Source organism: Halomonas sp. WWR20, from assembly GCF_054602495.1.
Genome location: NZ_JBTRHR010000006.1, coordinates 288,358 through 329,499, shown reverse-complemented (window position 1 = coordinate 329,499; position 41,142 = coordinate 288,358). Strand labels below are relative to the sequence as shown.

Below are 41,142 nucleotides of genomic sequence, written 5' to 3'. Positions count from 1 at the left end.
CGTAGCGATAAGCTGCCACCGTGGACCTTCGGTATCCGTGCCCTTTACGCGCACTTGGCACGCCGGGTCCCGACCTGATCGGCAAATCCACCCAGGCCAGGAAGGAACACAGCAATGACCTTGGCAGGCAAGCTACTCATTGGCCAGCAGGCCATCACCGGCACTGGCGTCGCCATTCACGCCGTCAATCCGGCCACCGGCGAACCGCTCGAGCCGGCCTACGCCGGGGGCAGCGCCGCCGAGGCGCTCAGGGAGGGCAACCCGTTGGGCCGCAAGCGCGAGGGCTGAGCCGGACAAGGACCACAAGGACTGCGACAACGGGCCCATGGAGCGGCTCCTTGTGGCCCACACAAAGGTAGCGATCAGAGATAGAATTCTCTTCCTTTCTATGTTGAACATATCGTCCGTGTGTTTAACATATGCGGGTCGGTGAATGGGCTAATCTGCTACAAAGATGATTTCTTGACCTTGGTTAATTCACCCATGAGGGACTACGGGCTTTCTGCATGGCCCCGCCTTGGTTTATGTCGTATCGAGATCGCTGGAAGTCTCGCAGTGCTTCCTTCTAGGCCTTGTCTGATAAGCCGGCAAGCGTAGCTCTTGTCAGACAGACCGTAACTTTTCCTTCAGGTAAAGGCGTCAGACCTATGAGCAACCGTAAGATCACCCCCGATCAGCTCCGCTCACGCTGGTGGTTCGACAACCCCGATCATCCCGGGACCACGGCGATCTGCATCGAACGCTACATGAATTACGGCATCACCCTCGAGGAGTTGCGCGGTAACAAGCCCATCATCGGCATCGCCCAGTCGGGGTCGGACCTCACACCCTGCAATCGTCATCACGTCGAGCTGGTCAAGCGGGTCAAGGACGGCATCCGCGCCGCGGGTGGTGTACCGTTCGAGTTTCCCATGCATCCCATTCACGAGAACGTGCGCCGGCCCACCGCGGCACTGGATCGCAACCTGGCCTACCTGGGGTTGGTCGAGGTATTGCACGGCTACCCGCTGGATGGTGTGGTGCTGACCACCGGCTGCGATAAGACCACTCCGGCGTGTCTGATGGCTGCAGCCACGGTCAACATTCCGGCGATCGTGCTTTCCGGCGGGCCGATGCTCAACGGTTGGCGGGGCAGTAATGAGCGGGTCGGCTCGGGCACCATTATCTGGGAGCTGCGCAAGCGTCTGGCGGCGGGCGATATCGATTATGCGGAGTTCCTCTCGCGAGCCACCGACTCGGCGCCGTCCATCGGCCACTGCAACACCATGGGCACCGCTTCCACGATGAACTCCATGGCTGAATGCCTGGGCATGAGCCTGCCGGGCTCGGCGATCATTCCGGCGCCCTACAAGGAGCGCTCAGCGGTGGCGTATACCACTGGCGAGCGGATCGTCGACATGGTCTGGGAGGATGTGCGGCCACTGGATATCCTCACGCGTGAGGCCTTCGAGAATGCCATCGTCGCCTGCTCGGGATTGGGCGGCTCGTCCAACGCACCGATCCATATCATTGCCATTGCCCGCCATGCGGGTATCGAGCTCACCAATGACGATTGGCAGCGTCTCGGTCACAAGATTCCGCTGCTCTCCAACGTCATGCCGGCGGGCGCCTACCTGTGCGAGGAGTTCTACCGCGCCGGTGGTGTTCCGGCGGTGCTCAACGAACTATTGAAAGCCGGTAAGCTGCATGGCGAGGCACTGACGGTCAATGGCCGTACGCTGGCGGAGAACGTCGAAGGTCGCGAGACGCTCGACGAAGACGTCATCCGCCGCTACGACAATCCCATGCTCGAAGAAGCCGGTTTCATCAATCTCAAGGGCAACCTGTTCGATTCGGCACTGATGAAGACCAGCGTCATCTCCGCGAAATTCCGTGAACGCTACCTGAGCAACCCCGACGACCCGGACGCCTTCGAAGGGCGCGTGGCGGTATTCGACGGTTCCGAGGACTACCATGCGCGCATCGACGATCCCGCGCTGGAAATCGACGAGAATACCGTCCTGGTGATGCGCGGCGCCGGTCCCATCGGTCATCCGGGGGGCGCCGAGGTGGTCAACATGCAGCCGCCCGAGGCGCTGATCAAGCGCGGCATCGAGGACTTGCCCTGTCTGGGCGACGGGCGCCAGTCGGGCACATCGGGCTCGCCATCGATTCTCAACGCCTCACCCGAAGCGGCAGTCAACGGTGGCCTGGCGCTGCTGGAGACAGGGGATCGTATCCGCATCGATCTGCGCAAGGGCGAGGCCAATCTGCTGGTGTCCGAAGAGGAGATCAGACAGCGGCGCGAGCGTCTGGCATCGCAGGGCGGCTATATCTATCCCGACCATCAGACGCCGTGGCAGGAAATCCAGCGTGGCATGGTCGAGCAGCATGACCGCGGCATGACGCTGGAGCCGGCAACCAAATACCGCGACGTGGCGCGTCGTACGCCACCGCGCGACAACCACTGAACCGGGAGAGGCGCAGGGCGGCGCAGCGTGGCTCAGCCGAGTTCCACGCTGCGACCTAAAGACGTCTCGGGGCCCTCCAGGCCCAGTGCCTTGGCGGTTCCGGCGAGAACCGCCTGGGCGGCGCGAAAGGCGTCGCGCGGCTGGCGGGCACGGATACTCTCCATCAATCGACGGTGGCGTTCCAGGCTCTCGGCGGGGTCGTCGGTTCCGCTGACGTTGGACATCGATACCAGCAGGTAAATGGAGGGGCGCAGGATATGCGAGAGCTGTGCCCAGACGATGTTATGCGTCGCTTTGAAGATCGCTTCGTGGAAAGCCACGTCGTAGTCGCTATGCAGCCTGTGCACCTCGCTGCTGTCGGCGTGCAGGTTCTGGCCCATCCCCTCGAAGGCTTCCTCGATTGCGACCAGGTCGTGTGCGGTGGCGCGCTTGGCGGCAGTCATGGCGACATACGGTTCGACGTCCAGGCGAAAGGTCAGAATTTCCCGCTGAACGTTAGGGTTGGGCGCTGCGTAGCGGGTCATCCATGCGGTGACCTGCGGATCGAGGATGTTCCACTCTGAATATTCGCGCACCTTGGAGCCATGGCCCGAGATTCGCTCGATGATGCCGGTGTCGACCAACTGGCGCAGATCGCTGCGCACGGCGGAGCGGTTAATGGCGAACTGTTCGCAGAGATCGATCTCCTTGGGTACGAAGTCGCCGGGTTGGTAATGCCCGGAAAAGATGGTTTCGGCCAGCGCTTCGGCAACACTGGGCCGTCGGGAAGTCTTGCGTCGAGTGTCCTTCACAAATGCAACATCCGTTTAAGTTTGTTTCAAGCTGCCATAGGTTGAACATTTGAGCAACGCGGACGCCGGCCCAGACTGCATCGATGCGTCCCATACCCGACCAGGATTGCCGCGGCACAAGGCGCTTTGACACTCCTTGTCGGCTGCACCATCTTTGTTAGCACATTCGCGGTATGGCACATTTTCAAGGAGCCACCCATGAGCAAGGTGCTGGTCGTTTATTATTCCAGTTACGGACATATCGAAACTCTGGCCCAGGCCATTGCCGAAGGCGCGCGTGAAGGCGGCGGAACGCAGGTCGATATCCGTCAGGTCGCCGAACTGGTGCCGGACGAGCTGGCGCAGAAGTCCGGCTACAAGCTCGACCAGCAGGCGCCGGTACTCGACGATCCCAATGCGTTGAAGGAGTACGACGCGATCATCGTGGGCTCGCCGACGCGCTTCGGCAACATGGCCTCGCAGATGCGCAACTTCTGGGACAAGACCGGCGGACTGTGGGCCAACGGTGAGCTGATCGGCAAGGTCGGCAGCGCCTTCACTTCCACCGCCAGTCAGCACGGTGGCCAGGAAACCACGCTGACCTCGATCCACACCACGCTGTTGCATCACGGCATGGTCATTGTCGGGGTGCCATACTCCTGCCCGGCGCTGACCAATCTGGAAGAAGTTTCCGGCGGCACGCCTTATGGGGCCACTACCATTGCCGGGGGCGACGGGAGTCGTCAGCCCAGCGAAAACGAGCTGACCATTGCGCGTTTTCAAGGCAAGCATGTGGCGGAGCTGGCGGCCAAGCTGGCGCGTTAAGCATTCCCGAACGGCTGCTCGGTCTCGCCTGCAAGCCGCTACGGCTCAATGAGCGTCGAGCCGGATCCGGCTGGCGCCATTGCCGGCCGGTTCCACGCAGATGCGCACCGGGATGCGTTCGTGCATCTCCTGGACATGCGAGATCACTCCGACCTTGCGTCCCTGGGCTTGCAGACCATCCAGCGCATCCATGGCCAGCGCCAGCGATTGCGGATCGAGGCTGCCGAACCCCTCGTCGATGAATAGCGATTCGATCCTGAGCTTGCCTGACGCCATCGAGGCCAGCCCCAGTGCCAGCGCCAGCGAGACCAGAAAGGTTTCACCGCCGGAAAGCGAATGTACCGAGCGCTGTTCATCACCCATCTGCGTATCGATGACCAGTAGCCCCAGCGGACTGCCGCCGCGTACCAGGCGGTAACGTCGCGACAGGCCGGCAAGGTGGGTATTGGCGTGCTCCAGTAGCAGTTCGAGGTTGTACGCCTGAGCGATGCGTCGAAATGCCTTGCCATCGGCCGAGCCGATCAGCGAGGAGAGACGACCCCAGCGGCGGTGCTCGACCTGGGCCGCGTCGAGTTCCGTCTGCAGGGCTCGCATGGCTTGGCGACGGCGGTCATCGTCTCGCAGCACATGCAGGGCGTCGTCGCGCTGTTGCTGTGCCTGCCGCTGACGTGGAGCCAGTTCTCTCTCTTCGCGGGCCAGGGTGGTCGCCAGTTCACGCACTTGGGCCTCGCATGCTTCGGGTGTCTCGAGCATCGACACGTCCCGCAAGCTCCGGTGATGCTCGCTCAGCGTCGCCAAGCGCTCCTGCTCCAACAGACGGCTGTCGCGTAACGCCTGGTCGGCCTGGTCCAGCTGTTCGCGCAGTGCGGCTTGCGCGTCATCGTCCATGGCCAGCAGGCGTTCCAGCATATCGTCGTCGATGTCCGCATGCGCCTCGCGCCACGCCTGCAGGGTGGCGTCGAGCGATTCCCGCTCATGCCGGGTCGCAGCCTCATGGGCATGCATGTTTTCGAGTTGCAGGGTCAGGCGTTGGCACTGCTGGCGCGCATTGTCCAAGGAGTCCCGCGCTTGGTTCAGTTGCTGCTCGGCCTGTCTGACGTCATGCTCCAGGGCGGCACGCCACTGGGCAACATTGGCATGCGCACCGAGTCGCTGGGCCAAGATGTCGCGCAGGGTCCGTTGCTCGTCGCTCTTGGGGGGCAGGGCGGCGTCGAGCTGCGCGAGACGCTGGCGGTCGTGATCAGCTTGGCCTTCGAGTTTACCGATCTCCACATCGAGCGCTGCCAAGGCGTCACGCAGCGGCGCTTGGCGCTGCTGGTCGCGATCGAACTGCTCCAGTGCCTGTTGCTGGGCGTCGCGCTGTTGACAAGCGCAGGCGATCTGCTCGTCCAGCCAGGCCTGGCGTTGCCTGTCCTCCTGAAGCAGCAGTTCGCAACCGGCGGATAGCGACTCGAGCGCCTGCCGGGCACCGTCAGCGGCTTGCATGGCCTCTGTCAGCTGCGTCTCGCGCTGGGTCAACTGAGCGCTGAGCGCCTTGTAGCGAGCGGTGAGCTCCTGATGGGCTTCGCGAGCCGCTTGGAGCTGGCGGGCGATCTCTTCGAGCTGGCGATCTTCCTCGCGTTCGGTCTGCTCGAGTAGTTCCACCGCGGGCGAGGGAGGCGGCTGGTGGCGATAGGGATGCTCGAGGCTGCCGCATACCGGGCAGGGTGCGGCGTCTTCCAATTGGGCGCGTAGCTTCTCGACACTGGCGCTGCGCACGGCGCGCAGGCGCTCGAGGCTTTGGCGTAGCTGATGGTCATGGTGCTCTGCCTGCCTCAGCCGCTGCTTGGCGTGGCGGCCCTCTTCGACAACCTTCTGTCGGGCCTCGTTATCGTGTCGCTGTTGGGTGTTCAGCTCGGCCTGCTGTCGTTGTAGACGCTGCCAGTGCTGCCAGGCCTGGCGGGCGTCCTCCAACGCCATGAGCCGCTCCCGGGCACGATCCTGGGACTGTTGCAGTGCTTGCCGGTAATGTTCCGGCGAGGCGTGCTCACCTAGCCGGCGTTCCAGGCCTTCGAGTTCGATCCGCTGCCGGTCACGTTCGTCACGCCTGGCGGCAAGGCTCTGCCGGGTGTGTTGCGCGCTACGCGCCAGCTCATGGCGTTCTCCGCTCAGCGCGGTGATTTCCTCGGCCAGATAGTCGAGGCGTTGGGCTTGCTGGCTGGCGTCGTCGAGCTGCGGTTGCGCCTGTTGATGGGTCTGTCGGGCCTGGACAGTTCGGCGTTGGGTGCTGTCGAAAGCCGCCTGGGATTCGCGTTGCTGCTGTTCGGCGGTGTCGAGTGCACGACGTGTTGCGTCTCGCTGGGCGAGCGTATCGGAGAGCAGACGCTGCAGCTCGCGCTGGCGTACAAAACGCTGATGTTGCGGAGCTAGCGCCTCGAGCTGGCCACGTCGCTGGCGCTGATCGGCGAGGGCCGCATGCGCGGTTTCGGCTTGCTGTCGGTTGGCAACCGCGCTTTGCCAGCTGTGGCGAAGCTGGTGTTCCCGTTCGAGCCAGGCGCGACGGATTCCGAGATTGTCGGCCTGGATCTGGACGGCCTGCCAGGCGTGTTCAGCCTGCTCGACTGCCGCTTCCATGGCGGTACGCTGCTCGACGGTGGCGGGCAGTTCGCCTTCCAGGCGTGACTCGAGGCGCTTGATCACGTCGCTGGCATGCTTGGTGCGCTGATAGGCCTCGATGGAGATGCGCGAGTAGATGCCGGTATCGGTCAGCTTTTCGAGCAGATCGCTGCGGGCGTTGTCGTCGGCTTTGAGGAAGGCGCTGAATTCACTCTGGGCGAGCAGCACGGCTCGCGTGAACTGATCGAAGCTGAGCCCCAGTTTTTCGGGCAACAAGCGGTCGAATTCACGCTTCTGGCTGGTCAGTACCCGCGCTTCGGGCAGTGCAATCAACGCCTGCTCGGCGGCCTGCATGCGGCCTTCCGCCTTGCCGCGTGCGCGACGTACCGACCAGCGCGCCCGATAGGCGACGTCGTCGCGGCCCACGAAATCCACCTCGGCGTATCCCGATACGGTGCCCCGGCGCAGTAGGGTGCGAGGGTCGGCGGTGACCAGGCTCTCGGCGCCGACATCGGGGGACTGCGAGTCCCGCGTGGGGGCGTCGCGCAGGCGTGGGGTATTGCCGAACAACGCCAGGCACAGTGCGTCAAGCAAGGTGCTCTTGCCGGCGCCGGTGGGGCCGGTAATGGCGAACAGCCCGCTCTCCTGTAGCGGACCGCTGGCAAAATCCAGTTCATGTTCCCCGGCCAGCGAGGCAAGGTTCTTCAGGCGAATGGCGAGAATCTTCATCGGCCCGGGCCCTCTGCTTCACCATCCGCCGCATCGCTGTCGATGACCGTCTGCATCAGGTGGGCGAAATCCCGGCGGGTCGCTTCATCGGGCAGGCTGCCGTAGCTGTCCTGCCAGGCGCGTTCAAACAATGTCTGCGGCCCCAGGCTTTCCAGGCGCTGATGCGCGGGGGAAATGTCACCCTCGACGTGGGTATACTGCGACTGGATACGGATCAGGCGCACGGCCTGGCCGTCCAGGGCGCGCTCGATGCCGGCGCGCAGATCGACCCGCGGTGCGTCGAGCTGAACGCGCACTTCCAGCCATGGCCAGCGCTCGCGGGGCAGGGTCGTGTCGCTATCGAGCCCCTCGAGTTCGGCGAGTATCGTCTCGAGCGGGGCAGGGCCTACGCGCAGCATCTCGACGGCACGTGGGGTATGCAACACCTCGCAGTGGCTGAGGGCAGCGCCATCCAGCGTCACTTCGACGACCTGATGGGCATAGCCCGCTTCGGAGAAGTCCATGGGCAGTGGAGAGCCGCTGTAGCGAATGCGTGCCTCGCCAACCTGCTGGGGCTTGTGCAGATGCCCCAGCGCGACATAGGCGATGGCATCGGGAAACAGGCTGGCCGACAGTGATTCTTCACCGCCTATCACGATGGGACGCTCGCTGTCCTCGGAGACGGCGGCGCCGCGCAGGTGAGCATGACTCATGGCGACCAGCGCCTGATTTTCGCCGCGCCGCGCCTCGGCCGCCGCGATCAGTTGCTGATGAACCCGGGTGATGCCGGTCACGTAGTCGTCGCCGACCTCGCCACCGGTGACTTCCGCCGGGCGCAGAAAAGGCAGGGCGAGACACCAGGCGCGTACTTCGCCGCTGGCATCTTCCAACGGTACCAGCAGCCGCTCGGCGTCCAGCCGCCCGTCGTCGAGCCACACCACACGCCCCAGGGCGTGGGCCCGCAGGCGCCGGAGCAAAGGCCCCGGCAGTTCGATACGTGCGCCGCTGTCGTGATTGCCGGCAATCATCACCAACGTCAGGCGTGGCAGCCTTTCGTGGGCGGCGACGATGAAGTCGTAGAGCTGCTCCTGGGCCTTCAGCGAGGGATTGACCACGTCAAAGATATCCCCCGCCACCAACAGTGTGTCGGGCTGGCGCGACTCGAGCGTGTCCAGCAGCCAGTCGAGAAAGCGCTGATGTTCGTAGTGGCGGTCCTGGCCATGAAAGGTCTGTCCCAGATGCCAGTCTGCGGTATGGATTAGCTTCACGTTGGGCTCCCTGTCGAGCGTCTATTGTAACGGCTTGGGAAATAGGCGACATGCCCCACTTGAAGTGCATGGCATTCATGACTTGAATGAGAGGGACCAGGTAACGGCGCAAAGGGAGACGCATGACCGTACCACTACATGACTGGGCATTGGCGCCGCAGGAGGCGGTGGCCATGCAGAAGAAGCTCGCCCCACGTATCGAGCGCAGCGATCGTCTGGGCGAGGTGCGCCACATTGCCGGGGTGGATATCGGTTTCGAGGACGACGGTACCACGACCCGTGCGGTGATCGTGGTGATGACCTACCCCGAACTCGACATCGTCGACCGAGTGTTGCATCGCGAGCCCACTCGCATGCCCTACATTCCCGGTCTGCTGTCGTTTCGCGAGCTGCCGGCGGCGCTAGAAGCCTTCAAGCGCTTGAGTGTCATGCCGGATCTGATCATGGTCGACGGCATGGGCATCGCCCATCCGCGTCGGCTGGGTATTGCCGCCCATCTCGGACTATGGCTCGATCGGCCCACCATCGGTGTGGGCAAGAGCCGCTTGTGCGGCTGGCACGACGATGCGCCGCCGGCCAAGGGCGCCTGGACGCCGTTGCACGACCGGGTCCGCGCGGAGGATCCGGTCGGCTCCAGGGAGGCAAAGGAGATCACCATCGGTGCGGTGCTGCGCACCCGCGAGAAGATCAAACCTTTGTATATCTCCACGGGACACCGCGTGGGGCTCGACACGGCAGTGGACTGGGTGATGCGCTGCGTGACCCGTTACAAGTTGCCTGAACCGACTCGCCAGGCTGACCGCCTCGCTTCGCGACGCGGCGAGCACCGTGCGACCTGAAACGCTGGGGTGGGGTGTGTCCTGGATCGCAGCCGGAGGAATGCGTGGCCATTGCCTATGCAAGCCTGAATGACGAAGTACGGACCTGCATGCAGCAAGAGCTGCAGCGGGATATCGATGCGCAACGGCTCACGCTCAGTCCGCGGCTCAACCGCAAGGGTGTCGAACGCTGGCGGGAATTGTTGCGCGAGGCGGTGGATCATCACGACGATGCCTGGCTGGCCGCCGAAATCAGGGCACAGGGATTGCTCAAGCGTACCGAACCGCGCCGGAACCCCTCGGGAAACTACACGAATGCCCGTATTCCCAATACGGCTGCGGACACGCTGGCCGAGGGGGACTTCAACCGTTACTACGTGCGCGGGTTATGTCGCAAGGTGCTGGCCGAGGGGGGCCGGGATGTGGAAGTCTATCGCGGCAAGACGGTGGCAGCGCCTCGGCCCGAATCGCTGTTGATGCTGGGCAAGCGGCTCTCGGCCGAACAGCTGCTGAGCGCGCTGCGACACTCCTCCAGCGATGAACCGGTGCTCGGCGTATTGCTGGGTCCCAATTCGGGGTTGAGCGTCCGGCGCTTCTGAGCGTTTTCCAGACAGGGCCCTAGACGATATCCAGCCCCTGCTTGCGCGTCGGCGGAGGGAACGCTTCATCGAGGCGGCGCAGCTCGTCGTCGCTCAGGCGCAACTCGAGCGCGGCGGCGTTCTGCTCGAGGTGGGCGGGCTGCACCGCCTTGGGAATGGCGATCACGTCATGCTGGCCTTCGACCGGACGAATCACCCAGGCCAGCAGTACCTGTGCGGGTGTCACGCCGTGTTCAGCGGCGATGGCGCGAACGCTGGCGTCGTCCATCAGGCGCTGGCTCTCGCGGCCGCCCTGGGCGAGCGGACAGTAGGCCATGGTCGGCAGATGATGGCGGCGCTGCCAGGGCAGCAGCGCGTATTCGATGCCGCGCGAGCCGAGATGGTAGAGCACCTGGTCGGTGGCGCAGTGCTCACCGCCGGGCAGGGAATGCAGTGCCTGCATCTCGTCGCTGTCGAAATTGGACACGCCGAAGCGGTGGATCTTGCCCTGTTCCCGCAGACGCTCGAAGACCTCCAGCGTCTCTTCCAGCGGGATGCTGCCCGGCCAGTGCAACAGGTAGAGATCGATATGGTCGGTTCGCAGGCGCTTGAGACTGCGCTCGCAGGCGCTAATCGCGCTGTCGCGTCCGGCGTTCCAGGGGTAGACCTTGGAGACCACGAACGCCTGCTCGCGCCGCCCGGCCAAAGCCTCGCCGACCACTTCCTCGGCGCCGCCCTCGGCATACATCTCGGCGGTATCGATCAATCGCAGTCCCCGCTCCAGCCCTTGCTGCAGGGCACGAACCTCGTCGCGACGCGGGGCGTTGCCCTCGGCCATGTGCCAGGTGCCCTGGCCGATGGCGGGCACGCTGGCCGGTTCCGTACTCTCGGAGTCCGCCAGCGTTACGTGGGGGACCGTGTTTTTCTCCGGTGTCGCCATGCTGCACTCCCTGCAGAAGGTGAAGTCCCTTTCATGTTGGCCCGGCATGAGGATGCATTCAAGCCGCCGCGGGGCAGGCGTATACTCGTGCTTCTCGCTCTTTTCTCTTACCCTCGGCGCCGGAACCCGCTTCATGCCCGATTCTTCCTATCTTCAGGCCACCCGCGACTGGGTGCGCTCCTTCGTCGTGGCGCACAACGTCTGTCCCTTCGCGGGTCGCGAGGTGACGCGCGACAGCATCCGTTACGTCGCGGTATCGGCAGACCAGCCCGAAACGGTGCTGCTGGCGCTGATCGAGGAGTGTCGTCTGCTCGACGAGGACCCGCAGGTCGAAACCACACTGCTGATCCTGCAGGACGGCGTGGAGGAATTCGACGCTTATCTGGACCTGCTGGGCATGGCCGAGGCGCTACTCGCGGATCAAGGGTATGAAGGTGTCTATCAGCTGGCGAGCTTTCATCCCGACTATTGTTTTGCCGATGCCGAGGAGGACGATCCCGCCAACTATACCAACCGCTCTCCCTATCCGGTCCTGCACCTGCTGCGCGAGGCCAGCATCGAGCAGGCGCTGGCGCACTTTTCCCACCCCGAGCGCATTCCCGAAACCAATCATGTCCATATGCATCGGCTGGGCCGGGCCTTCCTGATGGCGCAGTTAAATGCCTGCCGGCGTTAGATGTCGGCTGCAGGGTGGCAAATATTGTCTACGCTGAGCAGTGAACGATGGTGAGTGCAACCAGCGATGCCCGTTACTACGGGATTCAATCTCACAAGGAGACGTCATGAGTATCCAAAAGCAAGGTTCCGCCGAATGGCAGGGCAGCCTCAAGCAGGGCAAGGGTACGGTATCCACCGAGAGCGGAGTGCTCCAGCAGAGTCCGTATGGCTTCAATACGCGTTTCGAAGGGCAGGCGGGTACCAATCCCGAAGAGTTGATCGGCGCGGCGCACGCCAGCTGCTTTTCGATGGCGTTGTCGATGATTCTGGGCCAGGCCGAGCTTGAGCCGGAAAGCATCAAGACTCAGGCCACGGTTTCGCTGGATCAGGACGACAGCGGCTTCACCATCTCCAAGATCCATCTCAAGACCACCGCCAGGGTGCCGGGTGCCGATCAGGCCACCTTCGATGAGTGCGCCCAGAAGGCCAAGGAGGGCTGCCCGGTCTCCAAGCTGTTCAAGGCCGAGATCACCTTGGATGCCACGCTGGAATCCTGAGCTTTTCCTGTCCTCTCTGCACATCATGCGAGCGCCTATATAAGGCGCTCGTAACGGTTCATGCTGTGCGAGGGTCGCCATTCGGTGCGTCATTCGAACGCAGTGAGGTGAAAACTCTCTCGCGACAGTCGTGCATCCTGCCAGGCGCCGAGCGCCGGGAAGCGTGTCTTCCAGTCGAGCTCCCCCAAGCGGAAACTCACGTAATCGAGCGCCACGCTGAGAATGATGTCGTCCATGGTCAAGTGGGCGTCGTCGGCATAGCGATGGCGAGGTGCCAACTCCTGCTCCAGAACGATCAGCAGCCGTTCGATCGCCGCCAGGCGTCGCCGGCCGAGGACACTGTCGTCTGCGGCCTTACTCTCATACTTGCGGGCGATCACCGTCTGAAACGCTGCGTCGAGCAGGCCCTGCCCCAGCCCTGCCAGCCTTAGCACCTGCGGCAGCTCGGTTTCGGGAAATAGCGCGGGGCCCGGGCCGAAGGCGTCCAGCATGCGCGTGATCAGCAGCGTCTCGGTGATTGCCGTGCCATCCTTGAGCACCAGTACCGGTACCTTGGCGACCGGTGAGACGGCGAGCAAGGCGGGATCGTTCTGCCACGGATCGACCCAGTGCAGCGTTAGACGCTCGCCGAGTTTCTTTTCCAGGGCTGCGATGCGGGCCACGCGGGCATAGGGGGAGGTTCGGTTGAGGAATAGAGTCAGGCTCATGATCAGGCTCCGTGGTGGTCGGTGACGGTATTACGGGAGGGTGGCGATGCGTGCGGTGCGCCGGCCCGACGGCCGAGCCAGAGCAGTATGGCACCCCATAGCAGCGAGCCGGCGGCCATGGGGAAGATCCATGCCGGCGTTGTCAGATGGGCATAGAGTGCGGCGAACAGATAAGCGCCAAGCGCCTGGGCCAGGGCGAACGATGCCGTGGCACGCCCCCACAAGGCAGGATGGCGCGTTGCACCGCCGAGTTCGTTCAAGCGGCCCGACGTCAGTGCCACGATGCCTGGGATCAGCGCGCCGACCCAGAACGAGGACAGCGATACGCTCCACAGGGCGGGCGTGAGTACCGGCAGCAGCACAGCGGTGCCCTTGGTGACGAAGGCCGCCATCAGGCTGCGATGCCAGCCTAGACGCGATGCCAGGGCGCCGGCGATGAATGGCCCGCATAAGGCGCCCAGCCCGAAGATACCCCACTGTAGCGCGCCGATACCGGCGGCATGCCCGAACTGATGCTCGATGGCATCGACCCAGAACAGGGTATGCGGGACGAAGCCGATGGCATCGAGGCCGTAGGCGACCAGCACCGCCACGACCGGCCAGCGCAGATGCCTGTCCAACGGCTCTGTCCGGCGTGGCCCGCGCGTCATCTTCGGCCGTTCGGCGACCGGCCATGGGCGCAGCGCCAACCACAAGGGCAGCAGGCTGGCCACGGCCAGTCCCAGCCAGACGCTGCTCAGGCCGAACGGCATCAATGTCGGCACCAAGGTGGCCGAGAGTACGATTCCCAGCCCGATCCCCAGAAACAGGCAGGGGCCGCCGCGCTTGCGTTCGGACTCGTGCATGGCGCCGAGCATGCTCGATGTGCCGACCACCATCAGCACGGCGCCGGCGATGCCGGCAATCAGGCGCCAGAAGGCGAACCATGCGAAAGGTGCCGGCCAAGCGCTGGCAACGAAGCTCAAGGCGATCAATGCCATGGTCACGCGAACGATGGTGCGGCTGGAGAAGCGCGCCATCAAGGAGGCGCTGCTTAAAGCGCCGAGCAGATAACCGAGCAGGTTGGCAGCACCGATGTAGCCCCCTTCGGCGGCATCGAACCAGCCCGCCTCGAGCATTTCGGGAAGCAGTGTGGCGTAGGCGAAACGCCCCAGTCCCAGGCCGGCGAAGGTCGACGCGGCACCGATGACAATCAGCCGCAGCGGGCCGGAGGAGTGAGAAGGGGAGTGCATAATGGTTCCTTGTGACGAAGGGCGCCTTGAGCATCGTTGCGGCTCGCCGGTGGCGCCACGCGGGCATGGCGGGCGCCAACGGACAACGATTCCCCTAACGTTTTAACGTCTCGTGCCGGCCGGGGGCAGACCACCTTGGTCTCACCCACGCTCTCCTACCCGCATTTTCGCGAGGTCACTCGCGCTCCAGGTAGTGCACGCTGAACAGCCCCTCGTCGTCGGCCCATTCGGCACATGAACGGAAGCCGGCGCGTCCGGCCAGGGCCTGAAAGCCCTCGATGCTGTACTTGTAGGAATTCTCGGTGTGAATGCTCTCGCCGGTTGCGAAGCGGAAACGCTCGCCGGCAACCGTGATCACCTGCGCCATCGTGCTGACCAGATGCATCTCGATGCGCGAGACGTCCCGGTTGAAGAAGGCGCGATGCTCAAAATGCGTCGGGTCGAGCTCGGCGTCGAGCTCACTGCGCAGCCGCTCCAGCAGGTTGAGATTGAATGCGGCCGTGACGCCTGCGGCATCGTTGTAGGCGGCTTCGAGAATCGCCGTGTCCTTGACCAGATCGACGCCGATGAGCAGACCACCGCCCACCGGTAGCAGCGGATGCAGCCGGCGCAGGAAGGCCTCCGCGGCCTGCGGGTCGAAGTTGCCGATGCTCGAGCCGGGAAAGAATGCCACCGGACGCTCACAGGCCATGTCATCGGGCCAGGCCAGGCGCTGCGAGAAGTCGGCACAGGCGGCATGCACCTCGAGCCAGGGGTAGTCGGCGGCCAGGCGGCGAGTACTGTCGAGCAGGAAGTCCCGCGAGATATCGATGCCCAGATAACTCGACGGGCGCATGGCCTCGAGCAGCAGACGTACCTTGCGACTGGCGCCGCTGCCCAGTTCGACCAGCGTCGCTTCCCGCCCCGCCAGTGCGGCGATGTCATCGGCCGCCTGGCCGAGGATGGCCTCTTCGGTGCGCGTCGGGTAGTACTCGGGCTGGATGCAGATCGCGTCGAACAGCTCGGAGCCGCGCTGGTCGTAGAAGAACTTGGGCGAGGCGTGCTTGGGCGTGGCCCGCAGCCCGGCGAGAATCTCGTCGCGCATCGAGTTGGCGGCCGGCGTCGAGTGCAGGTCGTGGAAGTGCACGGCAAGCGTCATGTTCAGCTCTCCTTGGCCAGGCGGAAGCCGGAAAAGGCCCAGCGCGCGTGCGGCGGGAAGAAGTTGCGATAGGTGGCGCGGATATGATCCTCGGGCGTGGCGCAACAGCCGCCGCGCAGCACCATCTGTCCGGACATGAACTTGCCGTTGTATTCGCCGAGGCTGCCGGGCAGCGGCTTGAAGCCCGGATAGGGACGATAGGCGCTGCCGGTCCACTCCCAGACATCGCCGAACATCTGCTGCGGATGCCCCAGCGCTGCGCTGGCGGCGACCGGTTGCAGGTGGTCGCGTTCGACAAAGTTGCCCTCCACGGGGACGTCCTGAGCCGCGACCTCCCACTCCGCCTCGCTGGGCAGGCGTGCACCGGCCCAGTGCGCGTAGGCATCGGCCTCATAGAAACTGACGTGGCACACCGGCGCATGCGGATCGACTGGCGTGAGGCCGCCCAGCGTCATGTGGTGCCAGATACCGTCACGCTTTTCCCAGTAGAGTGGCGCGGTCCAGCCCAACTGATGGATCAGGCTCCAGCCGTCCGACAGCCACAGATCGGTGCGTGAGTAGCCGCCGTCCTCCATGAAGGCGATGTACTCGCCATTGGTCACCGGACGGCTGGCGAGCTGGAACTCCTCGACATACTCGCGATGACGCGGTGTCTCGCAGTCGAAGGCGAAACCGGCGCGTGCCGTCTCGGCAATATCGAAGCCGACGTGACGCACGCCACCGGGGTAGGCGTGCCAGGCAAGGGGCTCGGCGGCATGCTCGGGCGGTGGGGTCAGGTCGCGACGATAGACGGGATGCAGCGGGTTCTGGGCGAGGATGTGCTTGATATCCATCGCCAGCAGTTCCTGGTGCTGCTGTTCGTGGTTCAGGCCGAGGATGACGCGGTGAACGATCTCGTCGATATGTTCGGCCGGCGGCCGCTCGAGCAGTTCCGCCATCGCCGCATCGATGTGCGCACGATAGCGGTAGACGTCGTCCACCGTGGGCCTTGAAATCAGCCCGCGATTGGCGCGCGGAAAGGGCTTGCCGTGAGTTTCGTAATAGGAGTTGAAGAGGAAGTCGTAGGCGGGGTCGAGCGTCTTGTAGTGCTTGAGAAACGGGGTGAGCAAAAAGGCTTCGAAGAACCAGCTGACGTGAGCCAGATGCCACTTGGGCGGGCTGACGTCGGGCATGCTCTGCACCATGTAATCTTCCTTCTCCAGCGGGGCACAGAGTCTTTCCGAGGCGGCGCGGACGCGCTGGTAGGGGCGCAGCCACTCCTTGGTGTGATGGCTGTCGAGGGTTTCGGTTTGCAGTTCCTGTGCGAAGTGGGACATGTTCGGGCTCCTGTCTCGATGGCGAAACACAATGGCGAAGCTGCAGGGGAGATCACTCAAGCGTAGCAGCCCGCTCCAGAGCGCAAGTGTCGTCCGGCCCATTTTGGGTAAAGCTTTGTTATCCGTCGCTGACGATGAAGGTGTCGTCGCCGGAGGGATCGCGGCCGTAGCGAGGCGCTGGGGCGAGGATTACGGCTACGGCGAAAGGCGACTTGACTTCGGTGCGCTGACGCGGTGCGGCAAATCTGTTAGCCTGCGAGCCGCGCTACGCGATGTCCGACATACCTTCCCCTAGGGCGAACATGTGCGGCGCTGGACACTTCATAATACGACTCCACGATAAAGAACGTTCATTATGTCAAAACCTCACGATCCCGACGCGGCGCCGTCTCGCCCGCTGTCCCGGGGCGACGTCAAGGTGCTGTCGCTGTCGGCCCTGGGCGGCGCGCTGGAATTCTACGATTTCATCATCTTCGTCTTCTTCGCCACCGTCATCGGCCAGCTGTTCTTCCCGCCGGAGATGCCGGAGTGGCTGCGCCAGATCCAGACCTTCGGCATCTTCGCCGCCGGTTATCTGGCGCGCCCGCTGGGAGGCATCATCATGGCCCATTTTGGCGATCTGCTGGGGCGCAAGAAGATGTTCACGCTGTCGATTTTCCTGATGTCGATTCCCACCCTGATCATGGGCATGTTGCCTACGTACGAGACGATAGGCTATCTGGCGCCGCTGGCGCTGGTGGCACTGCGCATCCTGCAGGGTGCGGCGGTGGGTGGCGAGGTACCGGGTGCCTGGGTGTTCGTCACCGAGCATGTCGATCGGCGTCATGTCGGGTTTGCCTGCGGCTCGCTGTCGGCCGGCCTGGTGGCGGGCATCCTGCTCGGTTCACTGATGGCCACCGCCGTCAATGCCGCCTTCACGCCGCAAGAGTTGGCCGGTTACGCCTGGCGCATTCCGTTTCTGGTCGGCGGCGTATTCGGCCTGCTGGCGGTCTATCTGCGTCGCTGGTTGCACGAGACACCGGTATTCGCCGAGATGCAGGCCCGCAAGGCCCTGGCCGAGGAACTGCCGCTGAAGACTATCCTGCGTGAGCATCGCGGCGCCATCGTACTGTCGATGGCAGTGACCTGGATACTCACCGCGGCGGTGGTGGTGGTACTGCTGATGACGCCGGCACTGCTGCAGAAGGCCTATGGCCTCGATGCGGTCAGCACCATGCTCGCCAACAGCGTGGCCATCGTCTGCGTGATCATCGGCTGCCTGGTCTCGGGCAAGCTTGCCGACATCATCGGCGGGGGGGCGACCATCGCATTGTGGAGCGTGCTGCTGGGGGCCACCTACTGGATCTTGCTGAGCACGGTGGATCAGCAGCCGGATCTGCTGATGCCGCTGTACGCCCTGGCCGGTTTCGGGGTGGGCATCGTCGGTGTGGTGCCGGGGATTGCCGTCAAGTCATTTCCAGCCGCGGTGCGTTTCACCGGACTGTCGTTTTCCTACAACGTGGCTTATGCCATCTTTGGCGGTTTCACGCCGATCGTTGTATCGCTGCTGATGAGCCTGCATCCGTTGACACCGTCGCTGTATGTCGGTGCGCTGAGCGTGATGGGGGTTGGCATCGGACTGTTTCTGATGCGCTCGATCCGGGGCCAGCGGCTCGCCGAGATGCCCGGCTAAGCGAGCAACTTTTACGCCATGCGCTTGTCTGAGTCGAAGGCAACCGAGACCGAGGAGGGCGCATGAAAACGCGTAATTTCGTGCACAAGCATGCCATGCATTATCAGCGTAGCAAGACCTTCGCCGACAGGAAGAAGCTGGCCAGGAACGGCTACCGTAAACACAAGGGGGGAGCTGAAAAGCTCCCCCCTTCGCATTGCGGGCCTGCGCTAATGGTCGCGCCTCGCTAACCGGTGGCATCCCTGTCGGCCCCCAGACCTTGGCGCACGTGTTCGGCCAGGCCCAGGCCGGCTTCGTGCATCGTCAGGTAGGTCTGGTTGGCACCGGCCTCGCGGATCGCCTGCGCTTCATCATCATAAAGGCTGTGCGCGACGATGGTGCCGGTGAACCCATGGCTACGCAGTTGTCGGGCGGCGAAGATCTTCGACTCGGCATCGGGCAACGACAATACCACGGCTCGGATCCGTCGCATGTCGATGGAGTTCCAGAAACTGATGTCCTCGCCGTCGGCATACACCACCTGACGGTCGTGGGCTTTATGCCATTCGACTCGGCTGGGATCGGCATCGATACCCAAGGCCGGCGTGGCATCCTCGCGGAGACGGTCATAGGTGGCCGTGCCGGTGCGCCCCATGCCGATGACCAAGACCTGGGCATTACCCAGCGAGGCGGGCTGCTCGTCGGGATGCCAGGTGTGCGCCTCGAAGCGTACCAAGTGGGGTTCGAAGCGCGCGAACAGCTGATGGGCATGGCGTTGCAGGGGAGAGGCCACCAGAAACGACAGCGCCACAGCGAGCGCCAGACCCACCAGCGCATCGGGGACCAGCGCCGCCGCCACGATCAGCCCGAACTCGCTGTAGCTGGTGAGGTTGAGGGCGGCCTGGAAGGCGTTGCGTGCGCGCAGTCGAAACAGGATCAGCAGCAGGAAGAACAGCATACCCTTCAGCGGCAGCAGGGCGACGAACGCCACCGCGAAACCCAGCGATTGCCAGTCGGGTAGCCCCGACATACCGATCTTGAGAAAGAAGCCGACCAGAAACAGCTCCTTGAGCGCCCACAGCGATTTGCCGATCTCCTGGGCGCGGGGGTGCTGGGCAACCAGCGCGCCGAGCAGCAGTGCGCCGACTTCACCGGAGAGCCCGAGTGCCCCGAACCCGGCGCCACCGATCACCACCGCCAACACCAGCCCCAGCAACAGCAGCAGCTCGTCGTGGCCGCTGGCATCGATCAGACGATGCATCACCGGGCGCAACAGCGGCAGTCCCAGCAGGCACAAGGCCCAGGGCGAGGGGATCTGGCCGACGGAGAACGCCAGCACGAACAGGGCGATCAGGTCCTGAATGATCAGGATACCGATCGTCACCCGGCCGTGAAAAGCGCGCAGTTCGCGCCGCGCCTCCAGGTTCTTGGCCGACAGCACGGTACTCGAGAAAGCCAGAGCGATGGCCAGCACGATGGCATTGGTCCAGTCAACGTCCCCCAGCCAGTGCAGCCCCGGCGCGAATACGCCGACGGTGACGACGAAATGGAGCAGCCCGCCGCCGATGACCTCGGGCTGCACCAGGCTCTTGAGCTTGAGTTTGAGCCCCACGCTGAACAGCAGCAGCAGTACGCCTAGATGAGCGACATGATCGAGGATCTCCGGCGTCGAAGGCGGCAGGGCCAGCATGGCGCCGAGCGGGTTGATCAGAAAGCCCGCCGCCAGGAAGCCGATCAACGCGGGCAGACCGAAGGCGCGCGCGATCAGGCCGAGAACGAAGGCGAACGACAGGCAGATGACTTCCAGCATGGGCGCGCTCCAGGATTCGCACGATGAATGGGGCTCGGTACGAGGCAAGACCAAGCCAGCGCGTGCGGTTTTACCCTATTACGGCACGCGGGGCCAGACTGTGCGGCCGGGGCTCGGCCGCTCCCGAAGGGAGGCCGGCGGTCAATCCCCCGAGCCGCTTGCCTCGGAGGCGGCCTCGGCCATCCGGGGTGGCGCGCAATACTCACGGGAAGCCTGTACCAGCGCGCGGATCAGGCGTTGCTGGGGGCGGTTGAAAATCAAGAACTCGGGATGCCATTGCACGCCGATAAGAAAGGGATGCTGGCGGCTTTCGATACCCTGAACCAGCCCTTCACGATCGCGGGCGACCACCGTAATACCCTCACCGGGGCGGGCCACCGCCTGGTGGTGCAAGCTGTTCACCCGGCACCAACTGACGCCGAGAATCTCGTACAGACGGCTATGACGGGCGATATCGACGGTCTTGCGCGGCAGTACCGTGCGCCGTTTCTTGACGTGCTGGTAAGTGGTGTAGATATCGCTGACCAACGAGCCGCCCAGGTAAACGTTGATGATCTGCGAGCCGCGACAGATCCCCAGCACCGGGCAGCCGCCGGGCACGAAGCGGTCGAGCAGCTCGAATTCCAGCGCGTCGCGTTCCGGGTCGACGCGCACGTCGAGCTCCACCTCGCCCCCATAGAGCTGGGCGCCGATGTCATCGCCGCCGCCGACCACCAGCCCACTGAGGCCTTCGGGCACGGGGCGTGACGGCGACAGGCGCACCGGCTGTCCGCCGGCCCGGCGCACGGCCAGCCAGTCGCACCACCAGGCAATCCGGCTCTTGCGATCCGAGGTTGTGATACCGATCAAGGGACGCTGACTCATTCGTTCATCCATCTCCGCAGCTTGTCCAGCCAGTGCGTCATTGACGACTGAGTGTGATGCACAATGTACGCTCTCGATTGGTCCGCGAGGCGTGACGGGTCGGCGGCAAGACGCTCCACCTCGACCCAGCGATTCCACTCGTTTACCGCACCCCAGCCGGGTTCCGAGAGCTGGGCATTGGGCAGGCGATAGTGGAAGGTCGGCCGCGGCTTGACCAACTCCTCATGCAGCAGAGGGTTGGACGAATCGGGAACGAGATGCGCGAACAAGGGAAACATGTCCAGTTCGCGGTTGCGGGTCGGGTTGTATTCCAGATAGTCGGCGATCAGTGTGTCGAGATCCGGCGTATAGGCCGCTGCCAGTACCTTGAGCGCATAGGGCTTGGGAAATGGGTTGGCATGCGGCAGCACCTCGCGGGTGATATCGATATGAATCTCATCGCGCAGCCAGGCGGCCAGAATCAAATAGGCACGCAGGTGCGCGAGGATACTGGCCGGCTCTTCGCTGGGCACCTGTGGATTGAGATGCAGCCCGAACCCGTAGAACACGCTGGCATCGGTGCCCTTGGCGTTATGCTTGCGCAACGCCTCGAACAGGCAGTCCAGTTCGCCCAGTTCGTTCCAGGGCACCGGTGGTGTGACGACTTCCGTCGGCACCAGGCCGGCCACCATGTCGCCGATCCACTCGCGGGTCTTGGTATGCAGTTCGACGCGCATCTGGTTGGCGGAGGCGGAGACCGAGCCGGGAACCGCCTCGGCCTGGCGGATGACCGCCTCGTCGGGGTGCACGTATTTGCTGTCGAGCTCGATGGTGAACTTGCCCCAGCGCGTGCCTTCCACCAGCATGCGGTGCGGACTGACAGGCACTACCTTACCGCCGAACAGATCGACGACAAGGCTCGCCGCCAACACTGGCGACAGGCCGGCAAATTCGATTTCCACCCCGACCCGTCGCAGGTCACCTTCAGGCGTGTAAGGTTGTGGAGGCGCCAAGGGTACCAAGAGTAACCTCCTGAAAACATAGTGCTTAAAAGTGTAACGCTGTAGAAGCGGTACGCAGCGTGAAGTACGTGTCCAACAGTGACAACATGGTTTTGAGCCTAACATATTCTGGCGATCACGGCGGGACGAAGGGGCGCTAGAAGCAGATGCCGTTCGGCGTCGAGGCAGGTAGGATAGCGGGCATCGATCGACCGGAGCGTCCATGTTTACCGTCCTGCATGCCAACCATCTCGAAGACCTGCGCGACCTGGCCCTGGCGCTGATTGGGCGTCAGCCATTGCCGCCGCTGGTGGACGAGACCTTTCTGGTGCAGTCCAACGGCATGGCGCAATGGCTGCGCATTGCCCTGGCCGAGAAGGATGGCATTGCCGCGGCGGTGGACTTTCCGCTGCCGTCGAGCTTCGTGTGGCGCGCCTACCGCGCCGTGCTCGGCGACCAGATTCCGCTGCAGTCGCCTTTCGACAAGGGGCCGATGACCTGGCGTCTGATGCGTCTGCTGCCGGGGTTGCTCACGCATGAGGATTTCGCCCCCCTGGCGCACTATCTGCACGACGATCGCGATGGCGCCGGCGAGGGGCGCAAGACCTGGCAGCTGGCCGCCAAGCTGGCGGACCTGTTCGACCAGTATCTGGTGTATCGCCCCGACTGGATCGCCGCCTGGGAAGCGGAGGAGCCGGCACCGGCCGATCTGCCCGACGATCAGCGTTGGCAGCCGATCCTGTGGCGGGCGCTGCTCGACGATGCGCCGCAGGACGAGCGGCAGTGTCACCGCGCCGCCCTGCATCGGCAATTTCTGGACCGGGCACGCAGCCTGGACACGTCCCCCGCCGGCCTGCCGCCGCGGCTGTTCGTGTTCGGCATATCGGCGCTGCCGGCCCAGACGCTCGAAGCCCTGCATGCGCTGTCCGGGGTCATGGATGTGGTGCTGATGATCACCAATCCATGTCGTTACTACTGGGGCGATGTCGTCGCCGACCGTGACGCCATCAAGCGTCTGGGGCGACTCTCCGCCGAGCGCACCGTGCGCCACCCCGAGGCGCCGCGCCTGGAAGGCGTCGACGGCGAGGGACTGCATCTGCGCGCCAATCCGCTGCTGGCGGGGTGGGGCACCCAGGGGCGCGACTTTATCGTCGGACTCTACGAATTCGAAAGCGCGCATCCCTTCGATCTGGAAACCGATGCCTTCCGCGACGTGGTCGCCAGCGATGCCGGGAGTCCCGAAACACCGCTGCTGTCGCAGCTGCAGCAGGAAATCCTCGATCTCGTGCATCCCGGTGAGCGTGCCGAGGAGGAGGGAGGACCGCGCGAGATCGCTGCCGACGATCGCTCGCTGTCACTGGTCAGCGCTCACTCACCGCTGCGTGAAGTGGAGATACTCCACGACCGATTGCTGGAGGCCTTCGAGCGCGACCCGAGCCTCAAGCCGCGCGATGTCATCGTGATGGTGCCGGACATTGACCGCTATGCGCCGTTCATCGATGCGGTGTTCGGCCAGGTGCCGGCGAGCGATCCCCGTTATATTCCCTTCACCATTGCCGACCGGCTCGCGTCGCAGGCCGACCCGCTGATGGCCTGTGTGCTGCATTTGCTGGAACTGCCCCAGCGACGCCTTGGCGTTTCCGAAATTCTCGATGCCCTGGATGTGCCGGCCTTTCGCCGTCGCTTCGACATCGAGGCGCATGAACTCGATCGGCTGCGTCAATGGCTGGCCGGTAGCGGAGTGCGCTGGGGTCTCGACAGCGACCATCGCGGGGCACTGGGCTTGCCGGATCTGCACGGCAATACCTGGGCCTTCGGGCTGGAACGCATGCTGCTGGGCTACGCGGTAGGTCAGCCGTCCGCCGAGGCGTACGACTTCGATGGCATCGCCCCGTATGATGAGGTCGGCGGCCTCGAAGCCGACCTGGCCGGGCGCCTGGCGAGCCTGATCCAGACTCTGGAGCGGCAGTGCCGTCTCCTGCGCAGCGAGGCCACGCCGCAACAGTGGGTGGTACGCCTGCGCGAACTGGTCGAGGCCTGTATTCAGCCTCAGGACGCCGTGGAACATGACATTCTCGGACGTGTCGACCAGGCGATCGAGAACTGGTTCGAGGCCTGCGAATGCGCGGCTTTCGAGGCCCCGCTGTCGCTGGTCGTGGTGCGCGAGGCACTGACCGGGGAGCTCGACGAGAGTGGTCTGGCTCAGCGTTTCCTGGCCGGCAAGGTCAACTTCGCCACGCTGATGCCGATGCGAGCGATCCCCTTTCGCGAGGTGCACCTGCTGGGCATGAACGATGGTGACTACCCGCGCTCGCGCCTGCCCCAGGATTTCGACCTGATGGCCGGGCGGGGGCGCGCGGGCGACCGCTCGCGTCGCGACGACGATCGCTACCTGATGCTCGAGGCGATGCTCTCCGCGCGCGACCGGCTGAGCCTGTCGTGGGTGGGGCGCGACCAGCGCGATAATGTCGCGCGGCCGCCCTCGGTGCTGGTCAACGAACTGTTGGATTGCGTGGCACTGGGTTGGCGGCCTTCAGCGCCAGCAGGCGATTACCTGGGGGCCACATCCAGCCCTCAGGTCCGCGACGAGCGGGCACTGTGGCAGCGTCTGGTCGAGGAGCATCCGCTGCAGCCTTTCTCGGCGCGCTATTTCCGCAAGGACTCGCCCTTCGCCACTTACGAGCGCAGTTGGGAAGCGCTGCATCTGAAAGGTCACGATCACGCTGCTCCTGCGGCGCCGGGCGTGACGCTGGGTCCCGACGTGGCCCCCGAGGCGGCGCTGGGGCTGGGCTCTCTCGCGTCATTGCTGCGTCTGCCGCCGCGCATATGCATCGGCGAGCGGCTGGGAGTGACGTTTCGCGAGGTGCGGGTGCCCGACGAGGATGCCGAGCCCTTCTATCCGAGTGGCCTGGAAATCCATATGCTCAAGCGCGAGCTGCTCGACGCCGGGCGCGACGGCCTGGAAAGGCAGGCCGGGCTGGGCTTCGACAATGCCGTGTCACGACTGATGCGCGACGGGCGCCTGCCGGCGCTAGGCTTCGGCGAGGCGTTGCTACAACGTCTGTCCGGCCCGCTCACTGCGCAGTTGGCACGCTGGCAGACGCTGACCGCCGAGCTGGAGGCGATCGCACCGGTGCGGGTCGTGAGCCATGGCGCTATTTCCGACGCTCATGCGCCTGCCACTGGAAGCGTCGAGATCAACTTCGAAGAGCGTCTCGACGGTCTGACGCGCGACGCCGCCGGACGGCTGTGGCGCTGGCAACTGGAGCCGGGGCATTTCGGTCACTTCAAACTCGACCGGGAGGGACGTCTGGCCCAGTGGGGTAAGCCGCGTCGGTTATTCGCTGCCTGGCTGGCCCAGCAGGCGCTGGCGGCCAACGGAAGGGCGGTACATGTCGGCGCCCTGTTCGAAGATCGCGAATTGATCCTGCCCCCTCCCGAGGCCGGTGTCGCGAGCCAGCGCCTGCAGGGCCTGCTCAAGCTGTGGTGGCAGGCGCGTCAGGTGCCGATGGCTTGCGCGCCCGAGCTGGCCTTTGCCTGGCTGGCGGCGCAGCCATTGCAGAGCGATGAGCCCGCAGCAAGCGAAGCCACGAAGATTGACGCTGGCGAGATGCTGGCGCAGGCTCGCGAGTCCGCGCGGACCCGCTACGAGGAGGGCAGCTTCGCCGGCGTCGCGGCGCTGCGCGACAGCGAGCCCATGCTCGGCGAGCTGTGGCCCGACTTCGAGGCCCTCATGGCCGCCAGCTTCGAGCCGTGTGCCCGGGCGTTGTATGCGCCGCTGTGGGGGGATCTGATCCGTATGCTGCAAGAGAGCGGGAGCCACGCCGATGACTGATGCGCCAATGCTTGAGGCCCCGGGCCAGGAAGCCTCCGCGCGGCTGGATATCCCCACGCTGCCGCTGATCGGGCGACGCTTGATCGAGGCCAGTGCGGGAACCGGCAAGACCTTTACCCTGGCAGCGCTGTATCTGCGTCTGGTCATGGGGCCATGTCTTAGGCGTGCCGAAGACGCCACCGGAAACGCGTACGATTATCCCCGCCCGCTGATGCCGCCGGAGATTCTGGTGGTGACCTTTACCGAGGCCGCCACCGAGGAGCTGCGGGCGCGTATCGGCGCGCGGCTCAAGGAAGCCCGCGACGCATTGCTGGGGCGCAGCGAACCCGATGGGGTGCTGCGTTCGCTGCTCGACGCCGTGGCGCCCGGCGAGCATCTGGCCTGCGCCCAGCGTCTCGACGGTGCGGCACGGCTGATGGACGAGGCGGCGATCTATACCATTCACGGTTTCTGCCAACGCATGCTCAAGCGTCATGCCTTCGATTCGGGCAGCTTGTTCGCCGCCGAACTGGTCGCCGATGCCCGGCGGCTGTTCGATGCGGTGGTCGAGGATTACTGGCGGCAGACCTTCTATCCGTTGTCAGCCAGCCTGCAGGCGGCGATCAGCGAGGCCTGGAAAACGCCGGCCGAGTTGGGGGAGGCGGTACGCGTGCTCCTGCATGGCGGGAGGCCCCAGCCGTTGCTGTGGGCCGATGAGCACGTCGAGGCGCCTGCGGATCTGGCCCAGGCGCTGGGAGCGCTGGAGACGTCGCGTCAGGCCCTCGAAGCCGCCGCCGAGCAGGCCCGCCACCACTGGCGGGACGCCCGCGACGCGATCGAGGCGTTGCTGCGCGACGCCATCGCCGCCAAGACTCTCAACGCCAACCAGTTCAAGGCCGCTGATCTGGAGGGCAAGCTCGAGGCGCTGGCGCAGTGGGCTGCCGGCAGTGAGCCGGGACTGCCCGCGGCGCTGCTCGACAGCAAGGGGCAAGCCTGGTGTGGCCAGACCCGTCTGGACGGGGCGGCAAAGAAGGGGGCCAGTGCCCCGCGTCACGCCTTGTTCGCCGCGCTGGACGCCCTGATCGAACGCCAAGCGGCACAGCCCGACTGGCGGCCTTGGGTGCTGGCGCATGCCCGCGACCGCCTGACGCAGGCGCTGGCCGACGAGAAGCGTCGGCGCGGGCAGTGGGATTTCGACGATCTGTTGAACGGACTCGACGATGCCCTGCGCGGGCCTGCCGGGCCGCGCCTCGCCGCACGCATTCGCCACGAGTTGCCGGTGGCGATGATCGATGAGTTCCAGGATACCGACCCGGTACAGTACCGGATCTTTTCGAGTGTCTATTCCCCGCCGCAGCGTGACCAAGGCGACCCGGAAAGCGATGCCGCGGCCCCCTGCACGCTGCTGATGATCGGCGATCCCAAACAGGCCATCTACGCGTTTCGCGGCGCCGATATTCATACCTATCTCGCGGCGCGGCGCGCCACGCCGTCGCGCTACACGCTGGATCGCAACTTCCGCTCCACCCAGGCCATGGTGACGGCGGTCAACCGGCTGTTCCAGTGTGCCAGGATACCGTTTCGCAGCGCGGAGATTCCCTTTGTCGAGGTGCGCGCCAACGACCGCGACGAACATCTGCTGGATCACGGCATCACGGTGCCGGCGTTGACGCTGTGGCTGCCCAGAGAGACGTCATCAATGGCGGTAGGCGACTACCGCACGCGCATGGCCGAGGCCACCCGCGCCGACATTCAGCATCTGCTCGAAGGCGGCGACGGCGGCACGATCGGGTTCGCCTCGAGCCCCGAGGATGCAAGCGGCCTGCGCGGCGTCAAGCCGGCGGATATTGCGATTCTGGTGCGCACCGGGCGCGAAGCCGACCTGATCCGCGAGGCGCTGGATGCCGGTGGCATCAAGAGCGTCTATCTGAGTCAAAAGACCTCGGTATTCGCCTCGCGCGAGGCTTTCTGGCTGCTGCAGCTGTTCGAAGCAGTCGCGCACCCGCGCGACGATCGCCGTCTGCGCGCGGCACTGGCCACTCGGCTGCTCTCCGACTCGCTGGTCGAGGTGGCGCATATCGGCAACGACGAAGCCGCCTGGGAAACCATGGTCGAACGCTTCACCGATTATCACCAGCTATGGTGGCGACGGGGCGTGCTGCCCATGTTGCGTGCGGTGATGCGCGATTTTTGTATCGGCGAGCGTCTGTTGTCGCGCAGCGACGGCGAGCGGCGCCTGACCGACCTGCTGCATCTGGGCGAGCTGGCGCAGGCCGCCAGCCAGAAACTCGACGGCGAGCAGGCGCTGTTGCGCTGGTGGCATCGGGCGCTGGACGGGCGCTTCGAGGAGGGGCTCGACCCGGAAGGGCTGGTCCAGCGCCTGGAGAGCGACGAGACGCTGGTGCGCGTGGTGACCATTCACAAGTCCAAGGGGCTGCAGTATCCCATCGTCTATCTGCCGTTCATCTGTGACTACCGCGAGGTGGATAGCAAGGCCCAGTATTGCCACGTGCCGCTAGCGGCGCAGGGCGCGGCCTCGTCGCAGCCAGAGCGGGGCGTGGCACTCAAGCCCTCCGCGAGCCAGCGTCGAATCGCCGACGAGGAGCGTCTGTCCGAGGACTTGCGCCTGCTGTATGTGGCGCTGACCCGTGCTGAATTCGCCTGTCGGCTGGGGCTGGCGCCGCTCTACAAGGGTCGCGTGCGCAAGGGCGAGGCCGAGGATGCCACCACGCTGATACGGTCGGCCATCGGGGCGTTGCTTGCCGAGGGGGAGACGAGCCTGGGCGGCAATAGGCTGCGCGAGTGCCTCGCGGCGCTGGTCGATGATCGCTGTGTGGCGCTGTGTCCGCCGCCCACCGCCGAGCCCCGTCGTGTTCGGCTACGCGAGCCGGTCGCGGCGCTGCATCCGGCACGACGCTTTGCCGGGCGTATCGATCGGGACTGGTGGATCGCGTCCTACTCGGCGCTGCTTGAGGGCGCGCGACGCCCCGACGAGGCCGAGGATGGCGGAACAGAGCCGGTGCCCGACAGTCCCGAGACCGGCAGCGGATTGGATGTCGAGGTCATCGAAGAGCGCACCCCCGTTCCGCAACCACCGGTGCGCACCCTGCGCGATTTTCCGCGCGGGCCGCGGGCGGGCACCTTTCTGCACGGATTGCTCGAAGCGCTGGACTTCGATTGTCTGGGCCGGCCCGAGTATGACGCTGGGCTGGTGCGCCTGATTCGCTCCCGACTGGTGCTCAACGGCTACGATGTGCAGTGGGAAGGCGTGCTGCACGACTGGTTGACGCGGGTTCTGCCCGCAGCGCTGGGCCCGGAATTTCACCTGGGAGAACTGGGCGCCTGGAAGGCGGAGGTGGAGTTCTGGCTGCCGGCCTCGCAGGCCTGGAGCCAACAGCTCGATCGACTGGTACAACAACACGAGCCGCTGCCGGGCGTGCGTCCGCGGCTGGCGCCGCGCTGCCTGGAAGGCATGCTCAAAGGCTATATCGATCTGGTGTTCGAGGTCGGCGGGCGCTGGTACGTCCTCGACTGGAAATCCAACCACCTGGGCGACACCCCCGAGGATTATAACGAGGCGGCGATGGTGACGGCGATGGTCGACCATCGCTACGATCTGCAGTACGTGATCTACCTGCTGGCCCTGCATCGCCTGCTCAAGAGCCGCTTGGCCGATTACGATTACGATACCCATGTGGGTGGCGTGTTCTACGCCTTTCTGCGTGGCATGCAGGAGGGGGGCGGCAGCGGCGTGTGGCATCGGCGCCCGGAACGCGAGCTGATCGAGGCACTGGATGCTTGGCTCGAGTCCAAGTCTTCCCGCATGGCGGTAGAGGAGCAGGCCTATGGCTGACAGCGGTGATTCCATGCCGGTACAGGGCGTGCTGTTCGATGATATCGAGGATAGCGACGATCCCGTCGCGACAGCGTTTGCGGACGCCGCCGAGGTCCCTCCGGCGACACTGCCGCGCCTGGCGGAAGTGCTCGAGACATGGGTGCAACTGGGCTGGCTGCGTGCTCTGGATGTCCACTTCGTGCGCTTTCTCGAGGCGCACGAGGCTCAGGCCGAAGAGTGTGTGCTGTTGGCCGCGGCGCTGGCCAGCCATCAACTCGGGCGCGGACATGTATGCCTGGACCTGGCCCAAGCCCTGCGCGATCCCGGAGCGGTACTTTCGCTGCCGCCCCAGGATGGACGCCATGATCCGAACGACCCGCAGGCGGCGGTCGTCTCTCCCGAGCGGCTCCTGGCGAGTCTCGACCTGAATACCTGGATCGACTGTCTGGGCGCCTCGCGTCTGGTCAGCGCGCCCGCCGGCGAGTCTGCCACTCACGAGCAGACGTTGACGCCGTTGGTGCTGCATGGGACGCGCTTGTACCTGCGGCGCTACTGGCAGTGCGAGCGCGCCGTGGCGGAGCGCCTCGCCACGCGGATGGGGGCGCCGCTCGAGGTGTCCGCAATGCTGCGCCAACGCCTGGACGCTCTGTTTGCCGATAACCATGCCGGCGCCGGCGAGCACGACTGGCAGAAGGCCGCGGTGGCTCTGGCGCTGCGCAACCGGCTGACAGTGATTTCCGGCGGGCCCGGCACCGGCAAGACCACCACCGTGACGCGGCTGCTGGCGCTGCTGCAGGAGGCGGCACTGTACGACAGCGGCCGCGCGCTGAATATTCGTCTGGTGGCGCCCACCGGCAAGGCCGCCGCGCGCCTGACCGAATCGATCGGCGGCGCGCTGGCACGGCTCGATGTCGATGAAGCCGTGAGGGCCAGTCTGCCGCGCGAGGCGACTACCCTGCACCGCCTGCTCGGGGCGCGTCCCGATACCCGGCATTTCCGTCATGACGCCCGTTCTCCGCTGGCGCTGGATCTGCTGGTGGTGGACGAGGCCTCGATGGTCGATCTTGAGCTGATGGCGGCGCTGCTCGAGGCGCTGCCCGACGAGGCGCGGCTGATCCTGCTGGGTGACAAGGATCAGTTGGCCTCGGTGGAGGCTGGCTCGGTGCTCGGCGACTTGTGTCAGGAGGCCGATAACATGGCCTATTCACCCGACACCGTGGCTTATCTCGGCGCCATGACCGGCGAGGACTTCAGCGACTCGTTGCGTCGCGATATCCGCGAGTCGCAAGGTGGCGTCCGCCTGGCGGATCATGTCGTGGTGCTGCGCAAGAGTTACCGCTTCGGCTCGGCCAGCGGCATCGGCGCCCTGGCTCGAGCGGCTAACGCCGGCGATGGTCTGGCGCTGGGGAGTGTCTGGCGCAGCGATTTTGCGGATATCGCCTGGCGCAACCTCGACGATGAGCAGGATCGCCTGCTCGAGCGCACGGCGCTGCAGGGGTATCGCCCGTATCTGCGCCTGTTGCGTGATGGCGCGCCGGCGGATGCCATTCTCGCGGCTTTCGCCCACTTCCAAGTGCTATGCGCGCTGCGCCGTGGCCCCTGGGGAGTGGAAGGGCTGAATCAACGTATCGGCGAGGCGCTGTATCGCGACGGCTTGATCACCGCCACGCGCGGCTGGTATGCCGGCCGGCCAGTCATGGTCACCCGCAACGATCCCGGACTGGGGCTGTATAACGGCGATGTAGGAATCACCCTGGCCGACCCGACGATGGCCGGACGCCTGCGGGTGTTCTTCGCGCAAGGTGAGCGGGTTCGCGCCGTGTTGCCCGGGCGGCTGACCGATGTCGAGACGGTGTTCGCCATGACGGTACATAAATCCCAGGGCTCGGAATTCGAACATGTACTGTTCGTGTTGCCCGACCGCCCCAACCCGATCCTGACCAAGGAGCTGGCCTATACCGGCGTGACCCGGGCCAAGTCACGCGTCACGCTGATGAGCTCCTATCCGCGGGCCCTGGAGAGTGCCATCGCCAAGCGGGTGATTCGTGCCAGTGGCTTGCGGTTCTAAGTGTTCAGACGGGGCGCAGTGACCGGCTGACCCGCACCAGTTCCGCAGCAAGAGTATCCAGCGTATGCGCTTGCTGCGGGTCGGTCAGTTCGTCCGTCTCGCTGAAGGCACTGCCAGCATGGCTGACCGCCAACTGCTGAGGCAGTACATGCACCCCGATGTTGCCCAACATCATGCGCAGCGGCACCAGCCCGCGCAGACCGCCGAAACCGCCCGGCGATGCCGCGCACAGCGCCGCCACCTTGCCGCGAAACGCCACCAGCGCCGGCTCATCGCTGCGCTCCTTGCGCGAAATCCAGTCTAGCGTGTTCTTCAATAGCGGTGCCAAGCTGCTGTTGTATTCCGGCGCGGCGATCAAGAAACCATCGCACTCGCGAAACAGCGCCTTCAAGCGCTGGGCCGACTCGGGGAGGCCATCGCTCTCTTCCAGATCGCCATCATATAGCGGCATCGGGTAATCGGCGAGATCGATCAGCGTCACCTCCGCCCCATGCCGTTCCAGCAACGGCGCCGCACAACGCGCCAGGTGCTTGTTGAAGGACGCTTGACGTGCGCTGCCGGCGAAGCAGAGCAGGTGGGGTCGAATGCTCATGGATGTTTCTCCATTCAAGAAAAGGACTTCCAGCGTAGCCGACATGCCTGGCGAGAGAGCTCACGATCTATTGCTCATCACGCTCGCTGACCTGCCAGCCATAGTACCTTGTCGGCAGCCTGAAAACCCTCGGCGCCTCTTGAGGCGCCGAGGGAAGGTGACAGCAATGACAGGAAAGGATCAGGCGCTGGCGTCGACCGCGACCGGCTCTTCGCCGCGTTTGATCATCGCATAGCTCAGCCCGGTGATCAGCGCGCCGACGACGATGGCCAGCAGATAAAGCAGGGCCGGGGTGATGGCGTTGGGGATCAGCAGTACGAAAATACCGCCATGGGGTGCCATCAGCTTGGCGCCGAACAGCATCGACAGCGCCCCGGTGACCGCGCCGCCGGCGATGCACGTCGGGATGACCCGCAGCGGATCCTTGGCGGCGAAGGGAATCGCGCCTTCGCTGATAAAGCACAGCCCCAGCACGAACGATGCCTTGCCGGCTTCGCGCTCGGCGGTAGCGAACTTGCGCCGCGCGATGAAGCTGGCGATGCCCATGCCCAGCGGTGGCACCATGCCGGCGGCCATGATCGCCGCCATCGGGGCATAGGTCTCCGAGGCCAACAGCCCGACGCCGAAGGTATAGGCCGCCTTGTTGACCGGCCCGCCAAGGTCGAAGCACATCATCGCACCCAGCAGGATGCCCAGCAGTACGGCATTGGTCGACCCCATGTTCTCGAGGAAAGCGGTCAGTGCCGAAAGCAGGGCAGCCACCGGCTCGCCGACGATGTAGATCATCACCAAGCCGGTCACCAGGCTTGCGAGCAGGGGAATGATCAGGATCGGCTTGAGCGACTCGACACTCGCCGGCAGCTTGAAATACTTGATCACCGCCTTGGCCACGTAGCCGGCAAGGAAGCCGGCGAGTATCCCACCGATGAAGCCCGAACCAATATCGGCGGCCAGCCAGCCACCGATCATGCCTGGCGCGATGCCGGGCCGGTCGGCGATGGAATAGGCGATATAGCCGGCCAGCACCGGAATCATCAGCTTGAAGGCACTGCCGCCGCCGATTTGCATCAGCGCTGCGGCCAGCGAGCCTTCCTCCTCGTAGGCATTGATGCCAAACACGAATGACAGGGCGATCAACAGGCCCCCGGCGACCACCATGGGCAGCATGAAGGATACCCCGGTGAGCAGGTGCTTATAGATGCCCTTCTCCTTGACGCTCTTCTTGCCCGCGCCATCGTCTGACGTGCCCGCCTGGCTTTCCACCTCGGCCTTGGCCAGCGCCGTCTCGATGGTCGGCTTGGGCTTCTTCAGCGCATTGCCGGTGGAGGTGCGCCAGATGCGCTTGCCGGCGAAACGCGTGGGGTCGACCTCGATGTCGCAGGCGAGGATCACCACGTCGGCATCGCGGATTTCCTCGCCGGTCAGCTCATCCTGCGCGCCCACCGAGCCCTGAGTCTCGACACGGATTTGATGACCCAGCGAGCGTCCCGCTTCGGAGAGTGCCTCGGCGGCCATGAAAGTGTGCGCGACCCCAGTGGGGCACGCCGTTACCGCAACGATCTTCTGGGCTTGAGAAGCCTCGGATGGCGGAGCTGACGCACCCGCTGCCGGGGCGCTTGCCGACGCACGGTCGGGCATCCCGGGGTGGAGCGCAGCTTCGGGCGCTTTAAAAAGTGCCGCTTCGCGGTGGGCGCGCTCAAGAAAACCCGCCGGGTCTGGCAGTGCCTGGCCGATCGGCGCCTGGAACAGGCGTTTGCCGGCGAAGCGTCGCGGCTCGGGCACATAAGCGGCGGCGACGACAATCAGCTCGGCTGCGGCGATATCCTCGGCGCTGGCCGGCTTGGCCGGCTCGAGGTTGCCATGCATCTCCACCGTGGGCTGCCAGCCGCGGCGCTCGGCAGCCTGCTCGAGGCGGCGAGCGGCGAGGAAGGTCGTTGCCATGCCGCTGGGGCAGGCGGTGATTACTATGACATTCATGGCTGCTCCCTTGCGGTGTCGCCGAGCCGGCACACACGCGTCTGTTGTTGGAGGTCGTCGAAGTCGGCGGCTAGCGGGTCGCCCACGCCGACATGGCGTACGGACTCGGCGGACAGGGCCGTCGCCAGACGCAGCGCCTGTTCGGCAGGCAGATCGGCAAGCACGCCATGCAGCATGCCGGCGAGTAGCGTATCGCCGGCACCCACGGTGCTTGCCACGCGTACAGCGGGGGGAGTGGCCTGCCAGGCGCCACGGCGGCTGATCCACAGCACGCCCGCCTCACCGGCGGAGATCAGGGCCTCGTCGATGCCGGAAGCGTACAATTGCCGCGCCGCGCGCAGGCGAGCCGCGTCGCCGTTCAGTGCTTCGCCCGCCCATTCAGCGAGTTCATGCTCGTTGGGTTTGACTGCCGAGGGGCCCGCGGCGATCGCCGTCGTCAGTGCCGGGCCGCTGGTGTCGACCCATACCGCTAGCTCGCGTTCGCGCAGGCGACCGATCAGTCTCGTGAAATCGTCAAGGGCGATGCCTGGGGGCAGACTGCCGGCAATGACCACGGCCGCGGGGCGGCTTGCCGGGTCCTCGATCAAGGCCTCGAGCCGTTCGAGCAACTGTTCGAAGGCGCCGCGCTCGATGTCGACTCCAGGGCCGTTGATATCGGTGACGCGCCCGTCGTGTTCGGAGAGCTTGGCATTGATGCGCGTCTCGCCGGGCACACGCAGGCAGGCGTCGGTCACGCCGAGCTCAGCGAAGGCGCGTACGAAGGGGGCATCGTTGTCGCTACCGAGAAAGCCCGATACCATCACCTCATGGCCCAGCGCCACCAGCACACGCGCCACGTTGACGCCCTTGCCAGCGGCATCGAGACAGGTCGAATCGGTACGGTTGACGGCGCCTGGAACCAGTCGCGGCAGGCGAATCGACAGATCCAGCGCCGGGTTGAGGCTGAGTGTCAGTATCCTGGCCATTACAGTGCCTCCAGGGCTTCGCGTACCGCCTCGCCGGTGGCCTGCGCCAAGGCGACCTTGGCGTGGCGTTGAGCTTCGAGGAACGTGATCTCGCGCAGCCGCGCTTTGACCATCGGCACCTGACGGATGGAGACGGAGAGTTCGTCGACACCCAGTCCTACCAGCACCGGTACCGCTTGGGCATCGCTGGCCAGTTCGCCACAGACCCCGACCCACTTGCCCTTGGCATGGGCGGCGGTGACGGTCATCTCGATCAGGCGCAGCACCGCCGGGTGCAAGCCGTCGGCCTGGGCGGAGAGTTCGGGGTGGCCGCGGTCGATGGCCAGCGTGTACTGAGTGAGGTCGTTGGTGCCGACGGAGAAGAAGTCGACTTCCTCGGCCAGGCTGGGCGCGAGTAACGCGCTGGAAGGAATCTCGACCATTACGCCGAGCTGCACGTCGGGGGCCTGAATCTCCTGCTGTAGGCGGTCGACGATAGCCTTGGCGGCGCGGAACTCGGCGATATCCTTGACCATGGGCAGCATGATGCGCAGCGGCCTGTCCCCGGCGGCGGTGAGCAGCGCTCGCAGCTGTGTTTCGAGAATCTCCGGGCGGGTCAGCGCCAGACGTATACCGCGCAGGCCCAGAAAGGGATTGTCCTCCTGAGACAGCGGCCAGTAGGGCAGGGGCTTGTCGCCGCCGACATCCAGCGTGCGCGCCACCAGCGGTCGGCCTGAAAGGGCGTCGAGGGCCTGACGGTATTCGCCGATCTGCGTTTTTAGATCGGGCGCCTCGGCATGGGCCATGAACACGAACTCGGTGCGCAACAGGCCGACACCCTCCGCACCATGCTCTACCGCGTCCTCGGCATGAGCGGTGTTGCCCAGGTTGGCGGCCACCTCGATACGGTGGCCATCGCGGGTCTGTCCCGGCTCGAAACGAGCGGCGTAGGCCTGTTTCGCACGTGCCTCGTGCTCCTTGAGACGCAGTTCGGCGCGCTCGCGACGCTCCTTGGAGGGGGCGGGAGTCACCCGGCCACGCTCGCCGTCGAGAATCAGCTGGGTACCGTTGTCCAGCGTCATGATGCGCTCGCCGGCGCCCACCACGGCAGCGATGCCCAGTGCACGGGCGAGAATCGCACTATGCGAAGTCGCCCCGCCACGTGCGGTGAGCAGACCGCGCACCTTGTGGGTATCCAGTCGCGCCACGTCGGATGGGCCGACATCGTCCATGACCAGGATATAGGGTTCGTCGGGTGGCGTGGGCAACTCGATACCGCACAGGATGCCCAGCACGCGCCGGCCGACGTCGCGCAGGTCGGCGGCGCGCTCGGCGAGCAGACGATCGGCGAGCACTTCCTGGGCCCGCGCGGCGGTATCCACGCCGCGCCACCAGGCGGCTTCGGCGGAGAGACCTTCATCGATACCCTCGAAGGCCGACTCGCGCAGCTCGGGATCTTCGAGCATTTCCTCGTGCATCGAGAGGATTTCCGCCACCTCGCCGCCCTGGGCCTGCTGAATCAGCGCCTCGAGTTGCACCGCGGCGTCGCGCAGTGCCCGTTCGAGACGTGCCTTCTGCGCCGTGGCGTCGCCGGCACGCTCACCGCCAAGGTCGGCGGCGCGTTCGGGATAGTCGAAGCGCGGCGTACGCATGACGAATGCCGGAGCGATCGCCAAGCCCGGGGACGCGGCAACCGCCACGTGCGCCACATCGGCGGCGAGCGGTTCGAGCGCCGCCGAGGTTGCCTGGGGCTCCTCGAGATCGCGACGCTCTTCGAAGGGCAGGACCTGCTCGCCCAGCCCGCCACGGACGGCATCGGCCAGGGCTTGCAGCGCCTCGGCGGCGCCCACGCCTTCGGCGGAGAACACCAGCGTCTGGCCACGCCGCGCTCCCAGGCCGATGACCTTGGTCAGGCTGGCGGCGGAAACCGCCTCGGCACTGCCTTCGAGCAAACGTACCTTGATCGGCATGTCCTGGCGGCGAGCGACCTGAACCAGCTGCTTGGCCGGACGCGCATGCAGCCCGTGGGCATTGAGTACCCGAACCCGTGCGGTTTCGGCGCTAGCGCTTTCGCCGGCCAGCCGTGCGAGCACCGTGGCGGCGTCGGCATCGGCGAGTGCTTCGCCGTCGCCGGCCTCGAGCAGTTCGGCCAGCCGTTCGAGCAAGCCTAGATGGGCGTCTTCCTGGGCGGCGAGGCAGAACATGCCGTTGACCGGCCCCTTGGGGCCGACAAACGTTGCCGCGGGTGTCGCCAGCGACAGCGCTGGCGTGGTCACGCCACGTGAGCTGCTGGCCAGCCACAGCCCTTGGCCCAGCGCTACCGGTTCCTGTTCGACGATCGCCGCGATGAAATCGCCGTTGACGCAGCCGGCCTGGCGTAGCCGCGCAGCGCCGGCCAAGGCCAGCTCGAAGCGATCCTTGGCCGGGAACTTGAGGCACAGCGTGTCGACGTCAACGCGAGCCACGACCGGGGCCTTCGATAGCTGGGCAATGACCTCGGCGCGGCTGTCGGCCTGGGCCAGCTGTTCAGCAACGCCTTCGCGATCGAGAACGTGCGTCAGCGCGCGCAGGATATCCAGATGCTCGTCGCTCTGGGCCGCGATGGTCACCAGGACATGTACGCGGTTGCCATCGTGCCAGTCGACGCCGGCGGGGAATTGCAACACGCGCACTCCGGTGGCCAGCACCTCGGTGCGGCTGGCAGGCGTGCCGTGCGGAATGGCAATGGCGTTGCCCAGATAGGTCGAGGACTGCGCCTCACGCTCGTGCAGTCCATGGCGATATTCGGGCGTGGCGCGGCCGGCCTCGACCAGCGCCGCCGCCGCCTGATCCAGCGCTTCGCGCCAGTCGCCGGCATGGCAATTGAGCAGGACATCGTCCTGATGAAGAGTGAGCATCTAGCCTCCTCGCAGCTTCCCGAGAGGGATTGTATCGGTAAGCTGAATCGTGTCACCTTGGTATAGGACAATGCTGAATCGAACTTGCCGCCGAATCAAGCCCGATGCGTTAAGACCTTCGCAGGGCTGGGGCGGCGTGGCTGCCGTAAAATAGCCTCGTTGCACTCGACACAAGGAAAACCGCCATGACTCTCGCCGAAATCGCCCGTCTTGCCGGCGTCTCGCGGACCACCGCCAGCTATGTCGTCAATGGCAGGGCCGAAGAGCGCCGCATTAGCCGCGATACAGTGGACAAGGTCATGGCCGTGGTGGCTCGCCACCGCTATCGTGTCGATGCCCAGGCCGCCGCTTTGCGCCGCGGCGAAAGTCGTATGCTGGGGTTGATCGTGCCGGATCTGGGAAATGCCAGTTATGCGCGGCTGGCCAAGCTGCTGGAGCATGGTGCCCGCCAGCAAGGGTTTCAGCTATTGATCGCAGGCTCCGACGACGAGCCCGATACCGAGCGCGAACTGGCCCTGGCCCTGCGGGCACAGCGCTGCCAAGCGTTGATTGTGGCCAGCAGCCTGGCCCCGGAGGATGCCTTCTATGTCGAGTTGATGGCGGGAGGGCTGCCGGTCATCGCAGTGGATCGGGCCCTCGATCCTGCACGTTTCGTGTGCGTTCTCAGCCGTAATGTCGACGCCGCCGAGGCGCTGACGCGTTCGGTGTTGAGTCCACAAGCCGAATCGCAGACCGAGCGTATCGCCTGGTTCGAGGCCGTCGATGAATTGTCGATCACTCGTGAACGCCGCCAAGGCTTCCATCAAGCCTTGGCCGGTACGGCTGCGACGCCGTGGGTATTGACGGCCAAACGCTACGACCGCGCTGAGGGGGCAGCACTGATGCGTCGTCTGCTCGATGAACATGGGCTACCGGATGCGCTGGTGACCGCATCCTATACCCTGCTGGAGGGAGTCTTCGATGTGCTGCTGGAAAATGGGGGGCTGCCCGAGCGGCTACAGTTGGCGACCTTCGGCGATGACCGCTTGCTCGATTTCCTGCCCCAGCCGGTCAACTCGCTGCCCCAGAATCATGCGCGCATCGCCGAACTGACATTGATGCGTGCCTTGGCCGCCGCTAGAGGGGAGTACTCTCCCGGCTGCGATATTGTCGAGCGCTCGCTACGCTATCGACGAGCGGCCCGCAATGACAGTACCGGCAACGACAAGACGGTTGAAAAATAAGGCAGGTGTTCTTGGAGGCCACGCGACTGGCAAGACCTCTGGCGAGTTTAAAGGCCTTAGCGGTGACGCTAACCCGACAGGCAAGATACTAACGTCAGGTCTGCTCTTGATTTATTTTAAGCAAAAGCCTTTTAAGTGTTAATAAAAAGGCGAAAGAGTCGAAACCCTTTCGCCTTTTGTCCATCTTGCGGAAATATCAGATAACCGCTTGTTTACCCCAAGGGAGTAAACTGATGGAACATCGATTAACGGCTACCGCCTTTCTTTCCCGCTTCGGAAGCCTTCTCGGGATCGTTCTTGAAGTTGCCGCCGCTGTTCTGGCCACCCTTGTGACCGGCTTCGGCAGCACGTTCAGGGTCGTTCTTGAAGTTGCCACCGCTTTCCTGGCCACCCTTGTGACCGGCTTCGGCAGCACGCTCAGGGTCGTTCTTGAAGTTGCCGCCGCTCTCCTGGCCACCCTTGTGACCGGCTTCGGCAGCACGTTCGGGATCGTTCTTGAAGTTACCGCCGCTGTGCTCGCCGCCTTTCTTGCCAGCTTCGGAAGCTTTCTTCGGATCTTCTGCAAAGTTGCCAGAACCACCACGATGTTCAGCCATGATAAACCTCCATGTTTAATTGCTAACAACAGGAAAAAAAGCGTCTTCGAAGAGGCCGAAGCTCCTTCTAACCAATGACGCTATAAATAAGATAGAAGTGAGATGAAGGGGGCGCAAGCAGTAACCCATCCTCGATACAAAATTACACTAAAGGCAGTATATGAGAACCTTGAGGCGGCTTCGTTTAATTATTGTTATGTCATTCAATCCAATATGGGTTCTACTTGCTCCCTTACCCGCGAAGGGCGCAACTTCAGCCATGACTATCGTGCCGCCAGTGAATCAAGAGGCACTCGCCACAATCTTGCGGGCGACATCGAGCAGGTCGTCTCCCTGCAAATCCGGCGCGATACCGGCCGGGTTGAGCACCTTGCCAGGGCGGGTGACGAAGGCAGTTCGGTAACCGGCGCTGGCCGCACCGGTAATATCCCAGGCATGCGCGGCGACCATCATGAAACCTGCGGGGGGCACTCCCAGACGCTCGCCTGCCAGGCGGTAGGGTTCAGGGGCTGGCTTGTAGCGCTGCACTTCGTCTACCGACATGATTTCCATGAAGTACTCCGTGAGTCCGGCTGCCTCCAGCTGCTGCCTGGCGGCTTCCAGCGTGCTGTTGGTCAGTGCGGCCAGGCGAAAGCCCTTCTCGCGCAGCAGGCCCAACGCTTCGACAACTTCCTTATGGGGAGGCAGGGTCTTGAGGCGCTCGATCAGTTCCTGCTGATCCGTAGCGCTGACTTCGATGCCGTGGCGCCAACCGACCATGACCAGGGCCGCCTGGGCCAACTCGCCGAAAGGCTGGAAGCGGTCGATGATCGTGGCGGTCAGCCAGTTCTCCTGCAGGGTGAGAAACCACTCACTGCGGGTCCGGGCATCGCCGAACAAACGCTCGAAGAGCGGATCGAGCGCCGCAACGTCGAGTAGCGTTTCATTGACATCGAATACGATATGCTGAGACATGCGTTCTCCCTGACGTTAAGTATTGACGGGCATGTGGCTAGGGCCGACAGGCCACGATGTCCATAGCAAGCGTAGTGGCTTGCGAGGTTGTGTGCGTGACGTACGGTGCCGACTGGCGTTGTTTGTATCGACGGTTATCTTGAGGGGAGCACGGCACGCCTCGAGTAGGCGCCAGCAGGTGCAGTGGAGCGGGCTTTTGCAAGTTCAGACATAAGGAGACAGGTATGCACAGGCAACCCCTGCACGGTCAGCGGGCACTCGTTACGGGGGCCAGCTCGGGAATCGGCGCATCGATCGCCAGGGCCTATGCCGAGGCGGGCGCTGCGGTTGCGGTCAATTACCGCTCCAGCCAGGCGGCGGCCGAGCGGCTTGTCGACG

31 protein-coding genes (1 of these 31 only partly in view) are annotated in these 41,142 nt (G+C 64.8%); 14 read left to right on the top strand and 17 right to left on the bottom strand.

Going from position 1 to position 41,142, the window contains the following annotated elements; all coding sequences use genetic code 11:
- Window positions 1-114: 114 nt before the first annotated feature.
- Entirely contained in the window at window positions 115-288 is a 174-nt protein-coding gene (locus ACW4DH_RS13555) for a hypothetical protein (RefSeq protein WP_459636931.1), read from the top strand.
- Window positions 289-647: 359 nt separating this feature from the next.
- Window positions 648-2,450, top strand: a complete 1,803-nt coding sequence (locus ACW4DH_RS13550) for an IlvD/Edd family dehydratase (RefSeq protein WP_459636924.1) — start codon at window positions 648-650, stop codon at window positions 2,448-2,450.
- 32 nt (window positions 2,451-2,482) lie between these two features.
- On the opposite strand, the gene ACW4DH_RS13545 is transcribed toward ACW4DH_RS13550, so the two are convergent.
- The gene (locus ACW4DH_RS13545) at window positions 2,483-3,241 is read right to left on the bottom strand and encodes a FadR/GntR family transcriptional regulator (RefSeq protein WP_459636923.1); all 759 of its coding nucleotides are present in this window, start codon (window positions 3,239-3,241) and stop codon (window positions 2,483-2,485) included.
- A 198-nt stretch (window positions 3,242-3,439) separates the two neighbouring features.
- On the opposite strand from ACW4DH_RS13545, the gene wrbA reads away from it, so the two are divergent.
- Window positions 3,440-4,045 (top strand): NAD(P)H:quinone oxidoreductase, encoded by a 606-nt coding sequence (gene wrbA / locus ACW4DH_RS13540; protein ID WP_459636922.1) that lies wholly within the window; start codon window positions 3,440-3,442, stop codon window positions 4,043-4,045.
- Window positions 4,046-4,090: 45 nt separating this feature from the next.
- On the opposite strand, the gene ACW4DH_RS13535 is transcribed toward wrbA, so the two are convergent.
- Both ACW4DH_RS13535 and ACW4DH_RS13530 read right to left on the bottom strand, forming a co-directional pair.
- Window positions 4,091-7,369: an AAA family ATPase gene (locus ACW4DH_RS13535; protein ID WP_459636921.1), complete on the bottom strand. Its 3,279-nt coding sequence runs from the start codon at window positions 7,367-7,369 to the stop codon at window positions 4,091-4,093.
- Window positions 7,366-8,616, bottom strand: a complete 1,251-nt coding sequence (locus ACW4DH_RS13530; RefSeq protein WP_459636920.1) for an exonuclease SbcCD subunit D C-terminal domain-containing protein — start codon at window positions 8,614-8,616, stop codon at window positions 7,366-7,368. The genes ACW4DH_RS13535 and ACW4DH_RS13530 overlap by 4 nt, the downstream gene beginning before the upstream one ends.
- Window positions 8,617-8,738: 122 nt before the next feature.
- Here ACW4DH_RS13530 and nfi point away from each other — a divergent pair, with 122 nt between their 5' ends.
- Window positions 8,739-9,455 (top strand): deoxyribonuclease V, encoded by a 717-nt coding sequence (gene nfi / locus ACW4DH_RS13525; RefSeq protein WP_459636919.1) that lies wholly within the window; start codon window positions 8,739-8,741, stop codon window positions 9,453-9,455.
- 44 nt (window positions 9,456-9,499) lie between these two features.
- Window positions 9,500-10,033, top strand: a complete 534-nt coding sequence (locus ACW4DH_RS13520; protein WP_459636918.1) for a hypothetical protein — start codon at window positions 9,500-9,502, stop codon at window positions 10,031-10,033.
- Window positions 10,034-10,052: 19 nt separating this feature from the next.
- On the opposite strand, the gene ACW4DH_RS13515 is transcribed toward ACW4DH_RS13520, so the two are convergent.
- Window positions 10,053-10,952, bottom strand: a complete 900-nt coding sequence (locus tag ACW4DH_RS13515) for an aldo/keto reductase (protein ID WP_459636917.1) — start codon at window positions 10,950-10,952, stop codon at window positions 10,053-10,055.
- Between the two features lie 133 nt (window positions 10,953-11,085).
- Between ACW4DH_RS13515 and ACW4DH_RS13510 the strand changes: the two genes are divergently transcribed.
- Both ACW4DH_RS13510 and ACW4DH_RS13505 read left to right on the top strand, forming a co-directional pair.
- Complete coding sequence (locus ACW4DH_RS13510; protein WP_459636916.1) at window positions 11,086-11,628, top strand: DUF1415 domain-containing protein; 543 nt, start codon at window positions 11,086-11,088, stop codon at window positions 11,626-11,628.
- 106 nt (window positions 11,629-11,734) lie between these two features.
- Entirely contained in the window at window positions 11,735-12,166 is a 432-nt protein-coding gene (locus ACW4DH_RS13505) for an OsmC family protein (protein ID WP_459636915.1), read from the top strand.
- Between the two features lie 89 nt (window positions 12,167-12,255).
- Here ACW4DH_RS13505 and ACW4DH_RS13500 read toward each other — a convergent pair whose 3' ends face one another.
- The 4 genes from ACW4DH_RS13500 to egtB all read right to left on the bottom strand — a co-directional run bounded on the left by ACW4DH_RS13500 (window position 12,256) and on the right by egtB (window position 16,559).
- Entirely contained in the window at window positions 12,256-12,873 is a 618-nt protein-coding gene (locus tag ACW4DH_RS13500) for a glutathione S-transferase family protein (protein ID WP_459636914.1), read from the bottom strand.
- A gap of 2 nt (window positions 12,874-12,875) precedes the next feature.
- Window positions 12,876-14,105, bottom strand: a complete 1,230-nt coding sequence (locus tag ACW4DH_RS13495) for a YbfB/YjiJ family MFS transporter (protein ID WP_459636913.1) — start codon at window positions 14,103-14,105, stop codon at window positions 12,876-12,878.
- A 175-nt stretch (window positions 14,106-14,280) separates the two neighbouring features.
- Complete coding sequence (egtD, locus tag ACW4DH_RS13490; protein WP_459636912.1) at window positions 14,281-15,243, bottom strand: L-histidine N(alpha)-methyltransferase; 963 nt, start codon at window positions 15,241-15,243, stop codon at window positions 14,281-14,283.
- A 2-nt stretch (window positions 15,244-15,245) separates the two neighbouring features.
- Window positions 15,246-16,559: an ergothioneine biosynthesis protein EgtB gene (gene egtB, locus ACW4DH_RS13485; RefSeq protein ID WP_459636911.1), complete on the bottom strand. Its 1,314-nt coding sequence runs from the start codon at window positions 16,557-16,559 to the stop codon at window positions 15,246-15,248.
- Window positions 16,560-16,914: 355 nt separating this feature from the next.
- On the opposite strand from egtB, the gene ACW4DH_RS13480 reads away from it, so the two are divergent.
- Window positions 16,915-18,231 (top strand): MFS transporter, encoded by a 1,317-nt coding sequence (locus ACW4DH_RS13480; RefSeq protein WP_459636910.1) that lies wholly within the window; start codon window positions 16,915-16,917, stop codon window positions 18,229-18,231.
- Window positions 18,232-18,293: 62 nt separating this feature from the next.
- Window positions 18,294-18,461 (top strand): DUF7230 family protein, encoded by a 168-nt coding sequence (locus ACW4DH_RS13475; RefSeq protein WP_459636909.1) that lies wholly within the window; start codon window positions 18,294-18,296, stop codon window positions 18,459-18,461.
- On the opposite strand, the gene ACW4DH_RS13470 is transcribed toward ACW4DH_RS13475, so the two are convergent.
- From ACW4DH_RS13470 to ACW4DH_RS13460, 3 genes are all read right to left on the bottom strand, one after another.
- Complete coding sequence (locus tag ACW4DH_RS13470; RefSeq protein WP_459636908.1) at window positions 18,458-20,020, bottom strand: cation:proton antiporter domain-containing protein; 1,563 nt, start codon at window positions 20,018-20,020, stop codon at window positions 18,458-18,460. The two genes, ACW4DH_RS13475 and ACW4DH_RS13470, sit on opposite strands and share 4 nt — an antisense overlap.
- Window positions 20,021-20,161: 141 nt before the next feature.
- Window positions 20,162-20,884, bottom strand: a complete 723-nt coding sequence (locus ACW4DH_RS13465) for a gamma-glutamyl-gamma-aminobutyrate hydrolase family protein (RefSeq protein ID WP_459636907.1) — start codon at window positions 20,882-20,884, stop codon at window positions 20,162-20,164.
- Window positions 20,881-21,885 (bottom strand): amidoligase family protein, encoded by a 1,005-nt coding sequence (locus ACW4DH_RS13460; protein WP_459636906.1) that lies wholly within the window; start codon window positions 21,883-21,885, stop codon window positions 20,881-20,883. Before ACW4DH_RS13460 ends, ACW4DH_RS13465 begins: the two co-directional genes overlap by 4 nt.
- A gap of 202 nt (window positions 21,886-22,087) precedes the next feature.
- Here ACW4DH_RS13460 and recC point away from each other — a divergent pair, with 202 nt between their 5' ends.
- From recC to recD, 3 genes are read left to right on the top strand one after another with little or no spacing between them, the layout of a single operon-like run.
- Window positions 22,088-25,699 (top strand): exodeoxyribonuclease V subunit gamma, encoded by a 3,612-nt coding sequence (gene recC / locus ACW4DH_RS13455; protein ID WP_459636905.1) that lies wholly within the window; start codon window positions 22,088-22,090, stop codon window positions 25,697-25,699.
- Window positions 25,692-29,531 carry an exodeoxyribonuclease V subunit beta gene (gene recB / locus ACW4DH_RS13450; protein ID WP_459636904.1) on the top strand — a complete coding sequence of 1,280 codons (3,840 nt, stop codon included), beginning with the start codon at window positions 25,692-25,694 and terminating at the stop codon, window positions 29,529-29,531. Before recC ends, recB begins: the two co-directional genes overlap by 8 nt.
- Complete coding sequence (gene recD, locus ACW4DH_RS13445) at window positions 29,524-31,581, top strand: exodeoxyribonuclease V subunit alpha (RefSeq protein WP_459636903.1); 2,058 nt, start codon at window positions 29,524-29,526, stop codon at window positions 31,579-31,581. Before recB ends, recD begins: the two co-directional genes overlap by 8 nt.
- 4 nt (window positions 31,582-31,585) lie before the next feature.
- On the opposite strand, the gene ACW4DH_RS13440 is transcribed toward recD, so the two are convergent.
- The 4 genes from ACW4DH_RS13440 to ptsP form a co-directional block, all read right to left on the bottom strand.
- Window positions 31,586-32,173 carry an NADPH-dependent FMN reductase gene (locus ACW4DH_RS13440; protein ID WP_459636902.1) on the bottom strand — a complete coding sequence of 196 codons (588 nt, stop codon included), beginning with the start codon at window positions 32,171-32,173 and terminating at the stop codon, window positions 31,586-31,588.
- Window positions 32,174-32,353: 180 nt separating this feature from the next.
- Window positions 32,354-34,150: a PTS fructose-like transporter subunit IIB gene (locus ACW4DH_RS13435; protein WP_459636901.1), complete on the bottom strand. Its 1,797-nt coding sequence runs from the start codon at window positions 34,148-34,150 to the stop codon at window positions 32,354-32,356.
- Window positions 34,147-35,115 carry a 1-phosphofructokinase gene (pfkB, locus tag ACW4DH_RS13430; RefSeq protein ID WP_459636900.1) on the bottom strand — a complete coding sequence of 323 codons (969 nt, stop codon included), beginning with the start codon at window positions 35,113-35,115 and terminating at the stop codon, window positions 34,147-34,149. Before pfkB ends, ACW4DH_RS13435 begins: the two co-directional genes overlap by 4 nt.
- On the bottom strand, window positions 35,115-37,991 hold the full coding sequence (gene ptsP, locus ACW4DH_RS13425; RefSeq protein WP_459636899.1) for a phosphoenolpyruvate--protein phosphotransferase: 2,877 nt from the start codon (window positions 37,989-37,991) through the stop codon (window positions 35,115-35,117). The genes pfkB and ptsP overlap by 1 nt, the downstream gene beginning before the upstream one ends.
- A gap of 185 nt (window positions 37,992-38,176) precedes the next feature.
- On the opposite strand from ptsP, the gene cra reads away from it, so the two are divergent.
- Window positions 38,177-39,214: a catabolite repressor/activator gene (gene cra / locus ACW4DH_RS13420; RefSeq protein WP_459636898.1), complete on the top strand. Its 1,038-nt coding sequence runs from the start codon at window positions 38,177-38,179 to the stop codon at window positions 39,212-39,214.
- A gap of 245 nt (window positions 39,215-39,459) precedes the next feature.
- On the opposite strand, the gene ACW4DH_RS13415 is transcribed toward cra, so the two are convergent.
- Both ACW4DH_RS13415 and ACW4DH_RS13410 read right to left on the bottom strand, forming a co-directional pair.
- Entirely contained in the window at window positions 39,460-39,810 is a 351-nt protein-coding gene (locus ACW4DH_RS13415) for a con-10 family general stress protein (RefSeq protein ID WP_459636897.1), read from the bottom strand.
- Window positions 39,811-40,092: 282 nt separating this feature from the next.
- Window positions 40,093-40,764, bottom strand: coding sequence for a haloacid dehalogenase type II (locus ACW4DH_RS13410; RefSeq protein ID WP_459636896.1), 672 nt, complete (start codon window positions 40,762-40,764; stop codon window positions 40,093-40,095).
- A 224-nt stretch (window positions 40,765-40,988) separates the two neighbouring features.
- Between ACW4DH_RS13410 and ACW4DH_RS13405 the strand changes: the two genes are divergently transcribed.
- A protein-coding gene (locus ACW4DH_RS13405; RefSeq protein ID WP_459636895.1) for a glucose 1-dehydrogenase crosses the window boundary here: on the top strand, window positions 40,989-41,142 show its beginning. The gene runs 653 nt beyond the window's last position; the window shows 154 of its 807 coding nt (coding positions 1-154); its start codon is at window positions 40,989-40,991; its stop codon lies off the right edge, out of view.

Coding starts and splice junctions, on each gene's coding strand:
- nfi (WP_459636919.1), top strand. CDS start 8,739: ATGACCGTACCACTACATGACTGGGCATTGGCGCCGCAGGAGGCGGTG.
- ACW4DH_RS13465 (WP_459636907.1), bottom strand. CDS start 20,884: ATGAGTCAGCGTCCCTTGATCGGTATCACAACCTCGGATCGCAAGAGC.
- recC (WP_459636905.1), top strand. CDS start 22,088: ATGTTTACCGTCCTGCATGCCAACCATCTCGAAGACCTGCGCGACCTG.
- ACW4DH_RS13410 (WP_459636896.1), bottom strand. CDS start 40,764: ATGTCTCAGCATATCGTATTCGATGTCAATGAAACGCTACTCGACGTT.
- ACW4DH_RS13495 (WP_459636913.1), bottom strand. CDS start 14,105: ATGCACTCCCCTTCTCACTCCTCCGGCCCGCTGCGGCTGATTGTCATC.
- ACW4DH_RS13480 (WP_459636910.1), top strand. CDS start 16,915: ATGTCAAAACCTCACGATCCCGACGCGGCGCCGTCTCGCCCGCTGTCC.
- egtD (WP_459636912.1), bottom strand. CDS start 15,243: ATGACGCTTGCCGTGCACTTCCACGACCTGCACTCGACGCCGGCCGCC.
- ACW4DH_RS13415 (WP_459636897.1), bottom strand. CDS start 39,810: ATGGCTGAACATCGTGGTGGTTCTGGCAACTTTGCAGAAGATCCGAAG.
- recB (WP_459636904.1), top strand. CDS start 25,692: ATGACTGATGCGCCAATGCTTGAGGCCCCGGGCCAGGAAGCCTCCGCG.
- recD (WP_459636903.1), top strand. CDS start 29,524: ATGGCTGACAGCGGTGATTCCATGCCGGTACAGGGCGTGCTGTTCGAT.
- ACW4DH_RS13435 (WP_459636901.1), bottom strand. CDS start 34,150: ATGAATGTCATAGTAATCACCGCCTGCCCCAGCGGCATGGCAACGACC.
- ACW4DH_RS13475 (WP_459636909.1), top strand. CDS start 18,294: ATGAAAACGCGTAATTTCGTGCACAAGCATGCCATGCATTATCAGCGT.
- ACW4DH_RS13470 (WP_459636908.1), bottom strand. CDS start 20,020: ATGCTGGAAGTCATCTGCCTGTCGTTCGCCTTCGTTCTCGGCCTGATC.
- wrbA (WP_459636922.1), top strand. CDS start 3,440: ATGAGCAAGGTGCTGGTCGTTTATTATTCCAGTTACGGACATATCGAA.
- cra (WP_459636898.1), top strand. CDS start 38,177: ATGACTCTCGCCGAAATCGCCCGTCTTGCCGGCGTCTCGCGGACCACC.
- pfkB (WP_459636900.1), bottom strand. CDS start 35,115: ATGGCCAGGATACTGACACTCAGCCTCAACCCGGCGCTGGATCTGTCG.
- ACW4DH_RS13505 (WP_459636915.1), top strand. CDS start 11,735: ATGAGTATCCAAAAGCAAGGTTCCGCCGAATGGCAGGGCAGCCTCAAG.
- ACW4DH_RS13550 (WP_459636924.1), top strand. CDS start 648: ATGAGCAACCGTAAGATCACCCCCGATCAGCTCCGCTCACGCTGGTGG.
- ACW4DH_RS13535 (WP_459636921.1), bottom strand. CDS start 7,369: ATGAAGATTCTCGCCATTCGCCTGAAGAACCTTGCCTCGCTGGCCGGG.
- ACW4DH_RS13555 (WP_459636931.1), top strand. CDS start 115: ATGACCTTGGCAGGCAAGCTACTCATTGGCCAGCAGGCCATCACCGGC.
- ACW4DH_RS13500 (WP_459636914.1), bottom strand. CDS start 12,873: ATGAGCCTGACTCTATTCCTCAACCGAACCTCCCCCTATGCCCGCGTG.
- egtB (WP_459636911.1), bottom strand. CDS start 16,559: ATGTCCCACTTCGCACAGGAACTGCAAACCGAAACCCTCGACAGCCAT.
- ACW4DH_RS13440 (WP_459636902.1), bottom strand. CDS start 32,173: ATGAGCATTCGACCCCACCTGCTCTGCTTCGCCGGCAGCGCACGTCAA.
- ACW4DH_RS13510 (WP_459636916.1), top strand. CDS start 11,086: ATGCCCGATTCTTCCTATCTTCAGGCCACCCGCGACTGGGTGCGCTCC.
- ptsP (WP_459636899.1), bottom strand. CDS start 37,991: ATGCTCACTCTTCATCAGGACGATGTCCTGCTCAATTGCCATGCCGGC.
- ACW4DH_RS13515 (WP_459636917.1), bottom strand. CDS start 10,952: ATGGCGACACCGGAGAAAAACACGGTCCCCCACGTAACGCTGGCGGAC.